General features: G+C 70.0%; 52 protein-coding genes and 1 tRNA gene (2 of these 53 only partly in view). 9 read left to right on the top strand and 44 right to left on the bottom strand.

Features of this window, described 5'->3' with window-relative positions; all coding sequences use genetic code 11:
* The 11 genes from N1031_RS11975 to N1031_RS11925 all read right to left on the bottom strand — a co-directional run.
* A protein-coding gene (locus N1031_RS11975; RefSeq protein ID WP_259479861.1) for a UDP-N-acetylglucosamine--N-acetylmuramyl-(pentapeptide) pyrophosphoryl-undecaprenol N-acetylglucosamine transferase crosses the window boundary here: on the bottom strand, positions 1-359 show its 5' end (the start). 733 nt of this gene lie to the left of the window's left edge; only the first 359 of its 1,092 coding nucleotides appear in the window; its start codon is at positions 357-359; its stop codon lies off the left edge, out of view.
* A gap of 76 nt (positions 360-435) precedes the next feature.
* The gene (gene ftsW / locus N1031_RS11970; RefSeq protein ID WP_259479860.1) at positions 436-1,653 is read right to left on the bottom strand and encodes a putative lipid II flippase FtsW; all 1,218 of its coding nucleotides are present in this window, start codon (positions 1,651-1,653) and stop codon (positions 436-438) included.
* The gene (gene murD / locus N1031_RS11965) at positions 1,625-3,166 is read right to left on the bottom strand and encodes a UDP-N-acetylmuramoyl-L-alanine--D-glutamate ligase (protein ID WP_259479897.1); all 1,542 of its coding nucleotides are present in this window, start codon (positions 3,164-3,166) and stop codon (positions 1,625-1,627) included. Before murD ends, ftsW begins: the two co-directional genes overlap by 29 nt.
* A 5-nt stretch (positions 3,167-3,171) precedes the next feature.
* Positions 3,172-4,266 carry a phospho-N-acetylmuramoyl-pentapeptide-transferase gene (mraY, locus tag N1031_RS11960; RefSeq protein WP_259479859.1) on the bottom strand — a complete coding sequence of 365 codons (1,095 nt, stop codon included), beginning with the start codon at positions 4,264-4,266 and terminating at the stop codon, positions 3,172-3,174.
* Entirely contained in the window at positions 4,263-5,705 is a 1,443-nt protein-coding gene (locus tag N1031_RS11955) for a UDP-N-acetylmuramoyl-tripeptide--D-alanyl-D-alanine ligase (RefSeq protein WP_259479858.1), read from the bottom strand. Before N1031_RS11955 ends, mraY begins: the two co-directional genes overlap by 4 nt.
* Positions 5,706-5,709: 4 nt before the next feature.
* Complete coding sequence (locus N1031_RS11950; protein ID WP_259479857.1) at positions 5,710-7,296, bottom strand: Mur ligase family protein; 1,587 nt, start codon at positions 7,294-7,296, stop codon at positions 5,710-5,712.
* A gap of 39 nt (positions 7,297-7,335) precedes the next feature.
* Entirely contained in the window at positions 7,336-9,120 is a 1,785-nt protein-coding gene (locus tag N1031_RS11945; RefSeq protein ID WP_259479856.1) for a peptidoglycan D,D-transpeptidase FtsI family protein, read from the bottom strand.
* A gap of 12 nt (positions 9,121-9,132) precedes the next feature.
* On the bottom strand, positions 9,133-9,822 hold the full coding sequence (ftsL, locus tag N1031_RS11940; RefSeq protein WP_259479855.1) for a cell division protein FtsL: 690 nt from the start codon (positions 9,820-9,822) through the stop codon (positions 9,133-9,135).
* 58 nt (positions 9,823-9,880) lie between these two features.
* Positions 9,881-10,867, bottom strand: a complete 987-nt coding sequence (gene rsmH, locus N1031_RS11935) for a 16S rRNA (cytosine(1402)-N(4))-methyltransferase RsmH (RefSeq protein ID WP_259479854.1) — start codon at positions 10,865-10,867, stop codon at positions 9,881-9,883.
* A 148-nt stretch (positions 10,868-11,015) separates the two neighbouring features.
* A complete protein-coding gene (mraZ, locus tag N1031_RS11930) occupies positions 11,016-11,447 on the bottom strand; it encodes a division/cell wall cluster transcriptional repressor MraZ (RefSeq protein ID WP_259479853.1) in 432 nt (143 codons plus the stop codon).
* A gap of 266 nt (positions 11,448-11,713) precedes the next feature.
* Positions 11,714-12,121, bottom strand: a complete 408-nt coding sequence (locus N1031_RS11925) for an SCO2097 family morphological protein (protein WP_259479896.1) — start codon at positions 12,119-12,121, stop codon at positions 11,714-11,716.
* Between the two features lie 91 nt (positions 12,122-12,212).
* Between N1031_RS11925 and N1031_RS11920 the strand changes: the two genes are divergently transcribed.
* Positions 12,213-13,322, top strand: coding sequence for a polyprenyl synthetase family protein (locus N1031_RS11920; protein ID WP_375163637.1), 1,110 nt, complete (start codon positions 12,213-12,215; stop codon positions 13,320-13,322).
* 96 nt (positions 13,323-13,418) lie between these two features.
* Here the strand turns inward: N1031_RS11920 and N1031_RS11915 are convergent, their stop codons facing one another.
* Complete coding sequence (locus N1031_RS11915) at positions 13,419-13,760, bottom strand: Rv2175c family DNA-binding protein (RefSeq protein ID WP_259479852.1); 342 nt, start codon at positions 13,758-13,760, stop codon at positions 13,419-13,421.
* 126 nt (positions 13,761-13,886) lie between these two features.
* Here N1031_RS11915 and pknB point away from each other — a divergent pair, with 126 nt between their 5' ends.
* The gene (gene pknB / locus N1031_RS11910; protein ID WP_375163638.1) at positions 13,887-15,959 is read left to right on the top strand and encodes a Stk1 family PASTA domain-containing Ser/Thr kinase; all 2,073 of its coding nucleotides are present in this window, start codon (positions 13,887-13,889) and stop codon (positions 15,957-15,959) included.
* Positions 15,960-15,986: 27 nt separating this feature from the next.
* Here the strand turns inward: pknB and N1031_RS11905 are convergent, their stop codons facing one another.
* The 5 genes from N1031_RS11905 to N1031_RS11885 all read right to left on the bottom strand — a co-directional run bounded on the left by N1031_RS11905 (position 15,987) and on the right by N1031_RS11885 (position 23,590).
* Positions 15,987-18,197 carry a cell wall-binding repeat-containing protein gene (locus tag N1031_RS11905; protein WP_259479850.1) on the bottom strand — a complete coding sequence of 737 codons (2,211 nt, stop codon included), beginning with the start codon at positions 18,195-18,197 and terminating at the stop codon, positions 15,987-15,989.
* Positions 18,198-18,231: 34 nt separating this feature from the next.
* The gene (locus N1031_RS11900; protein ID WP_259479849.1) at positions 18,232-20,478 is read right to left on the bottom strand and encodes a cell wall-binding repeat-containing protein; all 2,247 of its coding nucleotides are present in this window, start codon (positions 20,476-20,478) and stop codon (positions 18,232-18,234) included.
* A 40-nt stretch (positions 20,479-20,518) separates the two neighbouring features.
* Complete coding sequence (locus N1031_RS11895; protein WP_259479848.1) at positions 20,519-21,862, bottom strand: class II 3-deoxy-7-phosphoheptulonate synthase; 1,344 nt, start codon at positions 21,860-21,862, stop codon at positions 20,519-20,521.
* Positions 21,863-21,941: 79 nt separating this feature from the next.
* Positions 21,942-22,643 (bottom strand): lysophospholipid acyltransferase family protein, encoded by a 702-nt coding sequence (locus N1031_RS11890; RefSeq protein WP_259479847.1) that lies wholly within the window; start codon positions 22,641-22,643, stop codon positions 21,942-21,944.
* Positions 22,643-23,590 (bottom strand): ROK family glucokinase, encoded by a 948-nt coding sequence (locus N1031_RS11885; protein ID WP_259479846.1) that lies wholly within the window; start codon positions 23,588-23,590, stop codon positions 22,643-22,645. Before N1031_RS11885 ends, N1031_RS11890 begins: the two co-directional genes overlap by 1 nt.
* Positions 23,591-23,693: 103 nt before the next feature.
* Here N1031_RS11885 and N1031_RS11880 point away from each other — a divergent pair, with 103 nt between their 5' ends.
* Positions 23,694-25,517: an AMP-dependent synthetase/ligase gene (locus N1031_RS11880; protein WP_259479845.1), complete on the top strand. Its 1,824-nt coding sequence runs from the start codon at positions 23,694-23,696 to the stop codon at positions 25,515-25,517.
* A 20-nt stretch (positions 25,518-25,537) separates the two neighbouring features.
* Here the strand turns inward: N1031_RS11880 and def are convergent, their stop codons facing one another.
* Positions 25,538-26,029, bottom strand: coding sequence for a peptide deformylase (gene def, locus N1031_RS11875; protein ID WP_259479844.1), 492 nt, complete (start codon positions 26,027-26,029; stop codon positions 25,538-25,540).
* The gene (locus N1031_RS11870; RefSeq protein WP_259479843.1) at positions 26,026-29,430 is read right to left on the bottom strand and encodes a pyruvate carboxylase; all 3,405 of its coding nucleotides are present in this window, start codon (positions 29,428-29,430) and stop codon (positions 26,026-26,028) included. Before N1031_RS11870 ends, def begins: the two co-directional genes overlap by 4 nt.
* Positions 29,431-29,505: 75 nt before the next feature.
* On the opposite strand from N1031_RS11870, the gene N1031_RS11865 reads away from it, so the two are divergent.
* Entirely contained in the window at positions 29,506-30,315 is an 810-nt protein-coding gene (locus N1031_RS11865; RefSeq protein ID WP_259479842.1) for a ParA family protein, read from the top strand.
* A gap of 51 nt (positions 30,316-30,366) precedes the next feature.
* On the opposite strand, the gene N1031_RS11860 is transcribed toward N1031_RS11865, so the two are convergent.
* The 3 genes from N1031_RS11860 to N1031_RS11850 all read right to left on the bottom strand — a co-directional run bounded on the left by N1031_RS11860 (position 30,367) and on the right by N1031_RS11850 (position 32,275).
* The gene (locus N1031_RS11860) at positions 30,367-30,915 is read right to left on the bottom strand and encodes a MerR family transcriptional regulator (protein WP_310795688.1); all 549 of its coding nucleotides are present in this window, start codon (positions 30,913-30,915) and stop codon (positions 30,367-30,369) included.
* Positions 30,916-31,070: 155 nt separating this feature from the next.
* A complete protein-coding gene (ftsR, locus tag N1031_RS11855) occupies positions 31,071-31,790 on the bottom strand; it encodes a transcriptional regulator FtsR (protein WP_375163636.1) in 720 nt (239 codons plus the stop codon).
* Positions 31,790-32,275: an FHA domain-containing protein gene (locus N1031_RS11850; protein WP_310795687.1), complete on the bottom strand. Its 486-nt coding sequence runs from the start codon at positions 32,273-32,275 to the stop codon at positions 31,790-31,792. The genes ftsR and N1031_RS11850 overlap by 1 nt, the downstream gene beginning before the upstream one ends.
* Positions 32,276-32,391: 116 nt before the next feature.
* On the opposite strand from N1031_RS11850, the gene N1031_RS11845 reads away from it, so the two are divergent.
* A complete protein-coding gene (locus N1031_RS11845) occupies positions 32,392-33,219 on the top strand; it encodes a DUF1295 domain-containing protein (RefSeq protein ID WP_259479841.1) in 828 nt (275 codons plus the stop codon).
* Between the two features lie 2 nt (positions 33,220-33,221).
* On the opposite strand, the gene N1031_RS11840 is transcribed toward N1031_RS11845, so the two are convergent.
* A complete protein-coding gene (locus N1031_RS11840; RefSeq protein WP_259479840.1) occupies positions 33,222-34,052 on the bottom strand; it encodes an aldo/keto reductase in 831 nt (276 codons plus the stop codon).
* A gap of 4 nt (positions 34,053-34,056) precedes the next feature.
* Positions 34,057-34,503, bottom strand: a complete 447-nt coding sequence (locus N1031_RS11835; protein ID WP_259479839.1) for a pilus assembly protein CpaE — start codon at positions 34,501-34,503, stop codon at positions 34,057-34,059.
* Between the two features lie 58 nt (positions 34,504-34,561).
* On the opposite strand from N1031_RS11835, the gene N1031_RS11830 reads away from it, so the two are divergent.
* Positions 34,562-36,058 carry a flavin monoamine oxidase family protein gene (locus N1031_RS11830; protein WP_259479838.1) on the top strand — a complete coding sequence of 499 codons (1,497 nt, stop codon included), beginning with the start codon at positions 34,562-34,564 and terminating at the stop codon, positions 36,056-36,058.
* Here the strand turns inward: N1031_RS11830 and N1031_RS11825 are convergent.
* The 5 genes from N1031_RS11825 to N1031_RS11805 all read right to left on the bottom strand — a co-directional run bounded on the left by N1031_RS11825 (position 35,976) and on the right by N1031_RS11805 (position 41,397).
* Positions 35,976-36,614 carry a Pr6Pr family membrane protein gene (locus tag N1031_RS11825; protein ID WP_259479837.1) on the bottom strand — a complete coding sequence of 213 codons (639 nt, stop codon included), beginning with the start codon at positions 36,612-36,614 and terminating at the stop codon, positions 35,976-35,978. The two genes, N1031_RS11830 and N1031_RS11825, sit on opposite strands and share 83 nt — an antisense overlap.
* A 78-nt stretch (positions 36,615-36,692) precedes the next feature.
* On the bottom strand, positions 36,693-37,628 hold the full coding sequence (gene ppk2 / locus N1031_RS11820) for a polyphosphate kinase 2 (RefSeq protein WP_375163635.1): 936 nt from the start codon (positions 37,626-37,628) through the stop codon (positions 36,693-36,695).
* Positions 37,629-37,677: 49 nt separating this feature from the next.
* Entirely contained in the window at positions 37,678-39,186 is a 1,509-nt protein-coding gene (locus N1031_RS11815) for an MFS transporter (RefSeq protein WP_259479835.1), read from the bottom strand.
* A gap of 110 nt (positions 39,187-39,296) precedes the next feature.
* Positions 39,297-39,920 (bottom strand): PadR family transcriptional regulator, encoded by a 624-nt coding sequence (locus tag N1031_RS11810; RefSeq protein WP_259479834.1) that lies wholly within the window; start codon positions 39,918-39,920, stop codon positions 39,297-39,299.
* 100 nt (positions 39,921-40,020) lie between these two features.
* Positions 40,021-41,397 (bottom strand): NtaA/DmoA family FMN-dependent monooxygenase, encoded by a 1,377-nt coding sequence (locus N1031_RS11805; protein ID WP_259479833.1) that lies wholly within the window; start codon positions 41,395-41,397, stop codon positions 40,021-40,023.
* Between the two features lie 54 nt (positions 41,398-41,451).
* Between N1031_RS11805 and N1031_RS11800 the strand changes: the two genes are divergently transcribed.
* Both N1031_RS11800 and N1031_RS11795 read left to right on the top strand, forming a co-directional pair.
* Positions 41,452-42,048: a helix-turn-helix domain-containing protein gene (locus tag N1031_RS11800; protein ID WP_259479832.1), complete on the top strand. Its 597-nt coding sequence runs from the start codon at positions 41,452-41,454 to the stop codon at positions 42,046-42,048.
* A 109-nt stretch (positions 42,049-42,157) separates the two neighbouring features.
* Positions 42,158-43,594, top strand: a complete 1,437-nt coding sequence (locus N1031_RS11795; RefSeq protein WP_259479831.1) for an autotransporter outer membrane beta-barrel domain-containing protein — start codon at positions 42,158-42,160, stop codon at positions 43,592-43,594.
* A gap of 25 nt (positions 43,595-43,619) precedes the next feature.
* Here the strand turns inward: N1031_RS11795 and N1031_RS11790 are convergent, their stop codons facing one another.
* From N1031_RS11790 to N1031_RS11770, 5 genes are all read right to left on the bottom strand, one after another.
* Complete coding sequence (locus tag N1031_RS11790) at positions 43,620-44,909, bottom strand: multidrug effflux MFS transporter (protein ID WP_259479830.1); 1,290 nt, start codon at positions 44,907-44,909, stop codon at positions 43,620-43,622.
* Complete coding sequence (locus N1031_RS11785; RefSeq protein WP_259479829.1) at positions 44,899-45,867, bottom strand: aldo/keto reductase; 969 nt, start codon at positions 45,865-45,867, stop codon at positions 44,899-44,901. Before N1031_RS11785 ends, N1031_RS11790 begins: the two co-directional genes overlap by 11 nt.
* Positions 45,864-48,002: a beta-galactosidase gene (locus tag N1031_RS11780; protein WP_259479828.1), complete on the bottom strand. Its 2,139-nt coding sequence runs from the start codon at positions 48,000-48,002 to the stop codon at positions 45,864-45,866. The genes N1031_RS11785 and N1031_RS11780 overlap by 4 nt, the downstream gene beginning before the upstream one ends.
* 87 nt (positions 48,003-48,089) lie before the next feature.
* Entirely contained in the window at positions 48,090-49,112 is a 1,023-nt protein-coding gene (locus N1031_RS11775; RefSeq protein WP_259479827.1) for a LacI family DNA-binding transcriptional regulator, read from the bottom strand.
* Positions 49,105-49,638 (bottom strand): hypothetical protein, encoded by a 534-nt coding sequence (locus tag N1031_RS11770; RefSeq protein WP_259479826.1) that lies wholly within the window; start codon positions 49,636-49,638, stop codon positions 49,105-49,107. Before N1031_RS11770 ends, N1031_RS11775 begins: the two co-directional genes overlap by 8 nt.
* 120 nt (positions 49,639-49,758) lie before the next feature.
* Between N1031_RS11770 and N1031_RS11765 the strand changes: the two genes are divergently transcribed.
* Positions 49,759-50,454 carry a ThuA domain-containing protein gene (locus N1031_RS11765; protein ID WP_259479825.1) on the top strand — a complete coding sequence of 232 codons (696 nt, stop codon included), beginning with the start codon at positions 49,759-49,761 and terminating at the stop codon, positions 50,452-50,454.
* Positions 50,455-50,460: 6 nt separating this feature from the next.
* Here N1031_RS11765 and N1031_RS11760 read toward each other — a convergent pair whose 3' ends face one another.
* The 10 genes from N1031_RS11760 to N1031_RS11715 form a co-directional block, all read right to left on the bottom strand.
* Positions 50,461-51,420, bottom strand: coding sequence for an aldo/keto reductase (locus N1031_RS11760; RefSeq protein ID WP_259479824.1), 960 nt, complete (start codon positions 51,418-51,420; stop codon positions 50,461-50,463).
* A complete protein-coding gene (locus N1031_RS11755) occupies positions 51,417-52,448 on the bottom strand; it encodes an ABC transporter permease (protein ID WP_259479823.1) in 1,032 nt (343 codons plus the stop codon). Before N1031_RS11755 ends, N1031_RS11760 begins: the two co-directional genes overlap by 4 nt.
* The gene (locus N1031_RS11750) at positions 52,445-53,461 is read right to left on the bottom strand and encodes an ABC transporter permease (protein WP_259479822.1); all 1,017 of its coding nucleotides are present in this window, start codon (positions 53,459-53,461) and stop codon (positions 52,445-52,447) included. Before N1031_RS11750 ends, N1031_RS11755 begins: the two co-directional genes overlap by 4 nt.
* Before the next feature lie 57 nt (positions 53,462-53,518).
* Positions 53,519-54,628: a sugar ABC transporter substrate-binding protein gene (locus N1031_RS11745; RefSeq protein ID WP_259479821.1), complete on the bottom strand. Its 1,110-nt coding sequence runs from the start codon at positions 54,626-54,628 to the stop codon at positions 53,519-53,521.
* Positions 54,629-54,749: 121 nt separating this feature from the next.
* Positions 54,750-55,589 (bottom strand): ATP-binding cassette domain-containing protein, encoded by an 840-nt coding sequence (locus N1031_RS11740; RefSeq protein ID WP_259479820.1) that lies wholly within the window; start codon positions 55,587-55,589, stop codon positions 54,750-54,752.
* 141 nt (positions 55,590-55,730) lie between these two features.
* Positions 55,731-56,030: a hypothetical protein gene (locus N1031_RS11735; protein ID WP_259479819.1), complete on the bottom strand. Its 300-nt coding sequence runs from the start codon at positions 56,028-56,030 to the stop codon at positions 55,731-55,733.
* Positions 56,031-56,055: 25 nt separating this feature from the next.
* Positions 56,056-56,370: a hypothetical protein gene (locus N1031_RS11730; protein WP_259479818.1), complete on the bottom strand. Its 315-nt coding sequence runs from the start codon at positions 56,368-56,370 to the stop codon at positions 56,056-56,058.
* Positions 56,371-56,481: 111 nt separating this feature from the next.
* Positions 56,482-56,557, bottom strand: a tRNA-Ala gene (locus N1031_RS11725).
* A gap of 91 nt (positions 56,558-56,648) precedes the next feature.
* Entirely contained in the window at positions 56,649-57,023 is a 375-nt protein-coding gene (gene rsfS / locus N1031_RS11720) for a ribosome silencing factor (RefSeq protein ID WP_259479817.1), read from the bottom strand.
* 20 nt (positions 57,024-57,043) lie between these two features.
* Positions 57,044-57,145: the final stretch of a hypothetical protein gene (locus N1031_RS11715; protein ID WP_259479816.1), read on the bottom strand. 942 nt of this gene lie beyond the right edge of the window; the window shows 102 of its 1,044 coding nt (coding positions 943-1,044); its start codon lies beyond the right edge, outside the window — the gene reads right to left on this strand; it ends in the stop codon at positions 57,044-57,046.

The raw sequence follows: 57,145 nt of genomic DNA, 5'->3' as shown, positions 1-57,145 counted from the left end.
ACGAAGGGTACCTTCGCCCGCCGGGCACCGAGGTAGCCGGGCGCCGAAGCGTAGCCGCCGAAGCCGACCACCACGTCGATCGAGCGGTCGGCGATGAGCGCCGCCACCTCGGCGACCGTGCGACGGAAGGCCCGCGGGAAGCGCAATGCCGCCCCGTTCGGGCGACGCGGGAACGGCAGTTTCGGGATGGTGACGAGCTCGTAGCCGCGCTCGGGCACGAGACGCGCCTCGAGTCCCTCCGCGGTGCCCAGCACCACGATCTCGGCCTCGGGGTCACGGCGGCGCAGCTCGTCGGCCGTCGCGACGAGCGGGTTCACGTGGCCGGCGGTGCCACCGCCGGCGAGCAGGTAGGCGGTCACGCGCGCGACTCCCGGCGCAGCGCACCCGTCGGCCGCCCCGAGTTCTCCCGCGCGATCGCGAGGACGATCTGCACCGTCACGATCGCACCCCCGAGGCCTTGGGCGTCGCCGAGTTCTCCCGCGCGATCGCGAGGACTATGCCGATGGCGGCCAGCGTGGTGAGCAGTGCGGATCCCCCCGACGAGATGAGCGGCAGCGGCACCCCGAGCACGGGCAGCAGCCCCACCACCACGGCGATGTTCACGAACGCCTGCCCGATCAGCCACACCATCACGGCCCCGGTCGCGACCTTCGAGAACATGTCGTCGGTCGAGCGGATGATGCGCACGAACGCGATCGCCAGCGCCACGAACAGCGCCAGCACCACGATCGCGCCCACGAGACCGAGCTCCTCACCGATGATGGCGAAGATGTAGTCGTTGTCGGCGGCCGGCAGCCACGACCACTTGGCCCGGGAGTTGCCGAGCCCCACCCCGAAGATGCCGCCGCCCGCCAGCGCCCACTCGCCGTGCTGAGCCTGCCAGTCGGAGCCCTCGTAATCGCTTCCGCCGCCGTTGAAGAAGTTCAGGATGCGCCCGGTGCGGCTCTCGCTCGAGAACGCCACCGCCACCGCGATGACCGCGCCTGCCAGCAGCGGCAGCACGAGCATCCTGAGCTTGATGCCTGCGTAGAACAGCGCGCCGAACACCAGGCCCGCCATGATCATCACCGTGCCGAGGTCGCCGCCGAGCAGCACCAGCGCGATCGCGCCGCCGGCCACCGGAAGCACCGGGATGACGACGTGGCCGAAACGGCCGAGCAGCTGCTCCTTCTTGGCGAGGATCGAGCCCATCCAGATGACCAGGGCGAGCTTCACCAACTCGGAGGGCTGGAAGTTGAAGCTGCCGATGCCGATCCAGTTGAGGTTGCCGCCCACCTCGATGCCGAGCGGGGTGAACACGAGCAGCTGCACGCCCACGGCCACGAAGATGGCCACCCAGGCCCAGCGCTTGAAGAACCGGATGGGCAGCCTCGAGATGACGAGCATGAGCGGGATGCCGATGAGGGCGAACATCCCCTGCTTCCAGAACAGGCCGAAGAAGCCCTGGCGGCCCAGGTAGGAGTCGATCGACGAGGAAGAGAGCACCATGACGAGCCCGAGCAGCACCAGGAACAGGGTGGTGCCGAGCAGCAGGAAGTAGTTGCCCGACTCGGCCGTGAAGACGTGACCGAGCGAGATGCGGGCCGAGCGGGGGCCGGAGGTTGCCGTGGAGCCCGCGCCGAACCTAGGGAGCGTGCGGGAGGGGGTCGTCACCGTCAATGCCTCCCAGGTGGCTGCGCACCGCGGCCGCGAAGCGGTCGCCGCGGTCGCCGTAGTCTCGGAACTGGTCCATCGACGCCGCCGCCGGTGCCAGCAGCACGGTGTCTCCGGGCGCGGCCACCCCGGCCGCCAGAGCGACCGCCGCGGCCATCACGTCTTCAGTCTCATCGTGCAGCACCTCGAACAGCGGCAGCCCGGGCGCGTGTCGCCGGATGGAGTCGAGCACCTCGGCGCGGTCGACCCCGATCACGACGGCGGCGCGCACCCGCGAGGTGTCGCCAGCCACCGCGTCGCGCACGAGAGGGTCGATGTCGACGCCTTTGAGCAGACCGCCGACCACCCACACGATCGACGGATAGGAGGCCAGCGACGCCGCCGCGGCGTGCGGGTTGGTGGCCTTGGAGTCGTCGACCCAGGCCACGCCGGCGGCCTCCGCCACGAGCTCGATGCGGTGGTGGTCGAGCTCGAACCCGGCCAGCGCGGCACGGACGGCCTCGATCGAGGCACCGTAGCTGCGCGCGAGCGCCGCGGCGGCGAGCACGTCGGCGACCGTGTGCGGTGCGCCGAGCCCGCGCGCGGCGAGCTCGTCGACGGTCGCGATCTCGAGCGCGGAGTGGTGCCGGTCGTCGTGGAACGCGCGGTCGACGAGGATGCCCTCCACTACCCCCAGGTCGCTCGGCCCCGGCACGCCGAGCCCGAAGCCGATGGCGCGGGCACCCTCCACCACGTCGGCCTCCTCGACCATGCGCATGGTGAGGGGGTCGCCGATGTTGTAGACGCAGGCGTGTCGCGTGTTCGTGTACACCCGGGCCTTCGCGGCGGCGTAGGCCTCGAACGAGCCGTGCCAGTCGAGGTGGTCATCGGCCACGTTGAGCACGACGCTCGAGAACGGCGACATGCTCGAGGTCGAATGCAACTGGTAGCTGGAGAGCTCCACCACGAGCGCGTCGAAGCCCTCGGGGTCGCGGATCGCGTCGAGCACGGGCACGCCGATGTTGCCGCACGGCGCCACCCGGTGCCCCGCGGCACGCAGCATGTGCGCGGTGAGCTGCACGGTCGTGGTCTTGCCGTTCGTTCCGGTCACGGCGATCCAGTCGGCGGGCAGGCCTGTCTCGGGGTGCACCACCTTGTCACGCAGCCGCCAGGCCAGCTCCACGTCGCCCCACACCGGGATGCCCGCCTCGGCGGCCCAGACCAGCAGCGCGTCGTCGGGGTGGTAACCGGGTGAGGCGACCACGAGTTCGGGGGCGAACGCGGTCAGCTCGCCGGGCACCGAACCGGAGGGGGCCAGCACCAGGCGCGCGCCGATGACCGGCACGAGGTCGGCGTACTCCTTCGAAGCCGCAGCGGCCACGACGAGCACCTCCGCACGCAGCTCGGTGAGCGTGTCGGCCACCGAGAACCCGGTCATGCCGAGGCCGAGCACCGCCACGCGCAGACCCGACCAGTCGGCGTTCCAGCTGGTGAGACCGTCGAGCCTGGAGGCCTCGCTGCCGATCGTGCCCATCTCACTCACCGCGAGAGCCACTCGAGGTAGAACGACCCCACGGCCCCGGCCACGAACAGTCCCGCGATGATCCAGAACCGCACGACGATGGTGACCTCGGCCCAGCCCTTCATCTCGAAGTGGTGGTGCAGCGGGCTGGCCCGCCAGATGCGTTTGCCCTTGGTGAGCTTGAAGTAGGTCAGCTGCACCGCCACCTGGCCGGCCACGATCACGAAGATGCCGCCGATGAGGATGAGCAGCAGCTCGGTGCGGGCGAGGATCGCGAGCGCGGCGAGGGCGCCGCCGAGGGCGAGCGAGCCGGTGTCGCCGAGGAAGATCTTGGCGGGGTTGGTGTTCCACCACAGGAAGCCGATGAGCGCTCCCACCACCGTGGCCGCGACCACGGCGAGGTCGAGCGGGTCGCGCACGTCGTAGCACTTGTCGGCCACGTCGAGGTCGAGCGAGCCGTTGGCGCACGACTGGTTGAACTGCCAGAAGCCGATGATGACGAACGAGCCGATGGCCAGGATGCTCGAACCGGGCGCCAGCCCGTCGAGCCCGTCGGTGAGGTTCACCCCGTTCGAGGTGGCCATCACCATGAAGCAGATCCAGATGACGAAGGCGATGGTGCCGAGCACCACGCCCCAGGAGAGGAAGTCGAAGGGCAGGTCGCGGATGAACGAGATCTGCGTCGAGGCCGGCGTCTCGCCCTGCGCGTTCGGGAACTGGATCGCCAGCAGCGCGAACACCACGCCGACGATCACCTGACCGGTGATCTTCGCCCACGGGGTGAGACCGAGGCTGCGCTCCTTGTGCACCTTGAGGAAGTCATCGATGAAGCCCACCACGCCGAGCCCCGTCATGAGAAACAGCACGAGCAGGCCCGAGATCGACGGCAGCTCCTGCGTCAGCAGCGCCGACACGAAGTAGCCGAAGAGCACGGCCAGGATGATGACGATGCCGCCCATGGTGGGCGTGCCCCGCTTGACGTGGTGAGCATCCGGGGTGTCGACGTTGATGAACTGCCCCCAGGCGAACCGCTTGAACAGGCGGATGAAGACCGGGGTGAGGAAGAGCGAGAACGCCAGCGAGAGCGAGGCCGAGGCGAGCAGGGTGATCACGGGAGCACCTCCGTCGTGGAATTCGCCTGGGCGATGCGGTCGCCCAGGAAGCGCAGGCCGGCCGAGTTCGACGACTTCACCAGGATGAGCTCGCCGGGCAGGGTGTCGGCGGCGATGAGATCGAACGCCTCGTCGGCCGTCTCGACGAACACCGCCTCCCCGCCCCAGGAGCCCTCGTGCTCGGCGGCGAGGTGGATGGCGCGCGCGCCCTCCCCCACCACCACCAGGCGGTGGATGTTGTAGCGCACCACGAGGCGGCCGATGCGGTCGTGCTCCTCGGTGGCGTACGGCCCGAGCTCGCTCATCTCGCCGAGCACGGCGGTGGTGCGCTGGCCGGGCGCCGCGATGATGGCGACCGTCTGCAGGGCGGCGGCCATGGAGTCGGGGCTGGCGTTGTAGGCGTCGTTGATGACGGTCACGCCGTCGGCGCCGCCCATCACCTCCATGCGCCAGCGCTCGGCGCGCACCACGGTCTCGAGAGCCTCGACGATGTCGTCGATGCCGACGCCGAGCTCGAAGGCGGCGGCCGCGGCGGCCAGCGCGTTCATCACGTGGTGCTGGCCGAGCACCGCGAAGCGCACCGGCCGCGACGAGCCGTCGGGCAGATGCAGCACGAACGAGGTGCCGCGCGCCGTGACGTCGACGTCGGTGGCGCGGACCGCCGCGGCGTCGGAGAGGCCGAACCACACCACCCGCGCGGCGGTCTTCTCGGCCATGCCGGCCACGCGCGTGTCGTCGAGGTTGAGCACGGCCACGTCGCCGGGCTCGAGGTCTTGCACCATCTCGGTCTTCGTGGCGAGCGTGGTCTCGATGCCGCCGAACTCGCCCGCGTGGGCGAGACCGACCTTGAGCACCACGCCGATGTCGGGCTTGGCCATCCTGATCAGCCGCGTGATCTCGCCCTTGCCGCTCGCGCCCATCTCGGCCACGAGGTAGCGACTGCTGGCGGTGAGCTTGAGCATGGTGAGCGGCGCGCCCACCTCGTTGTTGAACGAGTCGCGCGGGGCGACCGTCTCGCCCTGCCGCTCGAGGATGGCGCGCAGCAGGTTCTTCGTGGTCGTCTTGCCGTTCGAACCGGTGATGCCCACGATCTTCAGCTCGCCGAGCGCGCGTACCCGCCGCACCACCTCGGTGGCGAAGAAGCCGAGCGCGAGCACCGAGTCGGGCACGACCACCTGGGCCACGGCGACGTCGAAGGGGTGCTCCACCACGACGAGCACGGCACCGGAGGCGACCGCGGGCTCCACGAAGCGGTGACCGTCGTCGAACTCGCCGCGCTTGGCCACGAACACGTCACCGACGCCGATGAGGCGCGAGTCGGTGTCGACGGTGCCGTTCACGATCGTGTCGGGCGAGAATCCGGCGGCCACGGCCGCGTCGGTGAGTACGAGTTCGCCCTGGAGGGCCTCGGCGATCTCGGCGAGAGTGAGGTCGAGCATGTCGTCAGAGCCATCCGTGTTCGTGCAGGGCGCTTCGCGCGTCGTCGCGGGCGGAGTACGGGATGCGCTCCCCCGCGACCTCGTGATAGTCCTCGTGGCCAGGGCCCGCGTAGAGGATCACGTCGCCCTCGCCGGCCAGGCCGAGAGCGGCGCGGAAGGCCGCCTTGGGGTCGGGCACCTCGAGGATCTCGCGGTCGGGCACCGCGGCGCGCGCTCCGCGCAGGAGGGCCGCGCGGATCGCGGCCGGGTCTTCGTAGCGGGGATGGAAGTCGGTGATGACCACCGCATCCGCCCCTCTCGCCGCGATGGCGCCCATCTCCTCGCGCTTGGAGGGGTCGCGGTCGCCGTCGGCGCCGAAGAGCATGATGATGCGGCCGTCGGTGACGCGCCGGATCGAGCGCAGGGTCGAGATGAAGGCGTCGGGGCTGTGCCCGTAGTCGATGTAGACCACGGGGCCGCGGTCGCCGGAGACCTTCTCGGCCCGGCCCGGGATGTAGACGTCGATGCCCGCCACGAAGTCGTCGTCCTCGATCTCCTCGCCGTCGTCGTCGTGGGCGAGGTTGAGGGCGTGGGCGATCGCGTCGAGGTCGAAACCCGACTCCACGAGCATCACGATGGCGAGCGCGGCGTTGGCGGCCATGTAGTCGCCGAGCAGGGGCACACTGGTGGAGAGCTCGCGGTGGTCGGGGCCGCGGAGGGTGAAGAAGGTGCGGTCGGGCTGCTCCTCGTCGACGGTGAGCAGCCACTCGGCGTCGCCCTCAGGGTCGACCGAGATGGTGGTGAGCGGGATGCGCGACTCCTGGGCCAGGCGGGTGCCCCACTCCCCGTCGACGATCACCACGCCGCGGCGCGCGCGATCGGGCTGGAACAGCTCGCGCTTGGCCTCGAAGTAGACCTCCATGGTCTCGTAGTCGTCGAGGTGGTCGTGGGTGAGGTTGGTGAAGCCCACCACGTCGAAGACGATGCCGTCGACCCGGTGCTGCGTGATGGCCTGCGCCGAGACCTCGAGCACCACGGAGCGCACGTCGGCCTCGCGCATCCTGGCCAGCATGGCGTGGATCTCGGTGGCCTCGGGGGTGGTGAGCTTGGCCACGATGGTCTCGTCGCCGATGCGGCGCTCGGCGGTGGTGCTGAGGCCGGCCACGATGCCGAGCTGGCGGAGGATCGCCTCGAGCAGGTAGGCCACGCTGGTCTTGCCGTTGGTGCCGGTGACGCCGAACAGGGTCGGCGGCTCCTCGCGGGTGCGGTAGATCCACGCGGCCACCTCGCCGAGGGCGAGCCGCGGCTCAGGGGTGATGAGCACCGGCAGGCCCGACTCGAGGGCGAGCTCGACGCCCTCCTCGTCGGTGAGCACCGCCACCGCGCCCGACTCCGCCGCCGCCGTCGCGAACGACGCGCCGTGGAACCGGCGGCCCTTCAGCGCGGCATAGAGGTCGCCCGGCTGCACGTCTTTCGACGAGAGGGTGATGCCCGAGACCACGTCGGAGACGGCGGGGCCCTCGGTGTCGAACCCGAACTCCTCCACCAGGTGCGGCAGCGATCGTTCGATCGGATGCTCGGGTCGCAGTGCCGTCGAACCCCGATCAGCCACTGGTCTCCTTGGTGTCCTGGAATGATGCTCGGTCGGTCATCAATACGTCGTCTGCAGGTCGGGCCCCGGAACCGTGGAGGGGAGAACGCGGTTCTCCTTCAGCACCTGCGACATGATCTCCTGGAAGACCGGAGCCGCGGCCAGAGCCGACTCAATGGTAACGGGCTTGGCGATGGTGACCGAAACGACGTACTGCGGGTCCTCCGCGGGGGCGAGCCCGGCCACCGAGGTGATGTAGCTCGAACCGTAGGCGCCGGAGCCGTCGCTCATCTGCGCCGTACCGGTCTTCGCCGCCACCCGGTAGCCCGGGATCTCGAGGCTGGTCTTGGCGTAACCACCGGTGACGACGGTCTCGAGCATGTTCACCACGTCGGTCGACACGGTCGACGGCACGATCTGCTCGCCCGTCGCATCCGGAACCTCGGTCATCGTGCCGTCGGCGGCCTGGCAGCCTTCGACGAGCTGCACCGGCAGGCGCACGCCGCCGTTGCCGAGGGTCTGGTAGAGGCTCGCGATCTGGATGGCCGTGGTCGAGATGCCCTGACCGAAGGTGGTGGTCATGTTCGTCTGGTCGTCCCACTCGTCCCAGGGCGAGAGGATGCCGCCCGACTCGGCGGGGAAGCCCACCTCGCTGGGGCTGGTCATGTGGAACTTCTCGATGTAGTCGTAGCGCTGCTCGGAGCTGAGCAGCTCGCCGAGCATCGCGGTACCCGTGTTCGACGACTCCTGCATCACGCCGGCGAAGGTGAGCCGCAGCGGGCCGTCGTGGTAGGAGCTGTCGCGCGTGGAGGCGCCGTTCGCGTCGGTGTAGATGTAGGGCGCCTCGACCTGGGTGGCCACGGTGGCGGCGCCGGCGTCGAGAACGGAGGCGGCGGTGAGGGCCTTGAAGGTGGAGCCGGGCTCGAACGGGGCCTGGAAGGCGATCGAGCCGCGATCGGCATCGGCTGTGGCGTCGACGTCGTTGGGATCGACGCTCGGGTAGTCGGCCACGGCGAGCAGCTTGCCGGTCTTCACCTCCTGCACCACCACGGTGCCCCAGTCGGCGCCGGTCTCCTGGATGCGCGCGAGCAGCGCCTGCTGCGAGAACCACTGCAGGTCGCTGTCGAGCGTGAGCACCACCGTGCCGCCCTGCTCCGCCTCGACGGTGGTCTCGGTGGTGCCGGGGATCGCGACGCCGTCGCCGCTCAGCTCGGAGGTCTCGACGCCGTCCTTGCCGGTGAGGCAGGTGTTCTCGATCTGCTCGACGCCCGCGACGCCCTCGCCCTCGTCGTCCATGAAGCCCACCACGCTGCCGGCGACCGCACCGTTCGGGTAGCTGCGCTGCTGGTTCGAGCTGTAGTAGAGCCACCAGATGCCGAGGTCGCGGATGGCGCGGAAGGTGTCGACGTCGACGTTGCGGGCCACGTAGGCGAAGTTCGAGGTGGGGTCGGCCGTGAGCAGCCCGTAGATCTCGTCGGAGGACGTGCCGAGGATGGTGGCGATCTCGGCCGCCGCCTGCTGCGGCGTGACCGTCGTCTCGGTGCCGTCGGCCGCCGTGCGCTCGATGTCGCTCACCGACTTCGGCGAGGCGGTGATGTCGTAGCGCAGCACGGTCGTGGCGAGCACGGTGCCGTCGTTGTCGACGATGTCGCCGCGCAGGCCGTCGATCGCCACCTGGTTGGAGAGCTTGTCGAACGACTCCGCGTTGAGCGTGTCGGCCTGCACCACCTGGATGGAGACCAGCCGCACGATGAACACGGCCACCACCGCCACCACCGCGAGAACGGCCACGGCGGTGCGGCGGCGGATGCGGCGGTCGATTGCGGCGCCCTGAGGTGCTGTCACAGGAACGACCGGTCAGTGCGTGGTGGGCGAGGGCAGTGCACCCTGCCACGGTACGTCGGTCGACTGCGCGGGGACGGTAGGCGCGCTCGGCGTGGCCGCGGCGGGGTCGGCGGATGCCGTACTCGCGCCATCGGCGGTCGCGGTCGCCGCGGCCGGGGTGAGCAGGGAGTTCGGGATGAGCTGGCCTCCCGAGACCGCCGAGCCCGCCGCCGGGGAGGGTGTGCCGAGCACTGCTCCGTCGGAGAGACGGAGGTAGGCGGGGGTGCCACCGGCCACCATGCCGAGCGTTTCCGCGCTCGTCGCGAGGTTCTGCGGTGAGGAGAGGGCGTCGAAGCGCTCCGTGAGGGTCTGGTTGGTGCGGTCGAGCTCGCGCTGCTGCTGCTGCAGCGAGGCGATCTCGTAGGCGCCGTCGGAGAGACCGACGCTCAGAAGCAGCTGGGTGATGACGATGGCGAGCACGCCGGTCACCACCACGATCGCGTAGGCGATCTTCGGGCGGGCCCGGCGCTGGCTGCGGCTGGGCGCGATCTGGATCCACGGGGCGCGGCGGCGGCGCGAATCGGAGTCGGGGCTTCCGTCGGGGGCGGAGACTCCCGCGAGATCGAGCTCGAGGTCGGAGTCGATCTCGGGGTCGATGGCGGGTGCCGCGCTGCTGAACGCACCACTCGGGCGCAGCATGTGGGCGGTGGCGAGGTTGCTCATGCGACCCTCCTCAGTCGTTCGGCGGTGCGCACAAGCATTCGCGAGGTGGCCAGGTTGCTCATGCGACCCTCCTCAGTCGTTCGGCGGCGCGCATCCGTACGGGGATGGCCCGTGGGTTACGGGCTCGTTCTTCGTCTCCGGCGAGTTCGGCACCGCGCACCAGGAGCTTGAGCTCGGGCCGGTGCTCGGGCAGCTCGACCGGAAGGCCCGCCGGCGCTGTCGACACCGAGCGGCGCTGCAGTTCGCGCTTGACGATGCGGTCTTCGAGCGACTGGAACGACAGCACCACGATCCGGCCGCCCACGGCAAGAGCGTCGATGGCCTTGGGCAGCGCCCTCTCGAGCACCGAGAGCTCGGCGTTCACCTCGATGCGCAGCGCCTGGAACACCCGCTTGGCGGGGTGACCCGCGTTCATGAGCTTCGCCGGAGTGGCCGTCTGGAGGATGTCGACCAGCTGGCCCGAGCGCAGGATGGGGGTCTCGTCACGGGCCTGCACGATGAATCGGGCGTAGCGGTCGGCGAGCTTCTCCTCGCCGTAGTCGCGGAAGATGCGGCGGAGCTCTGCCTCGGGGTAGCTCGCGATGATCTGGGCCGCGGTGAGCTCGGCCGTGTCGTCCATGCGCATGTCGAGTGGCGCATCCTGCGAGTACGAGAACCCACGCTCGACCCGGTCGAGCTGCATCGACGAGACACCGAGGTCGAAGAGCACGCCGTCGACCTCGTCGATGCCGAGGCCGTCGAGTGCGTCGTCGATCTCGTCGTAGACGCAGTGCACGAGGTCGGTGCGGGCGGAGAAACGCTCGAGGCGACGGCCGGCCAGTTCGAGGGCGTTGGGGTCGCGGTCGAGGCCCACGAGGTGGAGTTCGGGGAACGCCTCGAGGAAGGCCTCGGAGTGGCCGCCGAGGCCGAGGGTGCAGTCGACCAGCACGGCGCCGGGGCGACCGAGCGCGGGGGCGAGCAGTTCGAGGGTGCGTTCGAGCAGCACCGAGGCGTGGATGCCCGAGATGGGAGCGCTGCTGTCGGAGTTCGTGAGGTCGTCGGTCATGGTGGTCCTGGCCGCTGGTGGTTCCTGGTTCGTCGTCCCTGATCCCCATCCATTCCGACCTGGCTCCGGGGAAGTGAGTCAGGGCGCCCGACCTGGCCGCGGGGAAGTCGGTCAGGGCGGTGAACGGCTGGGAGTCACGGATGACGACTCAGAAGAGGCCGGGGATCACCTCCTCGTCGGTCTCGGAGAAGGCCGCCTCCTGGGCGGCGAGGTAGCTGTTCCACGCCTCGGCGTCCCAGATCTCGGCACGGCTGCCCGCGCCGATCACGACGAGGTCGCGGTCGAGCTTGGCGTAGCTGCGGAGCGCCGCCGGAACGGTGACGCGGTGCTGCTTGTCGGGGGTCTCCATGCTCGCTCCCGAGAGAAATACGCGCAGGTAGTCACGAGCCTGCTTGCTCGTGACGGGGGCCTGCCGGATCTTCTCGTGCAGCTCTTCGAACTCGCGGGTGGAGAACACGTAGATGCAGTTCTCCTGGCCCCGGGTCATGACCACACCGCCCGCGAGCTCGTCGCGGAACTTGGCCGGGAGGATGATGCGCCCCTTCTCGTCGAGTCGAGGAGCGTACGTGCCAAGGAACATCTCCCTCCCCTCTCGATCACTTTCCTCCACTTTACTCCACTACCCACCACCAGACAATGAATTTCGACGCCGAGTCGTCGAATCATGCCTCGAGATCGTTGAAATCACAGGGATCCCGCTGGTGGAGGGAAATGGAGGCCCGGGGAGCGTGCCGGGGTTCTTCGGGCACAAAAAAAGACCGACCCGAAGGTCGGTCTTGATCTGGTGGCTCCGAGTGGAGCCCGGTGGAGGAGTCTGGGACTACTGGCGGCGGCTACTCCCTGCGGCTACTCGCGCTCGTCGTCCCGGCGGTCCCACCGGTCGCTCATGCGATCCATGAAGCCGGCACTCGACGCCTTGCCGCTGGACGAGCCGTTCGAGGTGTGCCCTGCGCCGGGAGCGGCCGTCGCTCGCGCGGAGTTCGAGGCGGCACGGCCGCGCGTGCGCCGGAGGGCCAGCAGCACGCCGCCGAACATGGCCACGAAGCCCACGATGCCCACGACGGGCTGGCGGAGCACCACGCCGGTGATGACGACCCCGAGACCCAGGATGCCCACGAGGATGCCGAGCACGAGCGCACCGTAGTTCAGACGGCCACGCCCGCCCCCCACCGCCGAGACGAAGTCGGCGTCGTTGTGGTAGAGGCTGCGCTCCATCTCATCGAGGAGTCGCTGTTCTTGCTCCGAGAGCGGCATCTTCTTCACCTCAGGTTCTGGACCGGCGCCTTACAGGCCGGCGCTGGGTCAATGCTGATTGTAGTGCGCGGAGTCTGGCTAGGCTAGGCGGGTGATGGAAAGCCGGCGCCTGGTCGAACTGGTCGACGCCCGCTTGGCCGATCTCCTCGCTTCGCGCGACACCATTGTGCGTCGCATCGCTCCCGAGCTCGGTCCGTTCGCGAGGTACTCGCGGGATCTTCTCAGCGGTGGCAAGAGGTTCCGCGCGCAGTTCTGCTACTGGGGCTGGCGCGCCGTCGGCACCCCCGCCACGGAGGCCGCGCCACCTCGTGACGCCGAGCTCGCCGACCTGGTCGACCTCGCCGCCGGGCTCGAGCTCTTCCACGCCGCCGCCCTCGTGCACGACGACATCATCGACCACTCCGACACCCGCCGCGGCATGCCCGCGGTGCACCGCCGTTTCGAGGCCCTGCACGGCGAGGAGGGCTGGCGCGGCGACGCGGGCGGCTTCGGCGAGGGATCCGCGATCCTCCTCGGCGACCTGCTGCTGGCGTGGAGCGACGAGATCCTCTCGCACGCCATCCTCGGCGCCCCCTCGCTCGACACCCATCTGGCCGCCCGCGCCGCCATCGACACCATGCGTACCGAGGTCACGCTCGGTCAGTACCTCGACCTGCTCGAGGAGCGCGCCTGGGCCACGGTCGACCCCGCCGAGTCGCTCGCGCGAGCGGAACGGGTGATCGTCTACAAGTCGGCCAAGTACAGCGTGGAGGCCCCGCTCGTCATCGGCGCCTCGTTGCGTGGCGCGACCGACGACCAGCTCGCGTCGCTCCGTCGCTTCGGCCTGCCGCTCGGCATCGCCTTCCAGTTGCGCGACGACGTGCTTGGCGTGTTCGGCGACGCCGCGCGCACGGGCAAGCCGAGCGGCGACGACCTGCGTGAGGGCAAGCGCACCGTGCTGGTGTCACTCACCCGCTCGCGGCTCGATCCGTCGTCGCGCCGGCTCTTCGACGAACTGCTCGGAGACCCCGAGCTCGACGAGGGCCAGATCCGGATGCTGCAGGAGACGCTCCGGCAGACGGGTGCGCTCGACGAGGTGGAGCGGATGATCGCCGACCGCATGCGCGAGGCTCTGGGCGAACTGGCCGATGCACCCCTCGGCGACACGGCGAAGGCGGAGCTCGCGAGCCTCGCCCGCCGCATCACCCAGCGCGAGGCGTGACCCGCGCTACCCTTCGCATCCGGGGCCCTCACACCGGGTGACCCGCGCACCCGGCGACTCGCTCATCCGGTGACCCGGGCATCCGTATGGCGTCGCTCAGAACGCGAGGGCCTGGGCGACCCGGCGCACCTCGGTCTTGCGGCCTGCACGCAGAGCGTCGATGGGGGCGGCGTCGAGCGTGTCGTTCGGTTCGATCAGCCACTCCACGATCTCGTCGTCGCTGAAGCGGTTGTCGGCGAGCAGGATCACCGTGCCGCGAAGCTCGGTGAGCGGCTCGCCGTCGCGGAGGAACGAGGCGGGAACACTCAGCACCCCGTCGCGCCGAACGGCGACCAGATGCCGGTCTTCGATGAGGCGGCGGACGCGGCTCGGAGTGAGGTCGAGCCTTTCGGCGAGTTCGGGAACAGTCAGCCATTCGATGGCAGGCAGATCGGTCACCCCTCCAGAGTGCCACAGGCAGCGACCCGATGAACGGGCGAGTGCATAACGAGGCGGTGTCGATGCCGCCAAGTGCACGGGTCGCTCTCTAGACTCGTAGGCGTGACCAGCGCGCCCCCCGACCCCATGATCGGACGTCTCATCGACGGCCGATACCGGGTCACCTCGCGCATCGCCCGCGGCGGCATGGCCACGGTCTACATCGCGATGGACCTGCGGCTCGAGCGCCAGGTGGCGATCAAGATCATGCACGGCCACCTCGCCGACGACGCGGTCTTCAAGGAGCGTTTCGTGCAGGAGGCCCGTTCGGCGGCCCGGCTCGCGCATCCGAACGTCGTCAACGTCTTCGACCAGGGGCAGGACAGCGACATGGCCTACCTGGTCATGGAGTACCTCCCGGGCGTGACGCTGCGCGACCTGCTCAAGGAGCGTCGCAGCCTCACCACCGAGCAGACCATCGACGTCATGGACGCCGTGCTTGGCGGGCTCGCCGCCGCCCACAAGGCGGGCATCGTGCACCGCGACCTCAAGCCCGAGAACGTGCTCATGGCCGACGACGGCCGCATCAAGATCAGCGACTTCGGGCTCGCCCGCGCGGTGTCGGCCAATACGGCCACCGGGCAGGCGCTGCTCGGCACCATCGCCTACCTCTCCCCCGAGCTGCTCACGCGCGGCACCGCGGATGCGCGCAGCGACATCTACGCCGCCGGCATCATGATGTACGAGATGCTCGTGGGCGCGCAGCCCTACGTGGGCGAGCAGCCGATGGCCATCGCGTTCCAGCACGCCAACGACCAGATGCCCACGCCGAGCGCGGCGAACGCGTCGGTGCCCGAGCAGCTCGACGATCTCGTGCTCTGGGCCACCGCGAAAGACCCGGCCGACCGCCCGACGGATGCGCGCGAGATGCTCGACCGCCTGCGCGACGCCGAGGCCGAGATCGTGAGCACCCGGCCCTCCGCGACCACCGGGCGCACCGCGGTCATCCCGGCCGCCGGTTTCGACGCCGAGCTCGACAACGCGCAGACGCAGGTGCTCGAGTCGCGGCGGCGCACGAGCGCGATGACGACGGTGCTGAACCCGAACCCGCCGGGCACGGGGCAGCCGGGTGGGCCGGGCGTTGCCGGCTCGGGTTCGGGCGCTGCCGGGTCGCCTCCACCCGCATCCGAGGGCCCGTTCGGACCGTTCGGGGGCACGGGCGACACCACGGCGTTCTCGACGAAGCTCGCGCCGCCGGCCGGCGGCGTCAAGCAGGCCTCCGCCAAGTCGAAGGTCGTGACGAAGGCCGCCAAGCGCCGACGCCGTGGGTTCTGGATCGCGGCGATCATCGTCGTGGTCGCGGCCCTCGTGGGCGGTGCCGGGTGGTACTTCGGGGCGGGCCCCGGCGCCTACACGACCGTGCCGACCGTCGCGGGTGCGGCACCGGCCGAAGCCGAGGCGACCCTGCAGGGAGTCGGCTTCACCACACGACAGGTGCCGACACCGAGCCTCGACGTGGCCGCCGGCACGGTGATCGGGACCGATCCCCCCGGAGAGAGCTCGGCGCCGAACGGATCGGCGATCGATGTGCTCGTGTCGACCGGCCCGGCGATGAAGGCCGTGCCCGAGGGCCTGGCGGGCATGGACGAAGCGACTGCGAAGGCCACGCTCGAGGCCGTGCCGTTCGCGGTCACCGACAGTCAGCGGCGCTTCGACGACGGCGTCGCCGCAGGCATCGTGATGGCCGCGCTGGGGTCGGACGGCAATCTCCTCGGCACGGAGTACCCCGAGATGCAGCCGGTCACCCTCGTGGTGTCGATGGGCGCGGTGCCCGATGTGGTCGGCCAGACCCTCGAGGAGGCGGTCGCCACCCTGCAGGGCGTCGAGCTCGTCGGCGCGGAGGGTGCCCACGAGTTCAACGACGACATCCCCGAGGGGCAGGTGTACGAGGCGGTGCGCACCACCGACCCGGTGCACCCCGGTGACACCATCACGCTCAACATCTCGCGCGGGCCGGAGCCGGTCGCCATTCCGAGCGTCGTCGGCCTCACCTGGGACGAGGCGAAGCCCCAGCTCGAAGCCGCCGGCTTCTCCCTCAGCTACCCCCCGATCGGCGACATCCCGGGCACGGGCGGCCTCCTCAAAGTCACCGCCCTCTCTCCCGACGGCGGCACCTCCGCGCCGCGCGGCTCCACCATCTCGGTCAGCCTCGGCCTCTGACCCGCAGCACACCGAGACGTCGCGCGTTCAGGGGCGCAGGTAGCCGTTCAGTTCGGAGAGCACGGAGTCTGCGACTGTGTTCGGGCCGCCGAGCACGACTATGCGGAGCGGCTTGAAGGTGCGGAGCACGTTCTTGGTGGCATCGGGGATGGTGTTCTTTGTCACCAACAGCACCGGGGCGTACTCGTTCACCGCGGCAGCACTCGCGGAGAGAGCATCGGGATAGTTCTCGCCCGACGCGATGTAGACGATCCCACTGGTGGAGCCGAACTCCGGCAGGAGAGCCGACGCGACGGTGTACCGGTCGCTTCCCGCGATTCGCCGAGTCGGCGCCACAGCACCCAGCTTCGTCACCACCGTCTCGGAGACCGAGTTCACACCGCCGAGCACCAGGATCTCGCTCGCCTCGAGTCTCGAGATCTCGTCGAGGGTCGCTCGGCTGATGCTGTCGCGCTGGGTCAGCAGCACGGGCGCTCCTCCGTTGCCGGCGAGAGCCGCTCCCGCCAGTGCGTCGGGGTAGTTCTCTCCCGAGGTCAAGATCACCCGCTGCCCGATCACGGTGACGTCTCGATCCCATGACTTCGACACCTCGACCGACGTCGCGTACCGGTCTGCACCGGCCGCGCGCACCACCTCCGTCGCGTAACCCGCCAGTCGGGTGACGACCACCTCGTCGATGGAGTTGACCCCACCCAGCACGACGATGCGATACGGCTTGAGCCGTGCGAGCTCGGCGATGACCGGGTCGGGTATCGAACTCCTGCGCGTGAGCAGGACGGGGCCGCTCTGACCACCCGCCATCGCCCCGCCGGAGAGCGCATCGGCGTATCCCTCGCCCGACGCCAGGTAGACGACAGGCACGTGCGGAGGGAACACGCGAGCTGAGACCGCCGCCGAGACCTCGTATCGATCAGCTCCCCCGACGCGCTCGACCGTGCGCGCCGAGTGCTGGCGGGAGGCGTAGATCTGCTGGCCCGTCACCCCGGGCACGAGGTTCCCGGCGGAGGCCTGGAAGAGGACGACGCTCGCGTCGCGATCGACCGAGAGCCCAGCGGGCTCGTGGTCGGCGAGCACCCCGGCCGAGCCGCGCGAAGCGATGCGGAAACTGAAGGCCCACCTGTCGCCCACGTACACCTGCGGGCTCCCGTCGGAGCCGGCCACGAGCTGTGTGGCGGTCGACACGAAGGCGATGTGGAAGCCGTCGGCACCCAGGACGGGGGCGTACGACTCGCCGTCGCCCGCAGTCTTGCGGTGAGGTGTCAGGCTCACGAGATCGGGGAAGGGGTCCCGCATCTCCCGGACATAGACCTGCCGCTTGCCGTTCACCGGCCGCCAGCTGATGTCGGTCGACGAGCTCACGAAGGCGATCGTGCCGCCGTCCGCCGAGATGCTCGGGGAGGTCGACGACCCGTTCCCGAACCCGCTCACGTTCTCCGCCCCGAAGGAACTACTGAACCGGAACACTTCGGACAGACGGGACGACCGCCCCCCGACCTCCAGATCGGTCGCCGTGAACGCCGTGAACGTTCCGTCTCGCGAGATCGACGGCTCAGACGCTCCGCCCACACTCGCAGTACCCGTATCGCTCATGCTGATGAGCTCGGCCGTAGCGGTTCCGAGTTCGAGGCGGTAGACCTGCGACTTGTTGTACGTGGGGATACTCGCGAGGTTCGTGGCCGCGGTCGCGAACGCGATCGTGCGGCCGTCGCCTGAGAGATCGAGTTCCATGACAGGTTCGTCGGGCGTGAGAGCCCTGGTGGCCTCGGTGATCGTGCCCGTGTCTCGCCGCCAGACGAGCACGGAGCGTTCCCACGGCGTGCCGGTGGATGCAAGGTTGCTCGCTCGCGACAAGAAGGCGACGACCGTGCCGTCGTCGGAGATCGTCGGCAGGGTGGACGCTACATTCCCCGCCTCTGAGCCGTCGGCACTCGTCGAGATCATCCGCACCGACCCAGTCGCCGTGTCGCGGAGGTAAATCTGACTCTCTCCCCGGGTCACCGGTGAGGCGACCAAGTTGGTCGAGGTCGAGGAGAACACCTGGAACCGCCCGTCGGGCGTGATGTCCGCCTGCATGGAGTCACCGTCGCCCCCGCGACCGGGGTCATCGCGGGGCGTGCTCACGACCTGGATCGGCTGCGCAGACGCGAGGATCTCGCCGCCGACCGCCGCGCGTGGCGCCGCGAGCATTCCGCCGAGAGCAACCGCGACCGATACGATCGCGCACACAAGCTTCCTCATCTTTGAGACTCCATCATGTCTAGACATCTCCCACTCACCGCTTGAGGTACTGCTCGAGGTCGGCGAGGACAGCGTCGGAGACGGTGTTGGTGCCGCCGAGAACGGTGATCGAGGTGGGGCTGTAGCGGGCGAGGGCGGCTCGCACGGAGTCGGGGATGGTGGTCTTCGTCACGAGGAGCACGGGGCTGCCGCTCTGCACGGCGGCAGCTCCGGCCGAGAGCGCGTCGGGATAGGTCTCACCTGAGGCGATGAAGAGCTCGGCCGTGGTGTTGACGGCGGGGAGCTCGTTGACGACCGACGCCGCCACCGCGTAGCGATCCTGGCCGCCTATCCGGCGTGTGGGCTTGATGACGCCGAAGCCCTCGACGAACGAGTCCGAAATCGAGTTGGTGCCCCCGAGCACCACCACATCTTCCGCCTTGATCCGAGTGATCTCACCCACGAGCGAGGCCTCGATCGTGTCGCGTCTCGTGAGCAGCACAGGCGCTCTGTGGGCACCCGCCGCAGCCGAGCCCGCGAGCGCATCCGGGAAGTTCTCGCCCGACGCGATGTAGGCCTGCTGCCCGATGTAGGTGGGTCCGGTCCGGTTCCACGACGCCGAGACCAGCACCGAGGTCTCGTACCGATCCGCACCCGCGACACGTTCGACCTTCGCCGCCATCGGGGTCAGGATGCTCAACACGGCGTCGTCGACGGTGTTGAGGCCTCCGAGAACGACGATCCTAGCGGGTTTCAGCCGCTGCAGCTCACGCAGGATGCTCGCCGGAACGGCGCCTTTGCGGGTCAACAGCACCGGCCCACTCTGCGCTCCAGCCATCGCCGATCCCGACAAGGCGTCGGCATAGCCCTCTCCCGATGCCACGTACACGACGGGTACTCCTGGCGGGAAGGTGCGCGCCGAGATCGCCGCAGACACCTCGTAGCGGTCGGCGCCCCCGATCCGCTCGACCTTGCCGCGCGAGTACCCGCTCGCGAGAAACACCTGCCGACCGGTGGCACCGGGCACGAGAGATGTGGCAGTCGACTCGAATGCGACCGACATGCCTCGCGCATCGATCACCGGATGGTCCGGTTCGCGATCGGCAAGAACTCCCGTCGTTCCCCGCGACGCCAACCAGATTCGTGCGGTGTAGGAGTCGCCCACATACACCTGAGGCGTCCCGTCCGCGCCGGGCACCAGATCGGTCGCGGTCGACACGAATCCGATGCGCACCCCATCGGCCCCCATCGACGGGCTGTACGACTCGCCCGACGCGACTCCCCCGCGATGCGGAGTGGAGCTGACCAGGCGCACCCGCGAGCTCCTCATGTCGCGGTGGAACACCTGCCGCCGCCCGTCGAGAGCCTCCGACGTGAGATCGGTCGACGTGCTCGTGAACGCGACGCCCTCCCCGTCGGCCGAGATACCCGGTTCGAACGACTCCCCGTTCGCGAATCGCCCGTCGACCCGGCTCACCGCCTTCATCCGAGGCGTCTCTCCGCTCGCGTACCGCACGACCTGCCGCCCGCGCGGCACCGATCCGTCCACCTGCAGGTCGATCGCCGTGAACGCCACCACCGAGCCGTCTTTCGAGATCGATGGTTCGCTCGACCCGCCCACCGACGCCGTCCCAGTGTCGCCCACGCTGATCAGTTCTGCACCGGTGCCGTTCACTACGGCGCGATAGACCTGGGGCTTGTTGTAGGTCGGAATGGAGGTGAGATTCGTGGCGGAAGTGACCAGGGACACGGTCTTGCCGTCGCCCGAGAGATCGAGATCCGTCACCCAGGCGTTGGGCGGGAACTCGCTCGAGAACGCTTGTCGAATCAAGCCGGTCGCGCGGCTCCACACGTACGCCTGCACCCCGGGAGCGGAGTAGCCGTCGACCAGATCGCTCGCGGACGAGAGGAATGCGATGGTCTGCCCGTCGTCCGACACCGCGGGTCTGGTCGACGGGCCGTTTCCACCCCGGCCGCCGAGAGGAGACTGAGAGATCAACCGCACCGACCCGAAGGCCGTGTCACGCAGGTACACCTGTGTCGTCCCCGAAGGCACCGGTGTCGACACGAGATCGGTCGACGACGACGTGAACACCTGGTACGCACCGTCGGGCGTCATGTCCACTTCTGATGACACGCCGTTGCCACCGAGGTGCGCGCCGTCGCGGGCCGTGCTCGCCACCACGATCGGCGGTGGCGCCGTGGCCGCGAACTCGGCGCTCTGCGCCGCGCCGGGCGCCACGAGCAACCCCGCGCCAAGGGCGGCGACCGCCGCCACGACAACCACACCACGTCTGGACATAGCCGAGAATATATCAGCTATGCCCGGACGTGAGGAAGAGTTACCGCCCGGAGGTGCCCGACGCCACGAGCTCCTCGGCCACGAGGAACGCGAGCTCGAGCGACTGCATGTGGTTCAGTCGCGGGTCGCAGAGCGATTCGTAGCGGGTGGCCAGGGTCTCCTCGTCGATGTGCTCCGACCCGCCGAGGCACTCGGTGACGTCGTCACCGGTGAGCTCGACGTGGATGCCGCCGGGGTGCGTGCCCGCCGCCCGGTGCGCCTCGAAGAAGCCCTTCACCTCGTCGACCACGTCGTCGAAACGACGCGTCTTGTAGCCGTTGGGCGTGGTGAGCCCGTTGCCGTGCATCGGGTCGGTCACCCACAGCGGCAGCGCATCCGAGGCCTTGATGGCCTCGAGCAGCGGCGGCAGCGCATCCCGGATCTTGCCGGCGCCCATCCTCGTGATGAAGGTGAGACGGCCGGGCTCGCGGTTCGGGTCGAGCTTGTCGATGAGCCGCATCATGTCGTCGGGCGTGGTCGAGGGCCCGAGCTTCACCCCCAGCGGGTTGCGCACCCGCGAGAGGAAGTCGACGTGCGCACCGTCGAGGTCGCGCGTGCGCTCCCCGATCCACACGAAGTGCGACGAGGTGTTGTAGGGCGTTCCGGTGCGCGAGTCGATGCGCGTCATGGGCCGCTCGTAGTCGAACAGCAGCGCCTCGTGCGACACGAAGAACTCGGTGCGCTTGAGCGCCTCGAAGTCGGCGCCGCAGGCCACCATGAACTTCACCGCGCGGTCGATCTCGCCGGCCAGCTGCTCGTAGCGCACGTTGGCGGGGTTCGAGGTGAACCCCTTGTTCCAGGTGTGCACCTGCCGCAGGTCGGCGAAGCCGCCCTGGGTGAAGGCCCGGATGAGGTTGAGGGTCGACGCGGCCACGTGGTAGCCGTCGAGCAGCCGCTTCGGGTCGGCGGTGCGCGACTCGGGCGTGAAGTCGTAACCGTTCACGATGTCGCCGCGGTACGCGGGCAGCGTGACGCCGCCCCGGGTCTCGGTGTCGCTGGAGCGGGGCTTGGCGAACTGGCCCGCCATGCGTCCCATCTTGATGACCGGCATCGAGGCGCCGTAGGTGAGCACGACCGCCATCTGCAGCACGGTCTTCACCCGGTCGCGGATCTGATCGGCCGTGGCACCGGCGAAGGTCTCGGCGCAGTCGCCGCCCTGCAGCAGGAAGGCCTCACCGCGAGCAGCCGTCGCCAAACGGTCGCGCAGTTCGTCGACCTCGCCCGCGAACACGAGCGGCGGCAGGGTCGCGATCTCGCGCGACACCGACTCCACCGCGGCGGTGTCTGGCCACTCCGGCTGCTGCTTCACCGGCAGGGTGCGCCAATAGTCCAGACCCGCGATCACAGATTCATCCGCTTCGACGATTCGCTCTGTTGGATCCACCACTGACTGTTGTCCTGTATCTATCTGATGCCGCAGCCCGCTAGCGGGCGCCGGCGCGCGCGACTCTCGCGCGTTTCTCCTTGACCGAAGTCGCGTACACGTCCGAGTATTCCTGCCCGCTCAACCGGTGGAGCTCGTACATGATCTCGTCGGTCACGGAGCGAAGGATGAACCGGTCGGACTCGAGGCCTTCGAACCTAGAGAAATCTAGTGGCTCGCCGATGACGATGCCAATCCTCATGATCTTCGGCAGCTTCGACCCGATGGGCATGACCTTCTCGGTGTCGATCATGGCGACCGGGATGATCGGCACGTGCGCTTCGAGCACCATCCGGGCCACGCCCGTGCGCCCCCGGTACATCTTTCCGTCGGGGCTGCGGGTGCCCTCGGGGTAGATGCCGAGCAGCTCGCCCCGGGCGAGCACGCCGAGCCCGGTGTTGAGCGAGGCTTCGGAAGCTTTTCCTCCGGTGCGGTCGATCGAGAGCTGGCCGGAGGCGGTGAAGAACAGCCTCATCAGCCAGCCCTTGATGCCCTTCGCCGTGAAGTAGTCGCTCTTGGCCAGGAACGACACGTGCCGGTCGACGACGACCGGCAGGAACACCGAGTCGCTGAAGGAGAGGTGGTTCGAGGCGAGGATCGCGCCGCCCTTGGCCGGGATGTTCTCGAGCCCGATCACCCAGGGCCGGAACAGGGTCTTGAGCACGGGCGCGACCAGGAGGTACTTGGCGAGGAAGTAGAACATCAGATCGACTCCGCGTAGCGCCGGGCGAGGTCGGCGGCGCCCACGACGCCCGCATCGTTCACGAGCTCCGCGATCGCGAAGGCGGGCTCGGGGTGGTAGCCCCGGGCCGGGAGCACCTCGAGGAAGGCCTGGCGGATGGGGTCGAGCAGCAGTTCGCCCGACTGGGCCACGCCACCGCCGATGACGAACAACTGCGGGTCGAGCACCGCGGCCAGGCTCGCGCACGCCTGCCCGAGCGAGGTGCCGAGCGTGCGCAGCGCGGAGAGCGCTCCAGGGTCGCCGATCTGCACCAGCTCGCTCACGTCCTGTCCGGTGAGCACACCCTTGCGCGAGCGCACCGAGGCGAGCGCCTGGCCGATGCCCCCCGCATCCGCCAGCTCGTTGGCCAGCCGCAGCAGCGCCCGGCCCGAGCCGTACTGCTCGATGCAGCCGTGGGCCCCGCATCCGCAGGGCAACCCGTTGGGCACGACGCGCAGGTGCCCGAGCTCGGCCCCGGCACCGAAGCCGCCGCGGAACAGCCGGTCTTGGCTCACGATGGCCCCGCCCACACCTGTACCGATGGTGAGCGTGACCATGTCGCTCACCAGCCGCCCGGCTCCGAAACGGAACTCCGCCCATCCGGCCGCGTTCGCGTCGTTCTCCACCACGATGTGCAGGCCCAAGCGCTTCTCGAGCTTCTCGCGAAAGGGCTCGTTGCGCCAGCTGATGTTGGGCGCGTAGTAGACGATCGACTGCGAGGCGTCGATGAACCCGGCGGCGGCCACGCCCACGGCCGTGATGTCGTGACCCACGGCGAGGTCTTGCACCATGTCGACGACGGTGTCTTCGATGACCTGGGGCTCGGATGCGCTGGTGGGCCGGCGGTCGTGGGCCAGGATGGTGCCGAACTCGTCGACCACCGCGCCGGCGATCTTCGTGCCACCGATGTCGATTCCGATGGCACGCATGATCGTGTTTCCTTTCGAAGCGGGGGCGGCCGTCCAGGGAAGGCCCGGATGCACCAAGTAGAGTGTAGATGAGTTGCACTCGACCGGTACCGAAGGAGTTGCCGTGGACCAGTATTTCGTTCCTCCCGTCGTGGCCGCCGACCCAGAGGCGAACACCACCGACCTGCTCATCGAGCGCGTCAGGCTCACCCCCGACGACGCCCTGTTCGCCGTGCCGGACGGCGCGGGCTGGCGCGACATCACCGCCGCGGAGTTCCTCACCCAGGTGCGCGCGGTCGCGAAGGGCCTCGTGGCCGCGGGCATCCAGCCCGGCGACAAGATCGGCCTCATGTGCAAGACCCGCTACGAGTGGTCGCTCATCGACTTCGCCACCTGGTTCGCCGGAGCGGTGCTCGTACCGGTGTACGAGACCTCCTCCCCCGCGCAGGTGCAGTGGAACCTCAGCGACTCGGGAGCCATCGCGATGATCGTCGAGACGGCCGACCACTTCGCGCGCTTCGACGAGGTGCACCCCGATCTCCCCCTGGTCACGACGGTGTGGCAGGTCGATCTGGGCGATCTCGACAAGCTCGCGGCCTCGGGGGCCGGCGTGCCCGACGAGGAGATCGAGCGCCGACGCCGCCTCGCCAAGGGGTCCGACCTCGCGACCCTCATCTACACCTCCGGCACGATGGGACGGCCGAAGGGCTGCATCCTCACCCACTCGAACTTCGTCGAGCTCTCCCGCAACGCCGCGGTCGCGATGAAGGATGTGCTGGCCGGGGGCGCCTCCACCCTGCTGTTCATCACCACGGCCCACGTGTTCGCGCGCTTCATCTCCATCCTCTGCGTGCACGGCGGTGTGAAGGTGGGCCACCAGGCCGACACGAAGCAGCTGCTGCCGGCGCTGGGGTCGTTCAAGCCCACGTTCCTGCTCGCGGTGCCGCGGGTGTTCGAGAAGGTCTACAACTCCTCGGAGCAGAAGGCCGAGACCGGCGGCAAGGGCAAGATCTTCCGCAGTGCCGCCGCCGTGGCGGTCGAGCACTCCGAAGCCCTCGACGCCGGCCACGTGCCGCTCGGGCTCAAGCTGCGGTTCGCTCTGTTCGACCGGCTGGTCTACTCGAAGCTGCGGGCCGCTCTCGGCGGCCGGGTGAAGTACGCGGTGTCGGGATCGGCGCCGCTCGGCCACCGGCTGGGTCACTTCTACCGCAGCCTCGGCGTGAAGATCCTCGAAGGTTACGGCCTCACCGAGACCACCGCGCCGGCCACGGTCAACCTCACCGACAAGTTCAAGATCGGTACCGTCGGCCCCGCCCTCCCCGGGGTCGGCCTCAAGATCGCCGACGACGGGGAGATCCTGGTGAAGGGCATCAACGTGTTCGCCGGGTACTGGCAGAACGAGGCGGCCACGGCCGAGGTGATGCAGGGCGAGTGGTTCCACACCGGCGACATCGGTGCCCTCGACTCCGACGGGTTCCTCACCATCACGGGCCGCAAGAAGGAGATCATCGTCACGGCGGGCGGCAAGAACGTGGCCCCGGCGGCGCTCGAAGACCCCATCCGGTCGAACCCGCTGGTGGGTCAGGTGGTGGTCGTGGGCGACCAGAAGCCGTTCATCTCGGCGCTCATCACGCTCGACAGCGAGATGCTGCCGGTGTGGCTGGGCAACAACGGGCAACCCGCCGACCTGTCTCTCGCACAGGCGGCGCTGAACCCGGCGGTGCTCGCCGAGATCCAGCGCGCGGTCGACGCCGCGAACGCACTGGTGTCGCGGGCCGAGTCCATCCGCAAGTTCGTGGTGCTGCCCGACGACTTCACCGAGGCCAGCGGGCACCTCACACCGAAGCTGTCGATCAAGCGCGCCGTGATCGTGAAGGACTACGCCGACACCATCGCGGGCATCTACTCCTCGGCGCCGGCCACCGAGGGCGTGTCACTGGCGCACTGAGTCGTCGCCGGCGTAGGCGCTCAGAACCAGCTCGACTCGCGCACCCGCCGCATCGCCTCGCGGCGGGTGGGCTTGTCGAGCCGGTCGAGGTACAGCAGCCCGTCGAGGTGGTCGGTCTCGTGCTGCAGCGCCTGGGCGAGCACACCGGTGCCCGACACCTCGATCGCGTTGCCGTCGAGATCGATGCCCGTGGCGCGTGCGAACGGGTAGCGACTGGTCTTGAACCACAGCTCCGGCACCGACAGGCAGCCCTCGTCGACCAGCTCGGGCTCGCCCGAGGTCTCGACGAGCACGGGGTTGATGATGTACCCCACCTGTCCGTCGACGTTGTAGCTGAACACCCGGAGGTTCACCCCGATCTGCGACGCGGCCACTCCGGCACGCCCGGGCACTTTCACGCTGTCGAGCAGGTCTTCGACGAGTCCGCGCACGCGGTCGTCGATCTCGACCACGGGGTCGGAGACGGTCTTCAGCACGGGGTCGCCGAACAGGCGGATCTCACGAACGCTCACGCGGGCGCCACCACCACGATGAGGTCGCCCGCCTCCACCTGCTGCGTGCTCGGGATGGCGAGCCGCTGCACCACCCCGCCCACCGGCGTGGTGATCGCGGCCTCCATCTTCATGGCCTCGATCGTGGCGACCGGGTCTCCGGCGGCCACCGTGTCGCCCACGGCCACCTTGACCGTCACGACGCCCGAGAACGGGGCGGCGACCTGGCCGGGCTGGGCTGCGTCGGCCTTCTCGGCCGTCTTGCTCTCCACCTTCACCGAGCGGTCGCGCACGTTGACCGGGCGCAACTGGCCGTTGAGCGTGGTCATCACCGTGCGCATCCCCTGGTCGTCGACCTCGCCGATGGCCTCCAGCCCCACGAACAGGCGCACGCCGGGGGCGATCTGCACCACGTGCTCGGTGCCCGGGGTGAGCCCGTAGAGGTAGTCGACGGTGTCGACCACGCTGAGGTCGCCGAAGAGCTCCCGCAGCTGCTCGAAGGTGCGGGTGGGGGCGGGGAACAGCAGCCGGTTGAGCGCGGCCTTCCGCGTGGCGGGGTCGCCGGCCAGCGCATCCCGGTCGTCTGCCTCGAGCGGGGTGATGCCCACCTTCACGTCGCGGCCCGCGAGCACCTTGCTGCGGAACGGCTCCGGCCAGCCGCCGGGCAGTTCGCCGAGCTCGCCGGCCATGAACCCGATCACGCTGTCGGGGATGTCGTAGGCACCCGGGTTCTGCTCGAAGTCGGCCGGGTCGGCCTTGACCGCCGCGAGGTGCAGGGCGAGGTCGCCCACGACCTTCGACGACGGGGTGACCTTCGGGATGCGGCCCAGGATGCGGTTCGCGGCCGCGTAGAGGTCTTCGATGAGTTCGAAGTCGTCGGCGAGTCCGAGGGCGATGGCCTGTTGGCGCAGGTTCGAGAGCTGCCCGCCCGGGATCTCGTGGTTGTAGACGCGGCCCGTGGGACCGGGCAGCCCCGACTCGAAGGGGCGATAGAGCTGGCGCACGGCCTCCCAGTAGGGCTCCAGGTCGGAGACGGCCTGCAGCGAGAGCCCGGTGTCACGGTCGGTGTGGGCGAGCGCGGCGACGAGGGCCGAGAGCGACGGCTGCGAGGTGGTGCCCGAGAGGGGCGCCGCCGCGACGTCGACCGCGTCGGCTCCCGCGGCCGAGACCGCCAGGAGAGTCGCGAGCTGCCCGCCCGCGGTGTCGTGCGTGTGCACGTGCACCGGCAGGTCGAACCGCTCCCGCAGCGCGCTCACGAGCTTCGCACCGGCGGCGGGGCGCAGCAGTCCCGCCATGTCCTTCACGGCGAGCACGTGGGCGCCGGCCTCGACGATCTGCTCCGCGAGCCGCAGGTAGTAGTCGAGGGTGTAGAGGTCTTCGGCGGGGTTGAGCAGGTCGCCCGTGTAGCAGACGGCCACCTCGGCCACCGTGCTGCCCGTCGCGAGCACGGCGTCGATCGCGGGGCGCATCTGCGACACGTCGTTGAGCGCGTCGAAGATGCGGAACACGTCGACGCCGGTGGCCGCCGCCTCGGCGACGAACGCATCTGTCACCTCGGTCGGGTACGGCGTGTAGCCGACCGTGTTGCGGCCACGCAGCAGCATCTGCACGGCCACGTTGGGCAGGGCCTCCCGCAGCGCGGCGAGGCGCTCCCAGGGGTCTTCGCCGAGGAAGCGGAGGGCCACGTCGTAGGTGGCACCACCCCAGGCCTCCACGCTCAGCAGCCCGGGGGTGAGCCGGGCCACGTACGGTGCCACGGCCACCAGGTCGCGCGTGCGCACGCGGGTCGCGAGCAGGGACTGGTGCGCATCGCGCATCGTCGTCTCGGTCACGGCCAGAGCGGTCTGCGTGCGCAGCGCCGCCGCGAATCCCGCCGGGCCGAGCTCGAGCAGCCGCTGACGCGACCCCGCCGGAGCCGGCACCGAGAGGTCGAGCGCGGGCAGCTTCTGCACCGGGTCGGCCGCGCCGACCCGGGCGCCATTGGGCTGGTTCACCGTCACGTCGGCGAGCCAGTTGAGGATCTTGGTACCGCGGTCTTTCGACCGGTGCCCCGCGAGCAGCTGCGGCCGCTCCTCGATGAAGCTCGTCGAGAGGTCGCCCGCGATGAAGTCCGGGTCGTCGAGCACACCCTGCAGGAACGGGATGTTCGTCGAGACACCGCGGATGCGGAACTCGGCCAGCGCACGACGGGCCCGTCGCACGGCCGCCGGGAAGTCGCGGCCGCGGCAGGTCATCTTCGCCAGCATGCTGTCGAAGTGCGGGCTGATCTGCGCACCGACATCGACCGTACCGCCGTCCAGGCGCACGCCCGCACCCCCGGGCGACCGGTACGCGGCGATCTTGCCGGTGTCGGGGCGGAAGCCGGCCGTCGGGTCCTCCGTCGTGATGCGGCACTGCAGTGCGGCGCCGTGCAGCACGATCGACTCCTGACTGAGCCCCAGCTCGGCGAAGGTCGCCCCCGAGGCGATGAGCATCTGCGACTGCACGAGGTCGACGTCGGTCACCTCCTCGGTGACCGTGTGCTCCACCTGGATGCGCGGGTTCATCTCGATGAACACGTGCCGGCCTGCCCGCTCCCCCACTGTGTCGACGAGGAACTCGACCGTGCCCGCGTTCACGTACGAGATCGAGCGCGCGAACTTGATCGCGTCGGAGTGCAGGGCCTCGCGGAGCTCGTCGGAGATGTTCGGCGCCGGAGCGATCTCCACCACCTTCTGGTTGCGCCGCTGCACGGAGCAGTCGCGCTCGAACAGGTGCAGCGTCTCCCCCGCACCGTCGGCGAGGATCTGCACCTCGATGTGCCGGGGCCTCAGCACCGCTTGCTCCAAGAACATCGTCGGGTCGCCGAACGCGCTGTCGGCCTCTCGCATCGCCGCCTCGAGCGCCGGCCGCAGTTCTTCACGGGTCTCGACCCGGCGCATCCCGCGCCCACCGCCGCCCGCGACCGCCTTCGCGAACACCGGGAACCCGATCTCGTCGGCGGCGGCGAGCAGCACCTCGATGTCGGTCGTGGCCGGCGACGACGCCAGCACAGGCACACCAGCCGCGATCGCGTGCTCCTTGGCCGTGACCTTGTTGCCCGCCATCTCGAGCACGTGCTCGCCGGGCCCGATAAAGGTGATGCCGTTCTCGGCGGCGGCGCGTGCGAGCTCGGGGTTCTCCGACAGGAAGCCGTAACCCGGGTAGATGGCGTCTGCACCCGACTCGAGAGCCACCCGGATGATCTCCGACACATCGAGATAGGCACGCACCGGATGCCCGACCTCACCGATCTGGTAGGCCTCGTCGGCCTTCAGCCGGTGCATCGAGTTGCGGTCCTCGTAGGGGAACACCGCGACGGTGCGGGCACCCAGCTCGTAGGCGGCCCGGAACGCCCGGATCGCGATCTCGCCGCGGTTGGCCACAAGGATCTTCTTGAACATGCAGACCTTTCACACAGTCCCGCGCACAGCGAACGGTTAGGTTCTCCCAGCCTAGTGAAGGTAACGTATTCGATTGTGCATGTACTCAGCGTCTCGTCCCTCAAGGGAGGTGTGGGCAAGACCACAGTGACGCTCGGGCTCGCCTCGGCCGCGTTCGCCAAGGGTCTGCGCACCCTCGTCGTCGATCTCGACCCCCAGTCCGACGTGTCGACGGGCATGGACATCCGCACCGCGGGTCACCTCAACGTCGCCGACGTGCTCGCCTCGCCCAAGGAGAAGATCGTCCGGGCGGCGATCGCGCCCTCGGGGTGGACGAAAGACCGCGGCGGCAAGATCGACGTGCTCATCGGCAGCCCGTCGGCCCTCAACTTCGACGGCCCGCACCCGAGCATCCGCGACATCTGGAAGCTCGAAGAGGCCCTCGCCACCGTGGAGAGCGAGTACGACCTCGTGCTCATCGACTGCGCCCCCTCGCTCAACGCGCTCACGCGCACCGCCTGGGCCGCCTCCGACCGGGTCTCGGTCGTGACCGAGCCGGGGTTGTTCTCGGTGGCCGCCGCCGACCGCGCGCTGCGGGCGATCGAGGAGATCCGCCGCGGGCTGTCGCCCCGGCTGCAGCCGCTCGGCATCATCGTGAACCGCGTGCGCTCGCAGTCGCTCGAGCACCAGTTCCGCATCAAGGAGCTGCGCGACATGTTCGGCCCACTGGTGCTCTCGCCCCAGCTGCCCGAGCGCACCTCGCTGCAGCAGGCGCAGGGCGCGGCGAAGCCGCTGCACGTGTGGCCCGGCGAGGGTGCTCAGGAGATGGCGCGCAACTTCGACCTGCTGCTCGAGCGCGTCATGCGCACCGGCCGCGTCGGCGAGTACGCCGAACTCAAGGCGTAGCTACCAGCTCACGGCTTGGCCGGCCAGCCAGCCAGCTAGCTAACTGAGCAGTCACACTGCTTTGCGAGCGGCGCGGCGGGCGGCGAGCTCGTCGGCCGGGTCGGCGACGGTGGAGTCGATGTCGACGAGGGTGTGCTCCACCTCGCGGAGCACCTTGCCCACCGCGATGCCGAAGACGCCCTGCCCGCGGCTCACGAGGTCGATGACCTCGTCGTTCGAGGTGCAGAGGTAGACGCTCGCGCCGTCGCTCATGAGCGTGGTCTGCGCTAGGTCGTTGATGCCCGCCTCGCGGAGCTGGTTGATGGCGGTGCGGATCTGCTGGAGCGAGATGCCGGTGTCGAGCAGACGCTTCACCAGCTTCAGCACGAGGATGTCGCGGAAGCCGTAGAGGCGTTGCGAGCCGGATCCGGCCGCGCCGCGCACGGTGGGCTCGACGAGAGCGGTGCGGGCCCAGTAGTCGAGCTGGCGGTAGGTGATGCCGGCCGCGCGCGCCGCGACGGCGCCGCGGTAGCCGCTGGCGTCATCGAGGTCGGGCATGCCGTCGGTGAAGAGCAGACCGAGGTCGTAGCGAGACTCGTCGTTGGTGCTCAGCTCACTCATCAGGGCCTTCCATGCTCCTCACCCGGCGCTCGTCGCGCACCGCGTGCTCACCCCACGGTAGCGAGGCGTGCAGCCCGGAGCAACGACATCGCGTGTTCACGCTCGGCGTGTCGCGGTGATTGCCCCGCCGGCGCCGGATGCGGGCGGGTGCGCGATCACGGCGCGATGCGCCCGAGAGCCGAACGGATGAGGCTCGACCGCACGACCTCGAGCTGCCCGGCGATCTCGCGCGCCAGCTCGGCGGCCTTCGCACGGCTCGACGGGTCGCGCCGCCGGGCGACGGGCATGAGCGCGCTCTCGATGAGCCCGAGCTCGCGCTCGGTGGCCTGACGGAAGCCCCGGAGATGACGGGGTTCGATGCCCGAGCGCTGCAGTTCGACGAGCGCTTTCAGCACCACCAGCGACTCCTCGCCATACGAGTCGGCGGGCACCAGCACGTGAGACGAGAAGGCGTCCTGCACGAGCATGGGCGTGGCACCGGCCTCGCGGGTGAGCTCGTCGCGGCTGAGCCGCCGCCCCGTCTGCAGCAGCGAGGGGCCGCCGGGAAGCGCGGCACCGGGCATCGGCGGGTTGAGGCCGGCGTCGACGTCGGCGAGGTAGTCCTTGATGACCGCGAGCGGCAGGTAGCAGTCTCGCTGAAGACCCAGGATGAGCTTCAAGCGGCTGAGGTCGTTCTGCGAGAACTTGCGGTAGCCCGACGGCGTGCGGGCCGGATGCACGAGCCCGCGCTCCTCGAGGAAGCGCAGCTTCGACGGGGTGAGTTCGGGGAACTCGGTACTGAGCTTCGCGAGAACCTGGCCGATGCCCAGCACCGGCGCGGTGGCGTCGGCGACGATCGGTTCGGAGGAGCGTCGCGCGTTCGGAGCGGCCGCCACTAGTGGCCCGCGGCAGTCGCCACGTCGATGCGTGAGGGGTAGAACGTGAGACGGAACTTGCCGATCTGCACCTCGGTGCCGTCGTCGAGGAGGGCCTCCTCGACTCGGACGCCACCCACATAGGTGCCGTTGAGCGAGCCGAGGTCGCGCACCACGAAGCTGTGGCCGTGGCGGGCGAACTCCGCGTGACGGCGGGAGACCGTGACGTCGTCGAGGAAGATGTCGGCGTTGGGGTGCCTGCCGACCGTCGAGACCGCCGTGTCGAGGAGGAACCGGGCACCGGCGTTGGGGCCCCGCCGCACGATGAGCAGTGCGGAGCCGGACGGGAGGGCCGCGATCGACTCGAGCTCCTCGCCCGTCACACCGGCCTCGAGCGCCGCCAGCTGAGCGGCGAACTCGCCGGTCAGCGACAGCGTCGTGTCGCCGGTCGCGGGGGCGACGGGGATGATCGTCGTGTGATCGTCGTCGCGTGCGTCGTTCGCCATCAGCTGCCCTCCTTGCTCCGACCAGCGTAGTCGATTCCGGCCGTAGGCCCACTCCCAATTCGGCGTGAAACACCCCAATCCGGCGCTCGGGCGACGCACCCGCCTACACTTTCGACATGGCTCCGTTGATCGCGTGTCTCTGGGTGTTCGCCGCCGTCTGCGTGGCGGTGTGGGTGCTCTCCGTCGTCACCCGGGAGTACTCCTGGGTCGACCGCATCTGGTCGGTGGTGCCTGTCGTCTACGTCTGGATCTTCGCGGGCGCGGCGGGGTTCGACGATCCACGGCTCACCCTCATGGCGGTCGTGGTGACCCTCTGGGGCGCGCGGCTCACCTTCAACTTCTCGCGCAAGGGCGGCTACGCCCGCGGCGGGGAGGACTACCGCTGGGCGGTGCTGCGCGCGCGCATGTCGCCCGCCCGCTTCCAGCTCTTCAACGTCTTCTTCATCACGATCTACCAGAACGTGATCCTGCTGCTCATCACGATGCCGGCCTTCCTGGCGTTCCAGAACCAGAGCACGCCGTTCGGGTGGCTCGATGCCGTCCTGCTCCTGCTCTTCCTGGCCTTCCTCGTCGGGGAGACCGTGGCCGACCAGCAGCAGTGGGACTTCCATGCGTGGAAGCGAGCCGAGTCGGATGCGGGCCGCGACCCGCATCCGCGATTCCTCACCACGGGCCTGTTCCGGTTCGCGCGCCACCCGAACTTCTTCTTCGAGCAGGCGCAGTGGTGGGTGTTCTTCTTCGTCGGCGCGGTGTCGGCCGGCACCGTGCTGAGCTGGACGGTGGCGGGTGCGGTTCTGCTCACCACCCTGTTCATCGGATCGACCGTGTTCACCGAGAGCATCACGCTGTCGAAGTACCCCGAGTACGCCGACTACAAGAAGACGACCTCCGCCCTCGTGCCGTGGTTTCCCCGGCGCCGGAAGGCGGAGGTCGTGACGAGCTGAGCTCAGTTGACCTTGAGCGGGTGCGACCCGTTGCGGCCGTCCTCACCACGGTCGAGCGTGGCGATGGTGGCGATCTCGGCGGCGCTCAGCGAGAAGTCGAAGAGGTCGAAGTTCTCGGCCATGCGGTCTTTGTTGTTGCTCTTCGGGATGACGATGTTGCCCACGTCGAGGTGCCAGCGCAGGATCGTCTGCGCGACCGTCTTGCCGTGCGCCGCCGCGATCGCGGCGAGCTCCTCCGACTCGTTGATGCGCCCCTGGCCGAGCGGACCCCACGCCTCGATGGCGATGCCGTGCTCCGCCGCGTAGGCGCGCAGCTCCGCCTGCTGGAAGTCGACGTGCAGCTCGACCTGGTTGACGGCCGGCACGACGTCGGTCTCGGCGAGGAGCCGCTCGAGGTGGTCGACGGTGAAGTTCGACACGCCGATCGCCTTCGCGCGACCGGACTCGAGGATGGCCTCGAGCGACCGCCACGCCTCGACGTAGGTGTCGCGCTCGGGGGTGGGCCAGTGGATGAGGTAGAGGTCGACGTAGTCGAGCTGCAGGCGCGCGAGCGACTTGTCGAAGGCCGTGAGCGCGTCGGTCTGCGAGTCGTTCCACAGCTTGGTGGTGACGAAGAGCTCGTCGCGCGGCACGCCGGCCTCCTTGATGGCGTGGCCGACACCCTCTTCGTTGTGGTAGATCGCCGCGGTGTCGAGGTGGCGGTAGCCCACGTCGAGGGCGTCGCGCACGATGCGGCCGGTCTTGTCGGGATCGACTTTGAAGACGCCGAACCCGAGCTGCGGGATGGTGACGCCGTTGTTGAGGGTGATGAGGGGAACAGGGCTGTCGGTCATCGTCTCAGCCTATTCCCCGGTCATCTCCCTCGTCGACGATGGTGCGCAGGATGAGGTCGAGCACCGCTTCGCCGTAGGCGTTCTCGGCGCTCTGCGCCTCGAAGGTGCACCGTTCGCCGCGGATCGTGGCGGTCACGAGGTAGACGGTCTCGCCCGCCGCGCGCTCGACGACGAGGCTGTGGAAGCCGTCGCGGAGGATCTCGCGCAGTTGGGACTCGGCGGGCAGCCAGAGGGCGTCGGCGAACGCCACCGAGTCGAGCGCCCACTCGGTGGTGCCGTTGAAGCCGATCACGGTGCCGCCGGGGAACTCGTGCAGGTCGACCGTCATCTCGCTCACGGTGAACACCTCGTCTCCCCCGTCGGCGGTCTCCACGACGAAGGCGTCGCCCGAGCGCGGGTGCCAGCGCAGCCCCGCGGTGCGGAGAGCCCTGGCCAGTTCGATCGCGATCACCCGCCCATCATCCCAGCCCTTCCCGGCAACGTCACGGCAGCCCCGCTAACGTGGAGACGTGGACATCGAGCGACGCGTCTTTCTCAGCGGGGCGCTCTCCGCCCTGTCACTCGCCGCGCTCGGCACTCTGTCGGGGTGCGTTCCCACGCCGCCCGCACCCACGCCCACGCCCACGCCCACGACGGTGCCCGGGCGCGTGCCCGCACCGGCGGCGTTCGTGCGCAGCGCCTGGTCGACGGATCCGTACTCGCTGGGCTCGTTCAGCATGATCCCGGCGGGAGGCGGCCCCGGCGACCGGGCGACGCTGCGGGAGACGGTGGGCGGCCGGGTGCTTCTGGCCGGCGAGGCGACCTCCAGCGAGTTCCCCGGCACCCTGCGGGGTGCCGCACAGTCGGGTGAGAGCGCGGCCGACCGCGTGGCGGCCGTCGCGGCGCCGGGCGAGCGCATCGCGGTGGTGGGGGCGGGTCTGGCCGGTGCGACCGCGGCCCGGGCGCTCACCGACGCGGGCTTCGACGTGGTGGTGATCGAAGCCCGCGATCGGCTCGGCGGAAGGATCGACACCCGTCAGCCCGACGGCTGGGCGTTCCCGGTCGAACTGGGCGCGGCGACGGTCGGGCTCGACGCGCTCTCGGCGCTGCGCAGCTCGGGGGTGGACAGCATCGGTCTCGATTCCACGAGCGAGATCCGCACCGCGGGGGGCACGGTGGTGCCCGGCTCGGATGCTCCGGCCGACGCCGTGACCGCGGCCACCGACTGGGCGCGCACCGGCTCGCCCGACATCTCGCTGGCCGCCGCCCTCGCCGAGTCGGGTGCCGCCTCGGCCTCGGCGACCGCCACGCGCGCAGCATCCGCGACCTCGACGACGACATCCGACACCGCGCCCACCGCGCCCACCCAGGCCGAGCTCCTCACGCACTACCTCGACACCTTCGTCGCCACCGCGTACGGGGCCGGCGCCTTCCGCCTCTCGGCCGCTTACGGACTCGAGCGCGGAGCGCCGGGCATCGACCCCGCCGAGCAGCGCCTCGTGGTGGGAGGCCTCGGCACCGTCGTGTCGGACGCGCTCGACGGCCTCGACGTCCTGCTCGGCGCGACGGTCGTGCGCGTCGGCTACGACGACGAGGGCGTGAGCCTCCGCTTCGGCACCGGCGAGTCGCTCTCGGTCGACCGCGTGGTGGTGACGGTGCCGCTCGGCGTGCTGCAGGCCGGCACCATCGAGTTCGATCCCCCGCTGCCCGAGGTGACGACCGGCGCGCTGGAATCGCTCGGCATGGGCACCCTCGAGCAGCTCTGGCTGCGGTTCGACACGCCCTTCTGGTCGGCCGATGCGACGGTGCTCTCGGTGCTCGGAGACACCTCCGTGGTGAGCGAGTGGGTCAACCTGCTCCCCGCCACCGGGCAGCCCGTGCTCGTGGGGCTCACGGCGGCGGATGCGGTGGGCACGGTCGCGACCCAGGGCGACGCGGAGTTCGTCAGCGCCGCGCTGCAGACGCTCGAACCCTTCGTGGACGAGTCCCTGATCGCCACCTCGACGCCCACACCAGTCCAGCCGTGATGGAGGCGAACAGCCCGAGCGCGATTCCGCAGTAGAGGGCGAACTCCCCCGGCCCGCTCACCTGGGCGGGGTCGAGAAAGAAGTAGGGGTACCATCCCACGATCGAGCCCCGGATGAGCGTGAAGACGCCCCAGACCACGGGGAACACGAGCACGAGAGGCACGACCCGCCAGCGCAGTGGCACCCTCCCCACGCCCACCAGCCAGTCGGCCACCACCACGACGGGCAGGTAGAAGTGCAGCAGCTGACTCGTCCACGGCACCTCGATGCGGTAGTGATGGCTCCCCGCCTGCGAGACGATGAGCGCGAACACGATCCCGGATACCAGGACGTAGCAGGTGGCCATCGCCCGCACGCTCACGAGGATGCGGCCCACCGTGTGACCCGAGAGCAGGAGGATGCCCGACGAGCCGAGCACCACCACGTTGAGGAGGTTGCTCTGGAAGGTGAAGTAGCTGAAGTAGTTCTCGGTGGAGAAGGTGCTGAACCCCAGCACGTAGTCGTAGTCGAACACCAGCGCCACCGCGGCCGCGGTAGCCACGAGCAGGCGCAGCACACCGACGATACGGCGCGCGCGGGTAACGATCGTCTCCTCCTCGGCGTCCCGCTCGAGGAGGCGGGGCGAAGTCGCCCTCTACGCTAGCCTCTCCGCCTCGATACGGGATGCCGCCGCGTTCTCGCCCCGCTCGTACACCGACTCCGCCGGCCCCACGACGAGCGGGTCGGGCAGCCCCACCACCTCGTCGTCACGCTCGGCGTAGGGGAACCGGTGCAGCACGTGCCGCATCGCCTCGAGCCGCGCGCGCTTCTTGTCGTTGGACTTCACCACGGTCCACGGCGCCTCCGGGGTGTCGGTGGCGGCGAACATGGCCTCCTTGGCCACCGTGTACGAGTCCCACTTGTCGAGCGAGGCGATGTCCATCGGCGACAGCTTCCACTGCCGCACCGGGTCGACCTGGCGGATGGCGAAGCGGGTGAGCTGCTCGCTCTTGGAGACCGAGAACCAGAACTTCACCACGTCGACGCCGTCCTGCACGAGCATCCGTTCGAAGGCCGGAGCCTGCAGCAGGAACCGCTGGTACTGGTCATCGGTGCAGAAGCCCATCACCCGTTCCACGCCCGACCGGTTGTACCAGGAGCGATCGAACAGCACCATCTCCCCCGCCGCCGGCAGGTGGGTCACGTAACGCTGGAAGTACCACTCGGTGCTCTCACGGTCGGTGGGCTTCTCGAGCGCCACCACCCGGGCACCGCGCGGGTTGAGGTGCTCGGTGAAGCGCTTGATGGTGCCGCCCTTGCCCGCGGCGTCGCGCCCCTCGAACACGATCACGAGCCGGCGGCCCTCGGCCTTGATCCAGTTCTGCAGCTTCAGCAGCTCGATCTGCAGGAGGCGCTTGGTGATCTCGTACTCGTCACGGCCCAGGCGTTCGTCGTAAGGGTAACCCTCGCGCCAGGTGTCGACGATCTCGCCGTGGCGGTCGATCAGCACCGGGTCGTCGTCGTCGGTGTCGACGACGACGTAGCCGAGCATGTCGTTCAGGTCGACGGCGGTCGTGTGGTCGTAGCTCATGGTTGCTCCTGCATGACGTTCAGGCCGACGGCGGACACATGGTCGTAGCTCATCGCTCCTCCTTCTCGAGCGCCGTGCCACGGGGCTCGCGCGCAGTCTCGCCGGGCACGGAGACCATCGGGTGAACGGCGGATGAACGCAGGCGACCGCGGAGCACGACCGTCACCGTCGCCGCCACGAGGCAACCCCCGGCGATGATGGTGAGCGTCGCGCCGAGGCCGAGCCCGGCCTGCAGCAGCGGGAAGAGGAAGGTGCCGAGCGCCGCCCCCGCCTTGCCGCTGGCCGCGGCGAACCCGGCACCCGCGCCGCGCGAGAGAGTGTCGAAGGCGACCGTCGGCAGCGCGAAGGTGGTGGCGTTCGGGCCCAGGTTCATGAACAGGTTGAAGGCCGCGAAGCCCGCGAACACGAGCGCGAACTGCCAGGGCGAGCCTTCGGAGAGGGCTCCGCTCGCAGCGAGCACGAGGAGCCCGGCGGCCATCACCACGAAGCCGATCGTCTGCAGCCTGATGAGACCGAGCCGGCGCACGAGCACCAGTGCCAGCAGGAAGCCCGCCACGAGGAAGAGGTCGAGCACCGCGGCACCCTCGGTCGAGGTGATGTCGTCGGCGATGAAGAGCGGGTTCGATCCGGCGCCCGTGGCCGGGGTGAGGGCGATGGCGGCGATGATGGTCGGCGTGAACACACCGACCCCGTAGGTGGCGATGTCCATGAAGAACCAGGGCACGCTCGTGAGCACCGTCGCCCCGCGCAGCCGCCTCGAGAACAGCGACAGGCGCGGAATCGCGGGATGCGCATCCGCGGGTCTGACCACGCCGGTCACCACAGGGGCGGGCATCGGCACGGCGACCACCTCGCCGCGCGAGATGAGCTCGGCCACCTCCACCGGATGCCCGGTGAAGGTCTGCAGCGACAGCGCGGCCTCCTCGTAGCGGCGGGTCGAGGCCAGCCACAGCGGGCTCTCCGGCACTCCCCGGCGCAGGATGACGATCACGATCGCGGGCACCACGCCGACCGCGAGCATCCAGCGCCACGCATCGGGAACCGGATCCAGACTCAGCACGAGCAGTCCGACGAGCGCCCCCAGCAGCTGGCCCACCGCCTGGAAGCTGAAGGCGCCGATGAGCAGCCGCGAGCGCAGGCGCGAGGGCGAGATCTCGGAGACGTAGCTCGCGCTGATCGGGTAGTCGGCACCGATGCCGATGCCGAGCAGGAAGCGGAAGACGATCAGCCACCACACGTCGGGCGCGAGCGCCGAGGCGAGCGCGAACACCACGAAGAGGCCGAGGTCGATGCGAAAGGCGAGCTTGCGGCCGATGCGGTCGGAGAGCGGGCCCATCACCGCGGCGCCCACGATCGCCCCGACGATCGCGGCCGAGCTGATGAGTCCGGTCTCGAGGGGCGTGGTCGACCACTCGGCGGCGATCAGGGGGATGGCGACGCCCATGATGAAGAAGTCGAAGCCGTCGAGCATGATGCCGAGCGAGGAGAGCAGCCACACGCGGCGGTGCGCGCGGCCGAAGCGGGTGTCGTCGATGAGGCGCGCGATCGTGTCGGGCATGCTCCGCATGGTGGGGCACGCACGTGAACGCCGTCTGAACTCGGCCCGGTGTTCTGGGGGCTGGGTTCAGACGGCGTTCGGCGGTGGTGTACGCGACCACCCGATCGGTATCAGTCGGCGAGGATGAGGTAGAGCGCCCGGCGGGCCTCGTCGATCTTCGCGGTGGCCTGGGTGCGCTGCTCGTCGGTGGCCGCGACTCGGAACTGCTTCACCACGCCGAGCAGCTTCGCCACGCTGGCGTGGAACTCGGCGTCGACCGGCGAGGTGCCGGCGGCGGACTGCCAGGCCTGCTCGAGCTCCTCGGCGTGCTCGGCCACGTAGGCGCGGCCGGACTCGGTGAGGTCGAACTCGGTGCGGCGGCCGTCGCCCTCGGCGAAGATGAGCTCCTCGTCGACGAGCTGCTGGAGCGTGGGGTAGACCGAGCCGGGGCTCGGGCGCCACACACCGCCGGTCTTCTCGGCGATGGCCTTGATGAGGCCGTAGCCGTTGGAGCGCGACTCGGCCAGGAGCGAGAGGATCGCCGCCCGTACGTCGCCGCGGCTCGCGCGCTGGGGACCACGGGGGCCGAAACCGGGGCCGAAGCCGCCGAAGCCGGGGCCGCCGAAGCCCGGGCCGAAGCCGCCGCCGTGACCGTGGCCGCGCGGGCCGCGCTCCCAGCCGCGCACGCGGTCACGCGGGTCGGTGTGGGGGAAGGGGATGTGGGAGTGCTGGGTGTCGTTGTCGATGCGTCGCATGGTGCGCTGCCTTTCTGTCAAAGAATTCTCGCGATCGTTCGCGATGCACCAAAGATATATCGTTAAATTCCCCTTGTCAACCTCTCCGATATATCGATAACTATTCGGATGCGGCGTGGCGGAAGGCCGCACCGCGGTGCGTCGAAGGCAGGTGCGGTCCCCCCTCGGGGAAGAGCCGCTCGCGGAGTGTCGCGCCCTGGGGCTCGGGCAGCATGAGGCCACGGGACCGGAGCTCCGGCAGCACGTACTCGATGAGGTCGTCGTAGGTGCCCGGGGTCACGTGGGGCTGGATGAGGAAGCCGTCGACTCCCGTGGCGGCCACGAACTCCTCGATCTGGTCGACGACCTCGGCCGCGGTTCCGACGAACACGCTGCCGTTGATGCCGGTGCGGCGGAAGTTCTCGAGGATGTCCTTCACGAGCGGCGCCGGCTTGCCGTCCTTGCCCAGATAGCGTTCGAGATTGGACTGCCCCATCTCGGTGGAGGTCTGCGCGATCGGCTTCTCGGGATCGAGCGCCAGCAGGTCGACGCCCGTGTTTCCCGCATAGATCGCGGCGGCACCCTCCGGCGTCGACATCGCGAGCATCTCCTCGTGCGTCGCCCAGGCCTCCTCGCTCGTGGCGCCCGTCAGGAACAGGGCACCGACGAGCACCTTGATCGAATCAGCCGGTCGTCCGGCCGCCACAGCGCTCTCGCGGATACCGCGCACGTTCGCCGCGACGACCGCGGGGTCTCCGCCGCCCACGAACACGGCCTCGGCATTGCGGCCGGCGAAGGCGCGACCGCGGCCGGAGGCGCCCGCCTGCACGAGCAGCGGCGTGCGCTGAGGCGACGGGGGCAGGTTCATGATGCCGTGGGTGCTGAAGTAGGGCCCGTCGTGGTGCACGATGCGCACCTTGCCGGGCTCGGCGTAGACGCCGGCCTCCTTGTCGAGCACGAGGGCGTCGTCGTCCCACGACCCCTCCCAGAGGGTGAGGCTCACGTCGACGTAGTCGTCGGCCATGTCGTAGCGGAGGTCGTGCGAGATCAGCTCCTTGCCCATGAGGGCGGCCGCGGTGGCACCCGACGAGCCGGTGACGATGTTCCAGCCCACCCGGCCGTCGGTGAGGTGGTCGAGTGTGGTGAAGCGCCGGGCGTTGGCCGCGGGCGGTTCGACGGTGGTCGAGGTGGTCACCACGAAGCCGAGCCGCTCGGTGGCGGCGGCGAGCGCCGAGACCACGGGCATCGGGTCGCCCTGCGGGATGCCCCGCCCTTCGCGCACCGAGGCGTCGAGCAGTTCGCCGTCGAGAGCGGGGAACCCGTAGCTGTCGGCCAGGAACAGGAAGTCGAGTCCGGCCTCGTCGAACTTCTTCGCCAGCGCGACCCAGTGGCTGAGCTTGGTGAAGTTGGCCGACTCGTCGTCGGGGTGCTGCCACGCCGAGCCGACCGTGCCGTTGGGGCCGATGTACTGGAAGATGCCGAACAGGAGAGGATTCATGGCATATTTATCTCATAAATATTTTTCCGGCAGGTTTCGGGAGGTTTCGCGAGCATGAACGATCGGCCCCGCTCGACCGCGCCGCTCGACGACGAAGCGGTCTGGATGGGGGCGCGCATCCGTTCGCTGCGCCGCGAACGCGGCTTGACGCTGGTACAGCTGGCGAAGGGGTCCGGGATGTCGCAACCCTTCCTCAGCCTGGCCGAGCGCGGCCACGCGCGCCTGAGTCTCGCGTCGATGGCCAAGATCGCGCGAGCGCTCGGCGTGCCGTCGGGCTCGTTGCTCGCACGCGAGTCGGCCCAGCGACTCTCCGACCCCGCGGCGGGGGTCGAGGTGGTGCACACCGACTCCGAGCGCGTGCAGACGGGGTCGCGCACGGTCTGGCAGCTCGCCCAGCTGCCGGGGAGCCTCTTCGGCACGGAGTTCGCGGGCTCCGACACCGAGTTCTCGGAGATCGCCACGCACGACGAGGACGAGTTCCTCTACGTGCTCGCGGGGCTGCTGGAGGTGGGCCTCGCCGACGGCACCGTGCATCCGCTCGCCGCGGGCGACTCGATGACCCTCGCCGCCGGCACCCCGCACGGCTGGCGCTCGCCCGACGGGCGCCCGTTCCGGGTGATCACGGTCACTACCGGCCGCGGCTCGCACTAGGCCGCCTTCGACACCTGTTCCCGAACGGATGACGCGAGGGGCCTCGGCTCAGTACACTCTCCGCCAGAGCACGTGCACCGCCGCATCCCTCAGCGAACTGGAGACCGTCGTGACCGATCGCCCCACCCCGCACCAGCCCGCCGCCCCGTCCGCCGTCGACGACCAGCCCCGCATCCCGCGCCGCCTGCTGTTCGCGACCGCTGCCGCGGGCGCGGCCGCCACCGCGGTTGCGGTGACCTCAGCGCCCACGGCTGCAGAGGCGGCCCCCGGCACCTCGCCCTGGCTCATGGGCGGCAACTCGGGCACCACCACGAACAACTTCCTCGGCCCCACGACCTCGGGGCAGCCACTCATCTTCAAGACGCGGGCGAACTCGTCGGCCACCGTCTCCGAGAAGATGCGCATCTCCCCACAGGGCCGCCTGGGCCTCGGCGTCACCGCGCCCGCCGCTCGTGTCGACGCTGTCAGCAGCAGCACCGGCGTTCTCGGCACCTGCAGCGCGAGCGACGGCTCGGGCCGCGGCGTGGTGGGCAGGGCCCCCGGAGGGTACGGCGTCGAGGGCATCTCGACCAACAACATGGGCGTGCACGGCAAGGGCTCGTTCGCCGGTGTTCACGCGGAGGGCGGTACGTACGGCGTGCTGGCGACGGCGGACTCCGGAGGGTACGCCGGGTACTTCAGCAGCGGCACCTACGGGGTGCTGGCCTATGCGTCGAGCATCGGACTGTTCGGGAGTGCCCAGATCGGGGTGCAGGGCACCTCGAACTCGAACTCCGGCACCGGTGTGAAGGGCGAGGGCGGTCAGAACGCCGTGCTCGGCACCAACGGGAGCCAGGCCGGTGTCAGGGGCGAGTCGAACTACGTCGGGGTCTGGGGCGAAGGCACCCAGTGGGGGGTGTACGGGCGCGCCCGGGGCACGACCGGGCAGAACTACGGTGTTTTCGGTCAGTCGAACAGCCCAGACGGTTATGCGATCTATGCAGCTGGCCGGATGCACGTGAACGGCACCCTCTCCAAGAGCGCCGGCTCGTTCAAGATCGACCACCCCCAAGACCCGCAGAACAAATGGCTCTCCCACTCCTTCGTCGAGTCCCCCGACATGATGAACGTCTACAACGGCAACGTCACCACTGATGCGAAGGGCAAAGCCACCGTCACCCTCCCCGGCTACTTCGAAGCCCTCAACCGCGACTTCCGCTACCAGCTCACGGTGCTCGGTGCGGTCTTCGCCCAGGCCATCGTCTCGCGCGAGATCGCGAAGGGATCGTTCGAGATCAGCACCGACAAGCCGGGCGTCAAGGTCTCGTGGCAGGTCACGGGCATCCGGCAGGACTCCTACGCCACCGCGAACCCCATCGTGGTGGAGCAGGACAAGACCGCGGCCGAGAAAGGCACAACTGTCTCGAACGCCCGCGGCACCGCGGCCGCGGCGCCCTTCGCCCCGCCCACGGGCGACGCGCCCGCACCGGGCCCCGACATGAGCGCCGTCCCGAAGCCGGCCCCCAGCGTTCTGCCGCGCAAGACGAGCGCAACCGCGCTCCCGTGAACCGGCGTCGCTGACCCGGGGCGGGTCAGCGACGGCGGAATCCGATCAGCAGCACGAGGGCCGACCCGCCGCTGCAGACGGCCATGACGGTGACCGCGGGAACGGTGGTGCCCACGCCGAAGAGCCCGACCAGAGGGGCGGCGACGGCACCCGCGACCATGTTCGTGGCGCCGATGAGCGAGGCGGCCGCGCCGGCCCGGCCGCCGTGGTCCTGCAGCGCGGTGCTCTGCAGGGTGGGCGAGATCACCCCGAAGAGGGTGGTGAACGCGAACAGCGGGATGAGGAACCCGGGCAACCCCCACTCCGGAAGCGCCGTCTGCCCGAGCAGCAGCACGATCGCCACCCCGAACAGTGCGACCGAGCCGCTCCGGGCGAGCCTCGGCACGTCGAAGCGGGTGGCGAGCCGTGCGCTGAGCTGTGCTCCGGCGATCATGAGCGCGCCGTGTCCGCCGAACACGAGCGCGTACTGGGTGGCGTCGAGCCCGAACACGCCCTGGAACAGGAACGCGGAGGACGCCATGTAGCTCATCATCGCCGCCCACTGCAGCGCACCGGCCCCGAGCGCGGCACGATAGCGGGCGTCGCGGAGCAGGACGCGGTAGTCCGCCAGCACTCCGGCGCCGCGCATCCCGGCCCCGCGCATCCCGACCCCGCGCATCCCGACCCTCAGCGCCGCCCGCCGCTCGGGCGGATTCGTCTCGTGCCGCGCCAGCACACCGATGGCCGCCGCGAGCAGCACGGCTCCGTACGCCACCAGCACCCAGAACAGACCCCGCCAGTCGGTGAGCTGCAGCAGCTGAGCGCCGATCGCGGGCGACGCCACCACGAACACCCCGTTCACGAGCTGCAGGCGCGCCAGCAGCCTCACCATCACCGCGCCCTCCGCGCGGTCGCGCACGACTGCCAGGATGACGACCGACGTCGCCGCCGCGCCCACACCCTGCAGCACGCGCAGTGCGACGAGGAGCTCGATGGTGGGCACCACGGCACACCCCAGCGTGGCGGCCACGTACACGACGAGGGCCACGACGAGCGGGCGGATGCGCCCCACCCTGTCCGAGAGCGGTCCCGCGACGAGCTGCCCCGCGGCCATGCCCACGAACGCGCCCGTGAGGGTGGCCTGCACGAGCGCGGGCCCGGTGGCCAGGTCGCTCTCGATCTGGGGGAACGAGGGCAGGTAGAGGTCCATCGTGAGCGGCCACAGGGCCTGGATGAACCCCAGGGTCACGAAGAAGATCGCGGGCAGCCGGGCACCGCCCGCGCCCGCACCGCCCGCGCCCGCGGCGTCCTCCGGCTCAGCGGCGCTACCAGGCATAGGCCTCCGGAGCCTGACCCCCTGGTCCCGGCCAGATGCGGTCGAGCTCGTCGAGCTGGGCCTGGTCGAGCGCGATCTCGAGCGCGTCGATCGCGCCCTGCAGCTGGGCCGCGGTGCGAGGCCCGACGACCGGAGCCGTGACCACCGGCTGGTGCAGCAGCCAGGCCAGCGCGAGCTCGGCCGGGTCGAGACCGTGCGACTCGGCGAACGCCTCGTACCGCTCGATGCTCTCGCGGCGGGTGTCGAGCAGGCCGAGGTTCTTCGAGCGCGAGCGGTCGGTCTTCTTCAGCACTCCCCCGAGCAGGCCGCTCGCGAGCGGCGACCACGGCAGCAGCCCCATCCCGTAGTGCTGCGCCGCCGGCACCACCTCGAGCTCGAGGGTGCGCTGCGCGAGGTTGTAGACCGACTGCTCGGTCACGATCGGCAGCTGCCGGCGGGCCTCGGCGTGCTCGCGGTACTGCGCGATGTTCCAGCCGGCGAAGTTCGACGAGCCGAGGTAGAGGATCTTGCCCTGGTCGCGCAGCAGGGTGAACGCGTCGAGCACCTCGTCGAGCGGCACCTCCCGGTCGATGTGGTGCATCTGGTACAGGTCGATGCGGTCGGTGCCGAGCCGCTTCAGCGAGGCGTCGACGGCGGCGCGGATATGCACGGCCGACAGACCGCGATCGTTCGGCCCCGAACCCATGGGCCCGTGCGCCTTCGTGGCCACGACCAGCTGGTCGCGGTTGCCGCGTTCGCGCATCCAGTCACCCAGCAGCTCTTCGCTCTGACCCGGGTGATCGCCCCAGGGCGCACCGCCGTAGACGTCGGCGGTGTCGAGGAAGGTGATGCCGGCCTCCACGCCCAGGTCGAGGATGCCGAACGACTCCTCGCGGCCGATGACCGGACCGAAGTTCATCGTGCCGAGGGCGATGCGGCTCACGACCACGCCGGAGTGGCCGAGTCTGGTGTACTTCACGAGAGGTTCCCTTCTGCGCCGGCAGCCGCCCGAGGCGGCGCGACGGCGTGGTCTGTTCTGAGGAGCGCCCAGCCGAAGCGCTCGAGGGTGACACCGGCGACGGGGTCGCCGGTGAGGAGATCGGTGCCCTCCACCGGCACCACGACCGTCTCCGGGCCGTGGTTGATGAGTGTGAGCACGTCGCCGCGTCGGGCGACCTCGACCCACTCGCTGGGGGTGTGCAGCACGGGCTCGACCCCCGACCGCTCGGCGACCCAGCGGGTCACGGCGAGCATCCCGTCGTCGTCGGGCACCGTGGCGAGGTAGAGGGCCTCTCCGCCTGCTGGCGTGGAGCGTGGCCTGGCCGGCGTGGAGCGTGGCCCGGCCGGCGTCGAGGCCAAGGCGGTGAGCGCCGGCATCCCCTCGGTACGGCCGTCGGCGAAGCGGGCGATCACCTCGACCGCCGGGTCGAGCACGGCCAGCTCCTCGGCCAGGTACTCGCCCCGGATGCGGCCGAACGGCGCGTCGAGGTCGGCGTGGTCCTGGCCGGGCTGTGCTGCGGCCGCCCCGGTCGAGTGCACCTCGCCGGCCGAGTTGCTCACGGCCGCCGCGACCGGGGGCACGAGCGCCCCGAACTCCTCCACCGTCACCCCGAGCACCTCGCGCAGCCCCACCTGGAAGCCGCCGTCGCGGAAGGCGTCCGAGCCGTCGACCACGTCGCTGAACGCGGTCACCAACAACCGCCCGCCGGCCCGCACGTAAGCCGACAGCGTGGCGGCCCCCGCATCCGTCAGCAGGTAGGAGTGGGCGAGCACGACGAGGTCGTAGCCGCCGAGGTCGTGCGTGGCCTGCACGAGGTCGACGGCGATGTTCTGCCAGTGGAACGCCGCGTGCCAGCGCTGCACGAGCGAGGCGTAGTCGAGCGCCACGGGGTGGTCGGGGCTCGACACGGCCCACCAGTTCTCCCAGTCGAACACGAGAGCCACCCGCGCCCCGCTGCCACCATCGGTCCCGGAGGGCAGCTCGGGCAGTGCCGCGAGCTCCCCGCCGAGCGAGACGACCTCGCGCCAGGTGCGGGTGCCGGTGCCGGCCTGCGGCAGCATCGCCGAGTGAAACTTCTCGCTCCCCCGCCGCGACTGCCGCCACTGGAAGAACAGGATGCCGTCGGCGCCACGGCCCACGGCCTGCATCGACAGCGCCGCCAACTGGCCCGGCGCCTTCGGGGCGTTCGTCGGCCGCCAGTTCACGGCGCTCGACGACTGCTCCATGAGAATCCACGGTGTGCCCGGCTTGAGCGACCGCATGAGGTCGCGCGTGAAGGCGGCCCCACGGAAGGACTGCGGGTCGTTCGGGTCGAAGTAGTTGTCGTCGCTGATCACGTCGAGCTCGGGGGCCCAGCGCCAGTAGTCGGCCGGCGGGAAGGCGCCCATGAAGTTCGTGGTCACCGGCTGCCGGGCGCCGGTGGCCTTGATGATGTCGCGCTCCATCGTGAACAGCTCGAGCAGCGTGTCGGAGGTGAACCGCTTGAAGTCGAGCAGACCGCCCGGGTTGTGGCTGTACGGCGCCTTGCGCGGTGGCACGATCTGCTCGAACGAGCCGTAGGCCTGCGACCAGAACATCGTTCCCCAGGCGGTGTTCAGCGCGTCGATCGTGCCGTAGCGACGCTGCAGCCACACCCGGAAGGCCACCGCGGCGTTGTCGGAGTAGTCGTAGTGCACGTGGCATCCGTACTCGTTGTTCACGTGCCACATGACGACCGCCGGATGCGCGTGGTAACGCTCCGCGAGGGCCGTCACGAGCCGGGCGGCGAGTCTCCGGTAGTCGGGCGACGAGGGGGCGTAGTGCTGCCGGCTGCCCGGCCAGTAGCGCGCCCCGTTCTCGTCCTCCGGCAGGATGCCGGGGTACGACTCCACGGCCCACGCGGGCGGCGAGGCGGTGGAGGTGGCCAGGTCGACGGCGATGCCGTTCTCGTGCAGCAGGTCGATCACGCGGTCGAGCCAGCCGAAGTCGAAGCTGTGCTCGTCGGGCTGGATGCGCGCCCAGGCGAAGATGCCGAGGCTCACGAGGTTCACCCCCGCCTCGCGCATCAGGCGCACGTCGTCGTGCCAGACCTCCTCGGGCCATTGCTCGGGGTTGTAGTCGCCGCCGTAGTGCATGCTGATGCGGAATCCTCTCGGGGGTGTGTCGTTGATGGGACGTGGTGTCGGATGCGCGGGGCGGCCGCGCGGGACTGCTCGATCGGCTCAGTGCCGCGTCGAGTGGCGGGGCACCAGCACCGGTTCGAACCGGGTGCGGAGCGTCGACTCCCCGGCGGTCCCGCCCACCGCCTCTCCGGCGCCGAGCTGGGTGAGCAGCAGTCTCGCCGCGTTGCCGCCCATCTCGCGGCTCGGCTGCCGTACCGAGGTGAGGGGCACCACCGCGGCGGCCGAGAAGTCGATGTCGTCGTAGCCCACCACCGACACCTCGCCCGGCACCGAGATGCCGTGGCCGATGAGGCTCTGCAGCACGCCGAGGGCCACGTGGTCGTTGCCCGCGAAGATGCCGTCGGGCCGCTCGGCCAGCGGGAGGGCGGCGATGCGGTCACCGATCTCGCGGCCGAGATGCGGGTTGAGCGTGGCGGTCTCGATGAACGTGAAACGGGCTCCGGCAGCCTCGACGGCGCCGCGGCAGCCCTCGAGGCGATCATGCATCTGGGGCATGGTGTGCGGCCCCCCGATGAAGACGATGTGCCGGCATCCGCCCTCGAGCAGGTGGGTCGCCGCCATCCGGCCTCCGAGCCGGTCGTCGAGCGAGATCGACGGCAGCACGCCGCGCGGGTCGACGCGGTCGACGAGCACGACGGGCACGTCGCGGCGGCGGAAGCGCTCGAGCGTCTCGAGCGACTGCTCGACGGGGGCGATGAGCACCCCGTCGAGGCGCTGGCGTTCGAACAGCTCGAGGTAGCGTGCCTCACGCTCCACCGAGTCGTAGCTGTTGCCCACGATCACGGAGTAGCCGGCCTCCTCGGCCACCTGCTCGGCGCCGAGCACCACGTCGGAGAAGAAGGGGTTGGTGATGTTGAGCACGGCCATGCCGATCGCATTGCTCCGGCCCGCTCGCAGCTGACGGGCGGCCACGTTGGGCACGTAGCCCAGCGCCTCGATGGCCTCCGCCACCCGGCTCGCCGCCTGGCGCGACACCAACTCGGGGCGGTTGAGCACGTTCGACACGGTGCTCACCGACACGCCCGCGCGAGCCGCGACGTCGCGGATCCCGACCTCAGCCATGACGGCCTCCCACTCGTTCGAGGCTGCGCAGCAGCCGCACCCGGTTCTCCATCTTGGCCACGGCCGGCCCGTGCACCAGTGTGGCGCCCCAGGCGCGTCGGCCTTCGAGCACCACGGATGCGCGGTCGGGCGAGACCGTCGCCCGCGTTCCGGGGTCGGGCAGCACCGTCACCCCGAGCGGGCTCCGGAGGCGTGCCGCGACGCCCGAGCCGTCGTCGTCGCGCGGCGACAGGGGACCTTCGAAGGCGAGCTCGGCCGCGGCTGCGTCGTGGGAGGCGGCGAGGCCGGCGATCCGGTGGCCGTGGCTGTGCACGCCCACGACCGGAGCGGTGCCGGTCTCGTCCGCAGTCTCGTCCGGCCTCTCGTGCTGCAGCATCAGATACCCGCTCACGAGCCTCCACACCGGCGTCGCGACGTGGTGCACGTCACCGAACGATCCGAGCGGCTTCCGCACGGGGTCGGTGCCCACCCACACGATGTCGTAGTCGAGGGCGTCGTAGCGCAGAGTGCCGTCGCCGACCATCATCGCGCCACCTCCCCGAGCCGCTCGCGGTGCGCCGGGGTTGCGCGATCGCGCCGCGACGTGCATCCTCGGTACCGCCCGCGCATCGACGCCGGGCCCCGACCAGCGAAGGACGTGCACCGCATGCGAACCATCGTCGTCATCTCGGGCGAGGCCGGCCACGACGACCCCTGGCACGCGCTCGCCGGGACGAGCGCCCGCGTGGCCGAGGTGCTCTCGGCCGGCGAGGGGCTCACCGCCAGCGTCGTGGGAACCGCGCAGCTGGAGGAGCGGGGCAGCGAGGTGCTCGGCGAGGCCGACGTGCTCGTGCTCAACGTGAGCGGTGACCTGGGCGTGGAGCCCGGTGTCTCGGGCCCGCTGGTCGACCTGCTCGAGGCCCACGTGGCCTCCGGCCGCGGGATCGTGGCGCTCCACTCCTCGGCGTTGGCCTTCCGCGACGATCCGCGCTGGGCGGAGTTGCTCGGCGGGCGATGGGTGCCCGGACGCTCGGGGCACCCGCAGATCGGTCGGGCTCTCGTGCAGCCCACCGAGGCCGGGCGAGCAGCGCTCCCCGGCCTCGGCGACTTCGTGCTGTACGACGAGCGGTACACCGCGCTGGAGACCGGCGCCTCCACCTCGGTGCTGGCCGAGCACACCGACGACGGGTTCGCGCATCCGCTCGTCTGGGTGGTCGAGTTCCCCGAAGGCCGGGGCCGGGTGGCGTACGACGCGCTCGGCCACGGCGTCGAATCGTACGACTCCGGGGAGCACCGCGCCCTGCTGCGCGGTCTCGTCGAGTGGGCCGCGGCCTCACGCGAGACCGTACCGGCCGCTCGCTGACGCGGCTCAGTCACGGATCCACGTCGTCTCGCTCGGCACCAGGCTCTCCAGCTCGGCCCAGAGCTCGTCGGGGATCTCGATCGACACCGCCTCGATCGCCGCGTCGAGCTGCGCGGGGCTGACCACGCCGCACACGGTCGAGTGGATGCGCGGATCGCGCGTGGAGAACTGGAGGGCCGCCGCGATGAGCGGCACCCCGTGCCGCGCGCAGGCCGCTCCCATCGCATCGACCGCGGCCAGCAGCTCGGCGGGGGCGGTGCGGTAGTGGTAGCGGTCGCTCGTGCGCGGCCAGGAGGCGAGCAGCCCGCCGCCGTAGACCGCGGCGTTCATGACGCCGAGGCCCTGTTCCGCCGCCGCGTCGAGCAGCGCGTCGGAGCTGCGGTCCACCAGCGTGAAGCGGTTGTGGGTGATGAGCGCGTCGAAGTATCCGCTGTCCACGAAGCTGCGCAGCATGCTCGACGGCCCACCCGCCACGCCGATGTGGTCGGCGTAGCCCTCGTCGCGGAACCGCCGCAGCGACTCCACCGGGCCACCGGGCGCCATCGCCGCCTCGAAGCCGATGTTCTCGGGGTCGTGCAGGTAGAGCACCGGCACCCTTGTTACACCCAGACGATCCAGGCTCTCGTGCAGCGAGGCGCGCATCCGCTCGGCGTCGAACGAGCCGGTTACCGGGTCGCGGTCGAGCTTGGTCTGCACCACGAAGCCCTCTGGCGGGGTCTCCCGGCGCAGTGCGAGGCCCACCCGGCGCTCGCTCTCGCCGTCGCCGTAGTTGTTCGAGGTGTCGAGCACCGTGACCGGCCCCCGGAAGGCGTGCAGCGCGGTCGCGACCGCGTCGTCCTCGGTGACGGTGAGTCCGTGCACCGGGGAGTCGAGGCCCCAGGCGCCCGTGCCGACGCAGAGCGACGACACGGTGAGCCCGGTGCGGCCGAACACGCGGGTGGGGAGCGGGGCGGTGGAGACGGTCATTCGAACGCGTCTCCCCCGCGCAGGCGGTCGACGAGCACGGCGACGAGCAGGATGATCGCCACGATGAGGTCGAGGTAGTCGGGGTCGATGAAGGTGATGTTGAGGATGTTCGTGATGCCCGCCACCACGAGCAGGCCCAGCAGGCCGCCGATCGGGTTGCCCACACCGCCGCGGGTGATGGAGTAGCCGCCGATCATGAGGGCGGCGTAGATCTGGAACTCCAGCCCCGTGCCGAGCACGTTCGAGGCCGAGCCCAGCTGTCCCACGTAGAGGATGCCGCCGATCGCGGCACCGACGGAGCTCACCACGAGGGCGATCACGCGCACCTTCGACACCGAGATGCCGGCGCGGGCGGCCGCCCGGTCGTCGCCGCCGACGGCCTGCACCTTGCGGCCGATGCGCGTCTTCGACACGATCCCGGCGGCGATGAGGGTGACGCCGATGCCGATGAGCAGCAGGGTCGGGAACCCGAGTAGCGCCCCCTGGGTCACGTTGTAGAGCGGTTCGATGAGGGTGCTCGGCGGGGCGTTCACCACGATCACCTGGCAGAGGCCGCGCAGGAGCGTCAGCATGCCGAGGGTGACGGCGAGCGGTTCGGCGCCGAAGCGCACGATGACGAAGGCGTTGGTGAGACCCACCACCGCGCCCACGAGGATGGTGATGAGGGCGACCAGCCAGGGGTTCAGCCCCGCGGCGACGAGCTGGTTGAACACCACGGCGCCGAAACCCACCATCGAGCCGATGGAGAGGTCGACCACGCCGGCGAGCAGCGCGAACGAGGCCATCACGCCCACGATCAGCGGGATGGCGACGCTCACGCCGACGATCTGGATGTTCGAGGGGCTGAGGAACTCGGGGCCGATCCACACCAGGCCGACCAGCAGCGTCACCGCCAGGGTGAAGCTGATGCTGCCGACCGGGCCGCGGAAGGAGCTCAGGATGCGGCGGTGCAGCGGCAGGGCGGGCTCGTCGAAGAGCAGGCCGGGGTTCGGCGGGGTGGGGGTGGGGGTCGTGGTGGCGGTGGTCATCGCGCCGTCCTCTTCAGTCGGTAGCCGTCAATGCCGACGGCGATGATGAGCAGTGCCCCCTGGAAGACCAGCGCCCACGCGGGGGCCAGGCCGAAGAACGCGATCGAGGTGGGGATGGTCGCGAGGAAGCCCACGCTCAGCAGGAGCACCAGCAGATTGCCCTTGCCGCCCGAGAGGCTGATGCCGCCGAGGATGACGGCGCCGATGACGATGAGCTGGAAGCCCGCGCCCGAGGCCGGGGTGAAGCTCGGGTTCACGGCCGAGAACATGACGCCGGCCAGCCCCGCCACCGCGCCGGCGCCCGCGAAGGTGGCCAGGCGCATCCGTCGCAGGTCGATGCCGCGGGCCTTCGCGGCCTGGGCGTTGCCGCCCACGGCGCGCAGGTGCCTGCCCCAGCGGGTGAAGGTGAGCGCGAGGCCGGCGAGCACGATGACGATCACCATCGGCCAGAACACGTTCGGCAGGCCGAGGAACCGGCCGAGCCCGTAGAGGCGCAGCTCGGAGGTCGACGGGATCTGCGCCGACTTGAAGAAGATGAGCATGATCGCCAGGCCGCCGAAGCCGGTGGCCAGGGTGACGATGATGGGGTTGAGCTTGCCGAACACCACGATGAGGCCGTTCAGCAGGCCCCACGCGGCGCCGGTGACGATGCCGATCGGGATGGCGACCCAGGTGGGCAGCCCGTTGTTGAGGGCGGTCACCGTGGCCCAGGCGCTCAGGATGAGCGACACGGGGAGGCTCAGGTCGAGCAGGCCGCCGCTGATGACGATGAGCGCCTGCGACACCGCGAGGATGCCGGAGATGGCCATCGTGAAGGTGACGGCGAGGAGCGTCTGGCTCGACAGGAAGTCGGGCCGCACGATCGTGGTGGCGACGATGAGGAGGAGCCAGACGCCGGCGATGCTGAGGGCGTCGCGCCAGGCGGTGGCGCCCCGGGAGTCCGGGCGGCCCTTTCGGCCGCCCGGGCTCACGGGTGCGGCCGGATCGGCCGGGGTGATGAGCGATGTGGTCATGGAGTTGTTCCGATACCTACCTGGTGTGGCTGATCCGACGGGGTGCCTGATCGGGGATCAGGACTTGCAGAAGAGGTCGTATGCGGTGGTGCCGGCCGGCGCATCCGCCAGTTCGGCGACGCGCTCGTCGATGCCGGGGATGGCCGCGGCCTGCTCCTGGGTGACGGGGCACGGCTTCACGCTGACCGCGGCGTCGTCACCGGTGTCCTTGACCGCCGGCGGGTTGCCCGCCGCGATCTCGTCGGCGATCTCGAAGGCGAACGAGGGGTAGCCCTCGAGGAAGTACATGACGCTGCCGACGAGGTTGGGGTCGACGTTGGCGCCCGTGATGAGTCCACCGTCCTGGCCCCAGCCCATGATCGAGCCGTCGCGGCCGAGCTGGGTGGCCGCCTGCAGGGCGCCGACCACGGCCTGGTCGTTGAGGCCCACCACCAGGATGTTCTTCGCATCCGGGTGCGCCGCGAACACGCCGGGCGCGTTGGCGAGCGAGGTGGTGAGGTTGCCGTCGGCCTCGTACTTCACGTAGTTCTCGGCCGGGATGTCGGGGCAGACCTCGCCGATCGCATCCGCGGCGTTGCCCGTGCGCCAGGTGTTGATCTGGCCGGCGGCGGTGCCCTCGGCCTCGATCACCAGGTCGACCTGGCAGTCCCACTTCTCTTTCGCGAGCTCGCCGAGCGCGGTGCCGCCCTCGGTACCGGCGGCGGCGTTGTCGACGCCCACGAAGTACCAGCCCTCCTGCGCGATGTCGAAGGTGATGACCGGGATGCCCGCGTCGGCGTACTTCTTGGCGATGACCGGGTTGGCCGAGGGCTGGCCGTTGAACATCATGACCAGGTCGACGCCCTTCTGGATGAAGATGTCGGCGTTCTTCGTGGCGGTGGCCTCGCTGTTGTCGTTCGAGAGCTCGACGAAGTCCCAGCCGCGCTGCTCGGCGAGGCCTGCGGCCACGTCGCCCTGCAGCTCCTGCCAGTCGGCGTCGGGCTGGCCGCCCACGGCGAAGCCGAGGGTGAAGGTGCCGTCGTCGGCGGCGTCGGTGCTGCCGCCGGTGGAGTCGCCGACGGTGCTGCAGCCGGCGAGGGTGAGGCTGGCGGCGGCGAGGCCGACCAGGCCGAGTCGGGCGAAGCGCCGGCCGAGGGCGGGGCGGCTCGTCAGGATGGAGTGCGTCATTGCAGTGTTCTCCTCAGGGAAGGGGTTGGTGTGGTGGTGCGGTGGGTGGTCTGGGTGGGGCCGGATGCGCGGGGCGGGGCGGGGCCGGATGCGGGCGGGCGGGATGCAGGGCGGGCGGCGCTCAGGCCACGACCGCGGCGCTGTCCTCGGGGGTGTCGACGTCGGCCGGGAGGGCGCCGGTGATGAGGCCCACGACGATCTCCGGGGTGACGTCGGCCACGTTGCGGGTGGCGATGGTGCGGCCGAGGCGCATCACCGTGATGCGGTCGGCGACGGTGACGAGCTGCTGCATGTTGTGGCTCACCAGGATGACGCTCACGCCGTGGTCGCGGAGGCGCCCGATGAGGTCGAGCACCTGGGCCGACTCGCGCACGCCGAGCGCGGCGGTGGGCTCGTCGAGGATGACGATTCGGCGCCCCCAGAGCAGGGCGCGGGCGATGGCGAGGCACTGGCGCTGACCGCCGGACATGCCCTTCACCGACACGTTCACCGACTGGATGCCCACGCCGAGTTCGGCGAGCACCTCGCGCGAGCGCTTGCGCATGCCGCGGTCGTTGACCACGTTGAGCAGGCGCAGGAACGGGTTGCTCGAGAGGTCTTCGCGCCCGAGGTACACGTTCTGCACGGCCGACATGGTGTCGACCAGCGCGAGGTCTTGGTAGACGGTCTCGATGCCGGCCTCGAGCGCGTCGGAAGGCCGGCGGAAGGTGACGGGCTTGCCGTCGACCGCGATCGAGCCGCCGTCGGCCACCACGGCCCCGGAGAGGATCTTGAGGAACGTGGACTTGCCGGCGCCGTTGTCGCCGACCAGGCCCATCACCTCGCCCCGACGCAGCTGCATCGAGGCGTCGGCGAGCGCGACGACGGCACCGTAGCGGCGGGTGATGTGGCGCGCGTCGAGAGCGATCTCGGGGCCGGCGGGAGTGGCGGCCGTGGCGTCGGCCGGGGTGTTCGCAGTCATCGGGCAACCTCGTCGTTGGAACCTAAAACGTTCTATATAAAACGTTACAAGTAAGAGTGACACGACACCCCGACCCAACGCAAGCACAAAAGTGAATCGATATTCCGGGCGGCGGATCCAGCCACCCGACACCGGCCGCGTCTAGCCGTTGAGGATGGCGACCAGCCCGAACGAGACGGCCCCGAAGCCGAACATCATCACCGTCGCCCCACCCGTCTGGATGCGCCTGGCGAGCACCGGCAGATCCCGATCCGCGAGACCGGAGCGCCGCTTCGCGATGCGGGTGGCGATCCGGCGCGCGAGCACCAGCACCACGATCCCGAACAGGAGAACGATCCCGCCGAGCATGATCGACAGCGTGATCACCAGATGGGCCACCCCGATGGCGATCAGGCCGAACCCGACGATGGCTGCGGTGCGGGTGGGGTTCCCGCGCGACACCTTTGATCTGGAGGCGGAAGGGTCGTCACCACAGGTCGACATCCCAGGGGAGCTCCGCACGGTGGGCGACGGTGGAGATGTCCCTGAGGGAGACGAACGCGATCCGCTTAGTGCCCGCGGCCGGGATGATTCGCTGGAGCGCCGCGATGACGTTGACGTCGACCCAACCGAGGTACTGGGGCAAGGATCTGGAGCGCCGGACGATGAAGGGCACCACCACGAACCAACTCACGAAGGCCAGAGGGAGCACGACCCACAACAGAACCCCGTGGACCACCGCGAGGACGCCTGTGGCGGCAACCTTCTGGGCGGTCCGCTTCTCGGGCACCCCACGCGACATGCCCTGAGACTATCGCCCGACGTGGACGGATGACCGTCACGACCGATCCTGCCCCCGCAGACAAGAACCCCGACCGGATGTGCTTCCGGTCGGGGTTCTCATGAAATCGATTGGTGGACCCGAGGGGATTCGAACCCCTGACCCCCTGCATGCCATGCAGGTGCGCTACCAGCTGCGCCACGGGCCCAGGTGCTGAGCGGGCCGATCTGTGGAACAGAATGCGACCGATTCAGTCTGGGTGTTGTTTCTGATCTCTCGGAAACAACTCGTCTAGCCTACTACATCTCGGAGGCCGCTTCGACCACCAGGGGCACGACCGGGCAGTCCTTCCAGAGGCGCTCGAGCGAGTAGTACATGCGGTCCTCCTCGTGGAAGACATGCACGACGATGTCGCCGAAGTCGAGCAGCACCCAGCGACCCTCCGCGAGACCCTCGCGACGGATGACTTTGGCGCCGGCCTCGGCGAGGCGGTCCTGGATCTCCTCGGCGATGGCGACGACGTTGCGCTCGTTGCGACCGGAGGCGAGGAGGAACACGTCGGTGAGGGGCAGCGGGCCCGACACGTCGAGGGCGACGAGGTTCTCGGCCTGCTTGGAGTCGGCCGCGCGGGCGGCGATCTGGGCGAGTTCTTGGGCGTGGGTGGAAGCAGTCACGAAGACTCTCTGGTCGCGGGTCAGAACACCCGGAAGACGAACACGGCGAGCAGCAGGCTGACGACGCCGACGGCGAGGACGCCCGCGGTGATGGCGAGCACGACGGGCGCGTTGGCACGCGC

Origin of the sequence: Herbiconiux moechotypicola (assembly GCF_024979255.1) — a bacterium.
Classification (GTDB): Bacteria; Actinomycetota; Actinomycetes; order Actinomycetales; family Microbacteriaceae; genus Herbiconiux; species Herbiconiux moechotypicola.
This window is presented reverse-complemented; position numbering and strand designations above follow the sequence as displayed.

What these genes read in the sequence shown, in the direction of transcription:
- murD (WP_259479897.1), bottom strand. Translation starts at nt 3,166, where the DNA reads ATGGGCACGATCGGCAGCGAGGCCTCCAGGCTCGACGGTCTCACCAGC.
- N1031_RS11955 (WP_259479858.1), bottom strand. Translation starts at nt 5,705, where the DNA reads ATGCTCGACCTCACTCTCGCCGAGATCGCCGAGGCCCTCCAGGGCGAA.
- ftsL (WP_259479855.1), bottom strand. Translation starts at nt 9,822, where the DNA reads ATGAGCAACCTCGCCACCGCCCACATGCTGCGCCCGAGTGGTGCGTTC.
- rsmH (WP_259479854.1), bottom strand. Translation starts at nt 10,867, where the DNA reads ATGACCGACGACCTCACGAACTCCGACAGCAGCGCTCCCATCTCGGGC.
- mraZ (WP_259479853.1), bottom strand. Translation starts at nt 11,447, where the DNA reads ATGTTCCTTGGCACGTACGCTCCTCGACTCGACGAGAAGGGGCGCATC.
- N1031_RS11925 (WP_259479896.1), bottom strand. Translation starts at nt 12,121, where the DNA reads ATGCCGCTCTCGGAGCAAGAACAGCGACTCCTCGATGAGATGGAGCGC.
- pknB (WP_375163638.1), top strand. Translation starts at nt 13,887, where the DNA reads ATGATCGGACGTCTCATCGACGGCCGATACCGGGTCACCTCGCGCATC.
- N1031_RS11905 (WP_259479850.1), bottom strand. Translation starts at nt 18,197, where the DNA reads ATGAGGAAGCTTGTGTGCGCGATCGTATCGGTCGCGGTTGCTCTCGGC.
- N1031_RS11900 (WP_259479849.1), bottom strand. Translation starts at nt 20,478, where the DNA reads ATGTCCAGACGTGGTGTGGTTGTCGTGGCGGCGGTCGCCGCCCTTGGC.
- N1031_RS11890 (WP_259479847.1), bottom strand. Translation starts at nt 22,643, where the DNA reads ATGTTCTACTTCCTCGCCAAGTACCTCCTGGTCGCGCCCGTGCTCAAG.
- N1031_RS11885 (WP_259479846.1), bottom strand. Translation starts at nt 23,590, where the DNA reads ATGCGTGCCATCGGAATCGACATCGGTGGCACGAAGATCGCCGGCGCG.
- N1031_RS11870 (WP_259479843.1), bottom strand. Translation starts at nt 29,430, where the DNA reads ATGTTCAAGAAGATCCTTGTGGCCAACCGCGGCGAGATCGCGATCCGG.
- N1031_RS11860 (WP_310795688.1), bottom strand. Translation starts at nt 30,915, where the DNA reads ATGAGTGAGCTGAGCACCAACGACGAGTCTCGCTACGACCTCGGTCTG.
- N1031_RS11850 (WP_310795687.1), bottom strand. Translation starts at nt 32,275, where the DNA reads ATGGCGAACGACGCACGCGACGACGATCACACGACGATCATCCCCGTC.
- N1031_RS11845 (WP_259479841.1), top strand. Translation starts at nt 32,392, where the DNA reads ATGGCTCCGTTGATCGCGTGTCTCTGGGTGTTCGCCGCCGTCTGCGTG.
- N1031_RS11840 (WP_259479840.1), bottom strand. Translation starts at nt 34,052, where the DNA reads ATGACCGACAGCCCTGTTCCCCTCATCACCCTCAACAACGGCGTCACC.
- ppk2 (WP_375163635.1), bottom strand. Translation starts at nt 37,628, where the DNA reads ATGAGCTACGACCACACGACCGCCGTCGACCTGAACGACATGCTCGGC.
- N1031_RS11815 (WP_259479835.1), bottom strand. Translation starts at nt 39,186, where the DNA reads ATGCCCGACACGATCGCGCGCCTCATCGACGACACCCGCTTCGGCCGC.
- N1031_RS11810 (WP_259479834.1), bottom strand. Translation starts at nt 39,920, where the DNA reads ATGCGACGCATCGACAACGACACCCAGCACTCCCACATCCCCTTCCCC.
- N1031_RS11805 (WP_259479833.1), bottom strand. Translation starts at nt 41,397, where the DNA reads ATGAATCCTCTCCTGTTCGGCATCTTCCAGTACATCGGCCCCAACGGC.
- N1031_RS11800 (WP_259479832.1), top strand. Translation starts at nt 41,452, where the DNA reads ATGAACGATCGGCCCCGCTCGACCGCGCCGCTCGACGACGAAGCGGTC.
- N1031_RS11790 (WP_259479830.1), bottom strand. Translation starts at nt 44,909, where the DNA reads ATGCCTGGTAGCGCCGCTGAGCCGGAGGACGCCGCGGGCGCGGGCGGT.
- N1031_RS11780 (WP_259479828.1), bottom strand. Translation starts at nt 48,002, where the DNA reads ATGCACTACGGCGGCGACTACAACCCCGAGCAATGGCCCGAGGAGGTC.
- N1031_RS11775 (WP_259479827.1), bottom strand. Translation starts at nt 49,112, where the DNA reads ATGGCTGAGGTCGGGATCCGCGACGTCGCGGCTCGCGCGGGCGTGTCG.
- N1031_RS11770 (WP_259479826.1), bottom strand. Translation starts at nt 49,638, where the DNA reads ATGATGGTCGGCGACGGCACTCTGCGCTACGACGCCCTCGACTACGAC.
- N1031_RS11765 (WP_259479825.1), top strand. Translation starts at nt 49,759, where the DNA reads ATGCGAACCATCGTCGTCATCTCGGGCGAGGCCGGCCACGACGACCCC.
- N1031_RS11760 (WP_259479824.1), bottom strand. Translation starts at nt 51,420, where the DNA reads ATGACCGTCTCCACCGCCCCGCTCCCCACCCGCGTGTTCGGCCGCACC.
- N1031_RS11755 (WP_259479823.1), bottom strand. Translation starts at nt 52,448, where the DNA reads ATGACCACCGCCACCACGACCCCCACCCCCACCCCGCCGAACCCCGGC.
- N1031_RS11750 (WP_259479822.1), bottom strand. Translation starts at nt 53,461, where the DNA reads ATGACCACATCGCTCATCACCCCGGCCGATCCGGCCGCACCCGTGAGC.
- N1031_RS11745 (WP_259479821.1), bottom strand. Translation starts at nt 54,628, where the DNA reads ATGACGCACTCCATCCTGACGAGCCGCCCCGCCCTCGGCCGGCGCTTC.
- N1031_RS11740 (WP_259479820.1), bottom strand. Translation starts at nt 55,589, where the DNA reads ATGACTGCGAACACCCCGGCCGACGCCACGGCCGCCACTCCCGCCGGC.
- N1031_RS11730 (WP_259479818.1), bottom strand. Translation starts at nt 56,370, where the DNA reads ATGTCGCGTGGGGTGCCCGAGAAGCGGACCGCCCAGAAGGTTGCCGCC.